A 57,671-nucleotide genomic window follows, 5' to 3' on the forward strand; every position below is an offset into this window, starting at 1 on the left:
TGGGTGAGCATCTCTTGGCAAATGTTTCAAGATTTGTAATTCTACATCCATTGCCCTACTTACCTTTCAGGATTTTCTTTTTTTATTCTTTTATTTAGAATAACCGGAAAGTGACAGAAGAGGGTTAGTACCACTACGAAGTGCAGCGAAAAAAGGTTCAGGTGCAGGGATTACTTCAGATAAATCAGCAAATTCAATCCCGGAATTGTACGCGAAAGTGTCCACAAAACTAGCGTGATGTAAATTACACCCAAACTCCATTGATACCAAGCAAGTGCGGAGATGATGCCAGGTAGGTGTTCGTCTCGTAGGCGAATGTCGTTAAATCCTAATTTAACTAGATTGTTGAGACTAAAATCATAGTAGTTGAGCCAGTTCCAACGGCGATCGCACAACAGAGGCATATATCGTTCCCGAAATGTCTCATTCCTTGGTATCACTGGCAAACGTCCAATCAACAATCGTAACTGGCGAAATGTGCCGTCTTCTGTGAAATAAGAAACGTCCATTAAGTCATGATAACGACCTTGTTGGTAAAGTCGGATCAATAAAGCCATTGGGACGGGGACAAGAATTATTACCAGACATCCCAATGTCAGCCAAGGTTGTTCGGCATTGCGAAAGATTGCTAGTAAGCTGAAGAATTCTAAAACGCTAAAACTGACTAATATCGAAATGGTTTCGTAAGATGTGGGAATAATTGGTATGGGATGCAGCCGACGATAGCGATCTACTAGCCAAAATAGTAGGCCGAAATAAGCGATCGCAACTCCTCCCACGCCAAAGACTAACCAAAAATTCGTCCCATAGCCACTCAACAACAGCAATACACTCAATGCCAACCAACTCCAAGCTTGCAGCAACCATCCACCGATAGAAAGGGTTTCGCCAACAATTAAGCGATCGCTTAGTTGGGTATATTTTTTTAAATCGATGTCTGCAATGGTGAGTAACTCATTACTGTTGCGAAAGGATTTTACCAGACGACGCTGGGCGATCGCTTCAGCTTGAGTTGCAGAAAAGCCCAAATTCATCAAACTTGCAACAGTTGCACTATTAATATTTGTAGCCGTCAAACGATGCCCAAACTCGATTAATCGCAGTCGTTGTTTTGTGTATTCCAGTTCATTAGCATCGGCAACTTGCTGCTGCTGACGGAAATTTTGCCCCAAATTCCGCAAGACGTTTTGATTACCTTGCAATGTTGGGATGCAGAACATCTGACCGATCTGACCGGGATTACCTAAAATTTTCGCTTGGTTGGAGTTAAAAGTTAAACCAGCTACGCTTAAACAAGCTTCTTTAGCAAACCTGGCATCACTAAAATCTGCTTGGTTCAGAATGTTCGCACCTTGCAAATTTACTAATTGGTTAAACTCCGTTTCTCGGAAGCTTACACCTTGCTCAAAAGTTGCTTCTGTTAAAAGGAGGAACTGATTAAAATCTGCTTTAGTAAACTGGGCTTGATTTGCAAAATTCACTTCCGAAAAATCAGCATTTCCTTGCCATTGGACACTATTGAATTTAGCCAACTGTTTAAAAATTGCTTGGTTGAAGTTGGCAGTTGTCTCAAAGATACTACCTTGAAAATCAGCTAGTTCCCGAAATTTAATTTTTTTAAAGTTAGCTTTTTCAAAAAATATACTACCCTGAAAATTGCTTGGTTGTTGAAAATTAACACTGATGAAACTAACGGGACGAGCAAATCTAGTTTCAGTCCAGTTAGTGGGTTGGAGAAAAGTTGCACCTTGGGCATCAACAGACTGAAGAAAAAATGTATTGGAGAACTTCACTTCGCCGTTGAAGCGAGTTTGCACCAGTGTTAAGACACCACGAAAAACGGCGATTTCACTGGCTGGGGTTGACTCTGTTCCCAGAAGCGATCGACAATCTTTAGAGTTGGGTAAAGCGATCGCGAGTGACTCTAGACAAACGAAGCGCAAACGTTCTAGTTTTTCTTGTTCGGTAGCGGTGAAAATGGGTGCGATCGCTTTTGCATACAATGGTGTTCTTAAACCCAAATCGCTGCCGACAAAATCCCCCAGAATTAAAGCATAGCTGAGGTCTAAACCTAGAGGTTTTGTACCGAGTTCTTTTCGTAGTAGTTGGTAAAAAGTATCACGGAAGCTGGCGTTTTCTGGGCGTAAATCAATCGCCATTTTTTGCAAATCGACAGTTAAATTGCCTTCGCGGAGTGTCGGTGTGCGTAGTCGTTCTTGCAATAATTCCAGAGTTAAGGGTGTGCGTTCTGGTTGTGTTTGTGCGGCCCAAGCTGGTAGGGGGAGGAGGAGTAAAACGCAAAGGAACGCTAAGGGAAGCGCAGAGGTACGCAGAGAAACTCCTCTGTGTACCTTTGCGTTTAACCTCTGCGTACCTTTGCGTTTAAAAGATAAATTATGCAAATTGTTCGATCATTCGTCACTAATCAGCAGAACAATTTTACCTGTCACAGACCCACTTTCAATTAATTGGTGGGCTTTAGCTACTTCTTTTAAGGGAAATTTGTGACTGACATGGATTTTTAATTTGCCTTCATCGATCCAGGTGGCAGATTGTTCGAGAATTTCTGCATGATGGTGGAGACTATCTTGTAATCCTAGCAAGGCTGGTGTCAGCATTAATTCTAAACCGATGCGGAGGTTGCGAGTTCTAGCAGTTTTCCAAACAGTATTGGCATCTGGTTCGAGAATAGTCACAATATCGCCATAGACTCGCACTGCGGGGAAGGTTTTGTGAAAGGTTTCGCCACCTACGGTATCAAAAGCTAAGTCTACGCCTTCGCCACCAGTCCAATCTAATACCGCTTGCACAAAATCTGTTTGTTTGTAAAAAATTACATTATCGGCACCGAGTTCTTTGACGAAATTAGCTTTTTCCTCAGAACCCACTGTGGTGGAAACAGTAGCACCTTTGAGTTTCGCCAATTGAATTGCTACATGGCCGACACCACCAGCACCCGCATGAATCAAAACCCGTTCCCCAGGTTCTAATCGTCCCCGTTCATATAAAGCTTCCCAGGCGGTGATTAATACTAAAGGCGCTGCTGCTGCTTCGGCAAAAGAAATAGAGGCGGGTTTACGTGCTACAAACCGCTCATCCACAACGGTATATTCAGCGTAATTTCCTTGGTGTGCGCCCAAGCCACCATAGCAAAAATATACCTCATCACCTACGCGAAAACGCTGGACGGCAGCACCCACTGCTTCCACAATCCCTGCACCATCACATCCTAAAATTGTTGGCGTGCGATCGGGGTAGAAACTGCCCCGACTCCGAAGTTTAGTGTCAATGGGGTTAATACCAGCCGCCACCAAACGCACTAAAAGTTCAGTATTCCCGACAGGAACAGCAGGATTTGGCACATCCTGTACTTGTAAAACTTCGGGACTGCCAGCTGCTGTCATCAAGACTGCTTTCACAACTCTTTCCTCCTGGCTTTAGATGCACATTCTTATGCAACTTTAGCGCAAGAGGATGGATACAGAGATATTTATGAGCCAAAACTGCAATTCTTTTCCCTAATAGATCAATCAATTTTTGGTCAATTTGTTTCAGTTTTTGTTGCAACACGAGACATTATAAATGTATTGATAATTTAACTAAAGTCTCGCAGAGCGATGTTTGCAACGGGCTACGTTTACGCTTAACCTAACAATGCTATATCTGGACGTAACTGAGCAGCACGACGCAGATAGACTGGGCGTAATGCATTCTGAGGTAGAGGAGTGTTTAAGTGGATTAGCACCCGAATGCAGCGATCGAGACTATTGGCAACCTGCATCTGTTGCACATCTAGCAAAGGAATTTGATCCCAACCAAGACGACGACGTGCCACCGCAGCCGGAAATATTGCATCCAAGTCTGGAGTTGCAGAAAAGGTAACACTGACAATTTCCTCAGAGTCTAAAACATTGTTTGTTTCTAAGGCGTCTAATAACTCATCTACAGCCTCAGTAATTGCTTTTATAGAGTTGTAGCTGACTGTCGTTGCGCCTCTAAGTCCCCTGACTCGCCATTCTCCCGATACCTTTGACACGCTGGAATGTTGATCTATGTGCGTTGAAAAAGTGAGCTTATTCATATTAATTTGAAGGTCGGGTATTTAAGTTTTTCCTGTACATAGCAATTGCCAAGTTTAAATCTAAATTGTTGATAGCTTTATTTGGCAATATCAAATTAGTTAAAGAGAGCTACACAATCAAGAAATCAGCACTTGTAATAGTATTGACTTGTATCCTACTCAAGATCATCAAAGGCTCATTACTGCTGGTAATATTAATCAAAGTATCATTTACACTACCACCAGTACCTTGGTAGATTGTTAAATCAGCAAATGTCAGACTACCCAAAAGCCCAATAGAATCTTCCCCATCAGTAAAGTCAACAATGGTGTCAATCCCAGATCCAGATGTAAAGGAGAATGTATCTTTGCCACTGCCACCAATCAGAGTATCCCAACCAAACCCGCCTATAAGGGTGTCATTGCCAGCACCACCTCGGAGTATGTCATCACCACTCAACCCCCACAAATAGTCATTCCCACCCTGACCGTTAATAACATCATTAGATTTGTCAAAGCCACTAGTATTATTATTAAGATCGTTCAGGAATGTTACCGAGTTACGACTGTAAACACTACTCCTTTGTTCGTTGGCATTCAAGACATCAAAGCTGTCTTGAAACCCCGTCTGCCCATTAAACAAAATATTGCCAATATCCACCGATGCACCTGTGGCTTTGCGAAGGTTATCTAGGTTTTGTAAGGCAAAATTTTGCAAGACGACCCCAGTATTCTCAACTCCCTCAAAGGTTATGAGCAGGTCATCTTTATTCTGAGTTAAGAGCAGATTTCTAGCAGTCAGCCCATTACCCTCAAATTTTAGAGTATCAATTTCCGCAGATACGCCTGTAGATGGACGAGATCCTGTTCCTACACCACCGAAGTCAGTAATGGTATCGATGCCGTTAACAAGTTGAACTGTAAACAGGTCTATATTTCCACCACCCGTAAGGAGGTCGTTTCCCTTTCCACCAATAATATTTTCACTGCTTTTCCCACCGATAAGGATGTTATTACTATTATCTCCAAGCAGAAGAACACCATCTTTTCCTTTGGGTCGAGCGTCATTGTCTATAATTGTCAGAGTAGCCGTATTCTGCAATAGCCCAATTATTGCGCCGCCTGTAGCATCGCTCAAAGTGAGGTTGATAGTTTTATTAGCTTCGATTAAATTATCATCAACGATCGGAATGTTTACAACTTTAACTCTCTCTCCGTCAGCAAAGTTAACCTTTATCTGCTGAGAACCGTTATAATCTTCGAGATATTTAGCAGTACCATCTTTCAAAGTGATAGTAACGCCAACTGCCCCTGTATCATCTAATGGGCGGATCAAAGTTACTGCTGCTATAGGAGAACCATCTTCATTGACGCTGTATTCAGTACCAGCAAAAATTATTGAGTCTAAGGCTACTGATGCGTTGTCCTTAAAGGCTTGCACGATTTTATCAAGTCCTTCATCTGTAAATAGCGGAAAAGCCGCAGATATGTCTGTCCCTGGACGACTCGTATCCTCAATCAATTTGTCAAGTCCGGAGGGAATACCTTGGATAATCATTCTCGCTGGCTTATCTTCAAGATTGCGATAGGCGTGGGTTTGCCCTTTAGGCACATTCACAAAAGTTCCAGGAGTTGCAGTAATAACTCGATCGTTCAACTGAAACTTTACAGTCCCCTCGACAATATAAAATCCTTCATCTTGCTGAAGGTGGATATGCGGTGTAGTCCCGACATTTGACGGAACATAAGCATCAAATAGATCGTATTGTCCTCCAGTATCTTCACCAGTTGAGATAAATTTAACTAAGTCTCCAACCACCCACAATGACTTACTCAATTTGTTGGCTGGTGTCTGTTGAAAGCTATTATATTCTGTCATTATTGTTCTCCTTTCGAGTTGAATTGATGGTGAGCTATTTTTGGATTGATGTTACAAATGCAGACATCGGCTCTATTGCTTTAATATTTATCTTGTTTAGTCAAGTTTTGAGCATCTATGTCTGCATTTGCGAATAAATAATGTGGATTTATTAATTTGAAACTTGACTTAAGAGATTCAAGTTTGGCAAGGAATAGTCACGGATGATACTTATTTATCGCGTCTTTCTTTGACATTTATGCAAGAAGTCTGAGAAAACACTTTAAAACCTGGAGCAACTATTTCACCAAAAACTTTGACTCTAAAAAATATACTACTAGTAACTAGTAAAGATCGCGTTTCAAGATTGCGGTAAGCGTGGATAGTGCTTTTTAGAACGTTGTTATTCTCCTTTCAAAATGGGTCAACGTTAGGCAGTAGATAAATCAAGTTTAAGCAGTCTGTGTTTGCTTTCTCTTGAGGAAAGAAACTAGATGGAAAGCATCAAAGGCTTTTTTAACAAGAATCATATGCAGAGAACGTGCTAAAAAATTCGTTCATAAATGAGGGTGATGTACCGTCAACTAGACGAAAGTCCACCGTAGTGTCTCTATAAGGATTATCCCCGAATGGCACGCTTGAAAAGCTGAAAGCTCGTCTGGGCTATCTTGTTGGGGGTAGGGTGTTGGGTGTAGGGAAAAATCAAGAAAATTTTATATGAGTGGGGATAGAAATAAATTTTCTCCTCACTACACCCAACACCCGACACCCCACACCCAAAAGCCTGATATATAAGGGGTTTGCCCTTATCAAGCGTGCCATTCGGATTATCCCCTTTGAAATCACGATCGAGGTATAAAGACTATGGTCGGGTCACCTGACGTTTGTGGGATCTTAGCGAGTGAGTTGCTCACTGAGATCCCACAAACGGCGTTGATCGGCTTCGTTTCTGGAGACGACGGATGATCTGGTAACACCTTTGTTGTGCCAATGCTTACCGATGACGCCTTCGACCTCGGGGGAAGAAGCAAGGTAGATGACAGTCTGCGCGCCTTGCTCCGGTGGGCGAGCTACTAGACTATGAATGCTTACACCAAGCCGTAAGAAGAAGCTCTTGGAAGATGCCATACCTTCGCTTTTAAACAAGTTGGTTGCAACCGGACCGGGATCCACGGCGTTTGCTGTCACCTGCGTCCCAGCGAGCCGCCGCGCGAGTTCGTAGGTGAACATGAGGTTCGCCAGCTTCGACTGCCCGTATGCGCGATTTGCGGAGTAACTATTGCGTAAGTTTGGATCGTCGAAGTCGATCCGCGCACCTTTATGAGAGCTTGAGGTGACGTTGATGATACGCGCTGAGGAACTGGTTGCAAGCGAGCCTAGAAGTAGGTTCGTGAGCAGGAAAGACGAGAGATAGTTAAGTGCCCACGTCATCTCAATACCGTCGACACTCTCGCGGCGAACGGTGAAACCGCCACCCACATTGTTCACCAGCACGTCTAGGCGATCGTGTCGCGCGATAAACTCGTGGGCAATCCTCCGCACGTCCGCTTGTGCTGAGAGATCGGCGATCAGCATCTCTAGCTGCGGGTTATCTGTGACCGACTTAATCTCGACCACCGTCGCTGTTGTTTTCTCTCGGTTGCGTCCTACGACAACCGTCGTTGCCCCTTGGTCAGCAAGGGCGAGTGCTGTTGCCTTACCAATGCCAGAGGTGCCGCCCGTCACCAGCACGATCTTGCCGCTCATGGATTTATTCGAAGTGCTCATCGTTCCCCCCCTAGTTTCTCTGCGATCGAGCGAACTGTGTCAGAGGTCTTTGAGATACCAAGACAGCTTGCGGGGAGGCCGACGATCTGCTCGCTGCGCTCCCACAAGCGTCCGCGCTTGTGCGTGTCGCTGATATCTGGTCGAATCCGGATCGGTTTGCCGGAGGGTCCGAACAGTCGACCATTCACCCCAGTCATCGTAGGCGAGGTTGCGAGGTAGATCGCATGTTGCGCGAACTGCTCTGGCGTTCTGGTCATGGGCTTGAACAGGAACTCCACGATCGACATCAGCGCTTTGCCCTCGGGCATATTTCGGCGTATGTTGGTGGCAACCATACCAGGGTTCATCACGTTGATTGTCACGCCAGTACCCTCAAGCCTGGCGGCAAATTCGACAGCGAACATATCATTCGCACGCTGTCCGATGTTGTGCCCATTGAAGCTGCTCATTCCCGCTCCGGGCGGAACGCGATCGAGGTTAAGCTTGCCGGGGAACCCGGCAGCCGCTACATGGATGATCCGAGCGGGCGCGCTGAATTTGAGGATGTCCAAGAGCAGGTTGTTGAGCAAGAAGCGGCTCAGGTAATTGAGGGCGAAACAGACCTCAAGCCCTTCGGTGGTTTCCCTGCGTTTTATGTGCAGCACATCAGCGCTGTGGATGAGGACGTCGAGTCGCCGATACTCGGTTTTAAAAGTCTCGGCAAGCCGTCGCACCTCGGACATCAGTGACATATCCGCAGCGATGAACGCGGCGTTGCTCCCCTTGGTTCGGATGTCCTCAAGAGCCGCATCTCCCGCCTCACGGTTGCGACCGACGATTACTACCGTCGCGCCCAGTTTCGCCAGACCTTCGGCAGTCTCTTTGCCAATCCCGCGAGTTCCGCCTATGACGAGTACCATCTTACCCTGCATATCGATGTGTTGGTTCAACATAAATGCCAAGTTATACAAAATTACAAGGAGGATATTTAGACTTATTAATCTGCCTGGGCTGTGCTAAATCTTTTTCAGAAAACCAGCAGTTCATAAGAGTTGCCATTACTATTATTTTCATGCTTTTTTGACTTCATTTCAGGAAAGCATGAATTTTATCAGCAGGCTAATTTTTGTTTTTGCAGTTTGTTTTTTACTTGAAAAACTGCCCCTAAAACACCAAGCACTAGTAAACCAAATGTAGGGGAGAGTTCGGGGACAGAACGATAGGTTAATCCCGTTAATGCCATTCTGTATTCTTGAGTAGTCGGATCAAACTTGACGCTATATCCGGTTGGATAATACCCACTCTTAGGATAAGAGATAGGTAATTTAATAGAGTTGCTAATATTTGGTTGCGTCTTTAGAACGTCTATCGTACTTCCAAAACCTATCAAACTCATTTTACCATCGAAAAAAGCATAATCATAAAGCGTGGTGAATGGTGTCTGCCCCCCTATTAGAGGAGGAAGCAAGTCTGAGTCAAAATAACGTGCACCAAATTTTGGCTCCACAATTCCAGTAGGTAAAAAATTCTGAGGAACAAACTCTGGCTTTGGCTGCTTGAGTGCCGTTGCCAGCTGATCGGGCAAACAAGTAGATTGTGGGTCGTCGATATCGGCATTGGGGCAGATTAATGAACGTTCTTGGGGGCTGAGTAAAAAAGTATCAACGGTGAAACGGGGTAAAGCAAAGGCTTGTGGGAGCCACGGATAACCACCGGGGCGATAGGTTAACTCAATGTGGTTTAACCCCTTAACTGAAGCCTCTGTAGGCAAAGACAAGAAAATTGGAATATCAGAAGTGGAATCGCTTGTAGGTAGAGACAGTGCCCCTGAGGTGAGTGTTACGCCAAGCTCTGAAGGATTTTTTTGGTTATCGAGTGTGACAAAGGAGCGAACAAAACCTTCTCCTAGTGGCTGTGGGCTTCCAAAAAATTCAGCTGCATCTGCTGCACCCATACTTCCAAAAGCAATTGATACTGCGCCCAAAGAAACTACTAATAAGTTTGTTAAAGTTGTCATATAATACCTCATCATGATTGATAGCTTTTCATCGAAGATGCACTTTGCTATTAACTTTGTTCATCCTTCCAGATTCTGTATCTCACTCAATCGAGAACCACTATATGTGTTTTATCCCTTTTCTGTTTACGCTTGAGTAAAGAAGCTGTACAGAAGGCTCCGAAAGCCAACAGACCTAATGTAGAAGTAGGTTCGGGAACAGAGGTTGGGGTTCTAAGCAACAACGTCCTTGCTGGAGTGGTTCCGAGGTTTTGAAACGCATAAGATGTACCTTTGGGAAGATAAACAAAGGTTCCAGGTGTCCCTACTGTAGTTTTGTCTCCAATTTGAAACGTTACATCCCCATTTAAGATGTAAAAAGACTGGCTTTCTTGATCATTGCTCACAAGCTGTGCAGAACCAGACTGCGGTGAAAGGGCAACATCGAATAGTGAGAACTGTCCGCCAGTATCTTCGCCCATTGCTAAAGAGGTAAACAGAGCACCTGCCTGATTAAACGACGGACGATTTGAGTTTGGTTGCACTACTAGATAGTCTAGAAGTCCTTCCAAGTTGTTGCTCTCGGAAAAATCGGAGGGTGACGCAAGTCGTACTCCGTAATTTTGGGCAATTGGTGCGAGTAATTCTGGCGCTAGGGGTGGCGGAATGGGAGCAGACCGATCTATCACTGGCTGATTCTGGTCTACGAAAAACCCCTCAAACCCCGTAGGAAAAACTAGTGTCAGCATCTTCGCTGTCGTCATCCCAGTGTTTTGCCATGTATGGGGTCTGCCTTTGGGAAGGAAAATAAAGCTTCCAGGGGTTGCTAATTTGTTTTGAATCCCTGTTGGACTTCCTAGCTGGAACGTCACCTCCCCTTCTCGGACGTAGAAGACCTCGTCTTCCTGACTGTGAATGTGAGGTATAGTTTCAGCTTGTGGTGGAACGAGAAAATCAAATATTGAAAATGCTCCGCCAGTCTCTTTGCCTGTTGCTAAAAAGGTATATAGGTTGCCTGTAGAATAGTATGCTGGACGATCTGGTGCATCCGGCGGCACCACTAGGACATCCTGACCTGCTGTTTTTGAAAGTGGTGTAATATCATGGGGTGAAAAAGGTGAGTGTCCTGGATGCGCGTATGCAGTTTCCAGTCCTAAACAAAAAGTGGAAAAGGCTGCTCCAGCAATAAGCATTGATAACTTTTTCAAACTAATCACTTAGATATATGTTTCCCTAACTAAAAAGTCACAAGAATTTTCTACAAAACCCAGTAGCTATAAAGTTATCGCACAGTCTCATGAGCTACTGGGTAGAGGCCAAAGTAACTCCAGTGTGGAGTGTTTACACAAAAACGAAGTAGCTATAGCTCAGATTCAGCCCTGTGGCTCCTTGGAGGTTAGCAATCAATTCAGACGCCTCATTGGGTCTTTCTAAGAATAAATCTGTAGATACTTGCCCTGAACTAGAACTGACAACTGGGACTAAAACATAGGTGGCATCCGCTATGCTTTTCAGCTGGATAATATCTTCACTAAGGTTGAAGTCAGTAATGAAAGCGTTGCCAGAAACACCAGAGTCACTCCGGTCATAGTAAATATTAGTAGCATCTCCCAGGACGAATATATCTCTACCTTTGCCGCCAGTTAACGTATCAACCTCACTGCTACCACCACCAAAGATGAAGTCCTCACCAAATCCGCCGTCAATGGTGTCATTCCCAGCATCACCGATGAGTATATCGTTGCCGTCTTCACCAAATATCAGATTGTTGTCAGTACCACCAAGGATTCGGTCATTCCCAAAACCACCAAAGGCGATGTCGTCGCCGTCCCCGCCATCGATATCGTCATTGCCGTCATCCCCATTGAGGCGGTCATCTCCAAGCCCTCCTGAGAGTCGGTCATTTCCATTTCCACCCGTGAGGATTTCGTTGCCAACACCACCCCATAGATTGTCAAGCCCATTGCCACCATCAAGAATATTGTTACCAAAAAGAGCATATACTAAATCTGTTCCTTCGCCACCTAAGAGGATGTCATCTCCAAAACCGTCAATGACTTCGTCGTCGCCAGTACCACCTGCAACAATAGCATTTCCATACACACCGATGGTTGTGTCATTTCCAGGACCACCATCAAGATAGTTGCCCCGAATGCTGCCTGAGAAATCGTCACCACCTAGAGCAAAAAGTTCATCATTGTTCAAATTAGCGAGGAGGAGATCATTATCAGGTGTGCCGAAAAGAGTAGCATTAACATTAGGTGTAGCAAATTTGAAGTAGCTCTCATTCACACTTAAACCCGTAACGCCTTGCAGTTTTGCGATTAATTCCAGGGGCTGATTTGGTCTTTCTATGAATAAGTCTGTGGATACTTCGCTTGAAGTAGAATTAGCACCTGGAGCCAAAACATATTTACCATCAGTTAAACTTTTGAGTTGGATGAAATCCTCGTTGGGGTTGAAGTCTGTAATGATAGCAGCGCCTGGAAGGTTAGGGCCGCCCCCCTCGAAAAAGACATTAGCGGCATCCCCTAAGAAGACCGTATCGCTAGGAAGGTTAGGCCTGCGCCCATCGTAAAAGACATTAGCGGCATCTCCTAGGGAGAATGTATCTCTCCCAGAACCGCCAGTCAGGGTATCTATCTCGTTTGTGCCTAAACCAACTTCCACAAAAAGGGGGTTAACGCCAATAATTTGATCATCGCCAGCGCCACCATCTATAAAATCGTTGTCCTCTCCACCTAGCAGTACATCGTTGCCATCATCACCAAAGATATAATCATTGCCAGTATCACCTCCCATTTGGTCATTGCCATCGCCACCAAAAATAATATCGTCACCGAATTGGCCACCTATGATGTCATTGCCGTTCTCACCATTGATACGGTCATTGCCATTATTACTATTGATACGGTCATTGCCATTACCACCCAAGATAACGTCATTGCCATCGCCACCAAAGATATCGTCAATGTCATTACCACCATTAAGGAAATCGTCGCCAGCTTCACCAACCAGAAAGTCAATTCCCTCGCCACCGCTGAGGTTGTCATTTCCATCGCCACCCAAGCTGAAGTCGTCACCTTCCCCGTTTATGACAGTATCATTTCCAGCCCCAGCAAGGATTAGATCATTCCCAGAACTACCATCAAGAAAGTCATTGCCATCAAAGCCCAATAGGAAATCGTCGCCCGCTAGACCAAAAACTTCATCATTGCCCTGACTGCCGCCTAGGAATTTATCATCATTATCCGTGCCGAAGATTTGATTAGTTACAGGTAAGTTCTTAGCCATTATTGTATACCTTTTTACTCAGTTAAATTACTACTAGAAGATGGCTGAAATAAAGCTAACCTTCAAAATAACTGAAAAGTTTACATGGCAAGCTTTTCAGTTATTTTGAATGCGTGAAATTTTAATTCCAAGGGAGCGGTACTAAGGGTTATATCCTTTGTTCAGTTGTGTCGCATGATGTTATACCTATCCACAACTTGCCGGAAGTGTTGCTCCCGCGATAATTATTGGTCACTTTTTCACAATAATCATGGACTGGTGTCTCTTCCTTTAACTAAAGTTTCGTCTTCACACTCACATTGACTTTGTCCAGCTATCATCATAATCAATAAACCAAAAAGTTTTTTAGAACTCTTTCCATGCAGACATTTCAGCTAAATAGAGGGATATCACTAAACAACCTTAAATTGAAAACTTTAGGCGATACCCCTAGCTAAGTAAAAAGCGATCGCTCTCTCGCTCTATTATCAATGGTGAATATTCCTGATTCAGGATAGCTGAAACCCCTATTTGTAGATTGGTTTCCAGAAGTTGATAAGTTTCTTATAATACCATCTTTGGCTATACACTTACCTAGTCAACAACGGAATTTTATCTTCCTGCTGGTTACGGTAAACTGCGTCAGCAGGGAGGGGTCCCAACTTGACATCGCCCCAGCGCATCACAGTTGCGGCTGCGGTAGATGCAGAACCAATTGTATAAGCAAGAACCAAGTCATTTTCCTGGACTTTGCCCATTTGTGCGCCATAGTACATATTGACGATGGGCAGTACTGGTCCGATGTTTGCAATCTGCGGGTAGAGATTGATTGTGCGCTCCGGATCGATGCCCAGCGCCCGCACGCACAAGTTTGCATACCAGGCAGTGGGTGTATTAAAAGCAAAGAATTTGATATCATCAAAAGTCACACCTGCGGCCTCAACAGCACCTTGACTGCACGCACGGACGAACTCCACACCTGTGCCACGGATCTGTTGGCTGGCGTTTTTCCCATTCTGGATACGCATCCGTGGGTTGCCCTGAGCATCTGTTGTGAGTTCGTTAAAAAAGGCTCCGCAAGTGGCAGCGGTATGAATGATTTTAGTTGCCAAGACTCCTTGGTTCGGCTTGAGGGCACTGACCACAAAGGCTCCAGCACCGTCACCCATAAACCAAGATAGGGTATCGTCTTCGTCTACCAACCGAGAGTAAGTGCAAGAGATGACAACCAACACATTGCGGTAGGCTCCCGTTTGTACCAGCGCATTGGCAGTCTGGAGGGCAACCAAAGCACTAGAACAGGTAGACTCAAGATTCCAGGCGGGGCAACGCAAGCCCATTTCACCAACTAAGAAAGAAGCATTTCCCGGTGCAATTCGTTCGGGAAACAGGGAGGTGACAATCATTAAATCGACATCCTCGGTAGACATCTCTGCGGCAGCGATCGCATCAAATGCCACGCGCTTCTCCAACGTCATCGAGGACTCATCTGCTGCCAGTATCCGCCGCTCGACAGCTCCACGGAAGGGGTCTGATAAATAAGGTATCATCTCTTCGTCGAACTCGCTGGTTTTAGCGTTGGGGTCGTTAGCTGAAAACAATTTCGCTAATGCCTTTTGCTCGGCTTGAGTAACTAGCTGTGGGTACTTCTGACGCCAATATTCGTTTGTACGTACAATTTTAGGGAAGGTAACTGCAATTGAGCGAATTCCTACTGCTTGATTCATGATAAATCTCCTTTTAATCAATTAATTACTTATTTGTTTCTTTAGCGCCTTGTTCAATCAGACTCTGAATACGGCTGCCAAAGGGTGCAGTTTGTGTTGGGTCGATAATCACATCAACAACAAACGGTATCTTAGAAGCAAGTGCTTTCTCTAGTACAGCCTGGAGGTCAATTTCGCTTTCAACACGGATGCCGTCAGCTCCCATTCCCCGAGCGATCGCCACAAAATCCACTGGGGACATCTGAGTGTCTACACCCTTGAATCCCAATAACGCCATACCTTGACTACACATGTTGTAGCGTGAGTCATTCAGAACAATCCAGACGGCGGGAATCTGATATTTGACGGCGGTGCTGACTTCGCTATTCATCAGCATGGCACCATCCCCAAGAATGGCGACAGCTTTATTATTTTGTGCTAAGGCAGCACCCAAGATACCCGTGGCGGCATGTCCCATTGAGCCAAATCCGGTACTGACCCGGTAGCGACCTGGTTTAGTAAATCGCAGCGTGTGGGTTCCCCAAGCAAAGGAGTTACCTGCTTCGGTCATCACCACTGCATCACTTTTCTCGACAAATACCCGCTGAATCGTATCCATCAGCACGTCAGGACGCACCGCACCTTCAGCTTGGGGTAGAAGTGCCACTCGCTGGGGATTAGGCAGTACAGGGCAGTCACCGGGACGATTAGGAAAGTACTTGAGTAGGGCCTTAACGAAGACTTGCACATCCGACTGGATAGAGAAAGTCTCGACAGCTGGATAAGCAGTTCCTGGTACTTCTGGGTCGATGTCTACATGCACAAATCCTTTCTTTGGCACCATCGCCGGACTCCAGAACGAGGTAAATTCACCAAGCCTGGTTCCTAAAACCAATATACGCCCAGGACTTACGTCCTGCATGTATTTCACAACTGAGTTATGTCCGCCAAAGCCTGTCACGCCCAAATACTGAGGATGATTTTCAGGAAAGATACCCTTACCACGCGGCGAAGACATCACCGCAGATCCGGTTCTTTCGGCAAGTTGGCGGATTTCTTCTGCTGCACCTCTAGCACCAAAACCAACCCAGATGGCAAAAGGTCCTTCAGAGAGTAACTGTACAGACTTGGCGATCGCATCCTCCCCAGCAGTTGTCAGAGTTTGCGAGAAAGTCACGCGAGGTAACGATGCCTTGAGCAAGCTTGATTGGATGGTTGTGGGAACACTCAGATGAGCCACAAATCCACCCGGTCGTGCTAAACCAGCAGCAAGTCGGCGGGCAATCTCTGGCAGTTCTTCACCAGACTCAATGCTGGTAGCATAGTGAAACAACGATCCAGAACTACAAAAAACTTCACTGGGCATTGTGTAGCTACTGGTTTCTTGGAAAGCCCACCGTCCGCGCTGTGGTGCTGAGGTTGCAGGTGATAAGAAAATCACCTTCGCACCCTCCCAGCGTGCCGCGAACAATCCAGTCAGCGTATTGGTAATGCCTGGACCAGTGGTGGTAAACACAACTACAGGGCGGTTATTTGCAAAGTAGGACTCAATGGCTGCAAAACCTGCTCCAGTTTCGTGGCGGAAGTGAAGCACCTCAATGGCGCTGTGTTCCAGACTTGCCCACAGGGAAGCGATCGCTCCTCCAGAGACGCCAAAGGCATGGCGTACTCCCAAATCTTCCAGCATTTTGACCACAGTGTCTGCAACTGTCAGCTTTGGCTCTGATTGGCTAGATTTTTCATGAGACGATACCACTAAGGAGCCTGGGGGTTGCGCGAAAATAGTAGATCCAGATGATTTTTGCCCTGAGATGCGATCGGATTTAACATCAGTGTGTTGCATTGAATGAACCTCTTGTTAGGTTTTTTGAGTACTTGGCTAAATTTCTGATTCAGACGGTAACAGTAGCGTATTGAGGAATTGATTTCTGACTTAAAAATCGCTTGAGGACTTTACCAGTTGGGTTTTTAGGAAGCGAATCTACAAATTGAATAATATGGGGAACTTTATAAATTGCTATCCTACGAGAACAGAATTCAATGATTTGTTTTTCTGTAACTGCGTGACCAGCCTTAAGTACGATGTTTGCCTTGACTATCTCACCTTTGAGCGCATCTGGAACTCCATATACTGCGCATTCAGCTACCGCCGGATGTTGATAAATAACATTTTCTACTTCAGTTGGATAGACCTTAAATCCAGAAATATTGACCATATCTTTTAAGCGATCGACGATGTAGAAAAAGCCATCTGAATCCATCCGACCAATGTCGCCAGTATGGAACCAACCATTTTTAATGACTTGGGCAGTTTCAAATGGGCGATTCCAATACCCAAGCATGACGTTTGGCCCTTTGATAACTATTTCTCCCAACTCCCCTGGTTCTACTTGATGACCATCGCTATCAACAATCTTCATTTCCACATTTTCAATTGGCATCCCAATTGAACCGAATTTATATTTAAGATCGTGGTTATAACAAGAACATGGTGATGTTTCAGTTAAACCATACCCTTCATGAATGACGAGTCCATATTTATCCTGCCAAATCTTTGCAACTTCAACGGGCATAGGAGCAGCAGCCGAAAAGTAATAGCGGATGCTTTGGAGGTGGGAAAAAGAACTGTTTAGCAGATTTAAGTAGATTGTGGGTACCCCAAAGAACATAGTGACTTTTTCAGTAGCAATGGTGTCCAGAACTTGCTCAAGCTTAAATCGGCGTTGCAGGATAATAGTGGCACAAACGTTGAATCCAGCATTGAGAATCGCGTTTTGGCCAAAGCAATGAAATAGTGGTAAGTACAGCAGCAATCGGTCATCCGGTCGCATTCCACAACAACGGTTGTGGGAATACATATTGGAAATCACATTGCCGTGAGAAAGGGTGGCTCCTTTAGGGAAACCTGTTGTGCCTGATGTGTAAACGATGCAAGCTGGAGCGTGGCGATCCATTTCGACAGCACATCCTTCCCCGGAAGCGTTTTCTATTAGTTGCGTTAAACTAATTCCCTTGCTAGCTGTACCTTCTGCAATCAAAATATGTTGCAGTTCGGGTAAGTCTGCCTCTAGCACCTGCTCACTTTGAGTTTCTGTTGTAATTACTACCTTGGCAGCACAATCGTTGAGAATATAGCTGACTTCAGCACTTTTGAGCATTACATTGACTGAGACAACAATAGCACCAATTTTGAGAATGCCAAGATAAGAAATAATGAACTCTGGAATATTCGGCAAAAACAAGGCTACGCGATCGCCTTTTTTAACTCCCAATCCCCGTAAACCATTAGCCACGCGATTTGCTAACAGATTAAGCTGTTTGTAGGTTAAAGATTTATCCTCAAAAATCAGGGCGATTTTGTCAGGAAATAACAGATGACCGCGCTCTACATGATGTGTGATGTTCATAATGAAAAAGACTCACTTTAAAAGCTACCTATGACAGCAAATTAAGTTAAAACGTCTTCTGAATCTCAGGTTGGTAGACATCACCAAAACTGATTTGTGGTTCCAATGTCATGAGGATGCCGTGGCGGGGACGTAATGTAAACATTGGCTCCTCCTCAACTGGATGTCCAGGTACTAGGTGCAGCCGATATTTTTGAGCTACCATCGCAACTATCAACTGCATTTCAGTCATTGCAAATATCTCACCTATGCATTGGCGTGGCCCGCCGCCGAAGGGGTAGTAAGCATAGCGGGGACGCGCAGCAGCTTGTTCTTTTGTGAAGCGCTCAGGGTCAAAGTCTTCGGGATTCTCCCAAAAAGCTGGTAGGCGATGGGTGACATAAGGGCTAATCATGATCACAGAGTTAGCTGGTATGTGATAGCCTCCAATCTCGTCGGCCTGTAAGTTAGTACGAGTATAAACCCATGCACCAGGATAAAGCCGCATCGATTCTTCGAGTACCATCCTGGTATATTTCAGGTTTGGTAAATCTTCAAGAGTCGGGGTACGCCCATTTAAAACACTCTTGAGTTCATCTTGGAGCCGACTTTCGACGTTAGGGTGAAGAGAAAGCAAGTACCAAGTCCATGCAAGTACAGCTGCTGAGGTTTCAAATCCACCGGTAAAGATGGTCATAATCTCATCGCGCAGTTGCTCATCACTCATTCCCTGACCAGACTCTTCATCGTAAGTATCCATCAGCATAGAGAGCAGGTCGTCAGGACTATTACTGTTTTCCCGACGGGAGCGAATGATCCGATAGACGATTCTATCCAGTGTTCCCATCGCTTGCACAAAGGCGCGGTTTTTCGGCGTGGGTACCCATAGAGGTAGCTTGAACACTGCCCATAGTTGACTACTAAGATACTCGTAAGCAGTATCCCATGCTTGATTCATCTCGCTAATTTCGTCTTCAGAATTAATGCTCAACAAACTCTTGACGAGGATATTCTGCGCTAGTTGCATCATCTGTGCAAACACATCTAGGGGTTTGTCTGAGCCGATGCTGCTCCAGTTATCTAGCATTTGGCTAATGGTTTTAGTCATAAAGGTGACTAATGCTCCAACCCGATGGCGATGAAAGGTTGGTTGCATCAAGCGGCGTTCGCGCCGCCAAGTGTCACCCTCGGCGACTGCCAGACCATTACCGATTACCTGCTTAATAGACTTAAAGTTTTCGCCTTTAATGTAGTTACGGCTATTTTCTTGCAGGATGTATTTCAGATGATCTGGGTGAGAGACTAAATAAAGCTGTTGAGGCCCCATTGCCCCCAGGTGGACTACTTCGCCATACTCCTGTACGGCATTAGTTAGAAACTGTAGTGGATTCCGCAACATTTGCGGGAGGTTGCCTATAATCGGGTAGCCGATAGGGCCTGGAGGAGCTTTGCTGATACTTGGTAAAATACTCTGTTTGTGCATCTGAACTGTCCTCAAGATTTAATTGAAACTTGACAAAATATCTTGAATTGCTTGCACAATCTGCCCACCAGATGCGATATCTGCACTAATCCGGGCAATATGTTCGTCAAGAGGTTGTTCGTGGTCGTTCCAGATATAAGGACGGTCAGGTGAGGCTGGTTGTCCGATGACATCGCGCACTGCCATATATAAATCTCTGGTAGCGGGAGACAAACAAGCACGGGCATCATAATGGTCTGCAACTAAGTAGGTGCGTAAATCAGCCGCTTGTACCCCAAATATCAAAGCGATCGCCATATACTGTTGGAAGGTATCTACTGACCTACGCGCTAAGTTTGCAGAAGCAAAACCTTGGCTGTTGATATTTTGGTTAAATTGTTCGGCATGGGTAGGAAATCTGTCTGCGATCGAATTTCCATAGAAGGTTAACAATGGCATGATGGAGTTTCCAGATATTTGCAGACCTTTTAGCCCCATGTTGACACTGCGCTCTCCGTTCCCCACTAAAGATGCTGGGAGTCCATTATTAAATTCTGGCGCTACCAGGTAGGCTATTTGCACATCCAAATGTTTAGCCAACAACCCAATATAGTAGCGCAGCTGATCCATTCCTACACCGATGTACTGCCCTAAAAAATTACCGCCATGATAGCTAACTTGGTTCTCAACATCGATCAGCGGGTTGTCGGTGACAGAATTCATTTCTACTTCGATTTGTTTTTTAATTTGTTCAATCCCATCTACAATCGGCCCCATATATTGTGGTAAGCAGCGTAGTGAATAACGGTCTTGAATTGGATCTCCACCCCGATAGTTGTGAGAACCATCTAGTTCTTCGCGGACTAAGCGTGAACCTGCTAGTAGGTTCAGCATTTGGTTCGCAGCCCATTTTTGCCCTGAATGTGGTTTGAGTTGATGAATAAATGGGTGGAATGATTGATTGGTACCATTCAAACCTTGAATTGCTAGGGCATGTGCCCCCATTGAGAGAGCTAATAAAACTCTGGTGTCGTAGACACAATTGGCAGCAATACCTGTCATGACTGAGGTGCCATTCATCATTGCCAACCCTTCTTTAGGAAGTAATTGCAATGGCTCTAAACCCAGATGACTCAACACTGTCGGCGCATCGATTTCTTCGCCGTTAAAGTCAACAGTATAACAGCGGTCTAAACCAACCAATGCCCCAGTAATGTAGGATAAAGGCACTAAATCACCGCTTGCACCAATAGATCCAAATTCATATACATGGGGTGTGACACCAGCATTTAAGAAAGTTTCCATACGCTGGATGAGTTCTAGACGAATACCAGATGCACCATACAAGTGGGAGTTAGCACGCAAAAGCATGGCAGCCCGGACATCAGCTAGCGGTAATTTTTGTCCGGCTCCGGTTTTGTGATACCAAATTAGGTTGTTCTGGAGCAGTGCCGCAGATTCAGGGGAAATGACAACATTGGCCATGCCACCAAAACCACTTGTCACGCCATAAATTGGTTGACCAGATTCCACAGCATCACTAATGTAATCACACGATGCTTGAACTCCTTGGACAACATCTCGATTATCGGTTAGGCGTACTTGAACACCATGACGGGACACACTAGCTACTTCATCTATCGTTAGGTCTTGGTTGCCTACAACTACAGTTTTACTGGAATTTCCCAGAGAAATTGCTGAAGAATGAAAGGTCTTGTTTTTGTTGAGTGATGTTGTATTCATTGAACTTCCAATTATTATTTAGATTGCACGGATGATGGACTGATTGGATGTCCTAGTTGGCAGGGAAATGGCACGCTTATAAAGCACTACTGGCGGTGGCAGAAACTCGTGCAGCAAACTTGGGGGTAACGGTGGGGCTATGTTGTTTAGACCAACGACCAAAGAACTTAGCTAAAGAAGCCATTTCTAGCATTAAGTCTTCAAATGCTTCCGGTGTTAAAGATTGAGGGCCATCTGAAAGAGCCTTAGCTGGGTTAGGGTGAACTTCAATCATTAAAGAATCTGCACCAGCTGCGATCGCTCCCAAGGTCATCGGTTGGACAAACTCTGATTTCCCGGTGGCGTGGCTAGGGTCAATCATAATTGGTAAGTGAGTCAAAGTCCGCAAGACAGGGATTGCAGATATATCAAGGGTATTCCGTGTATACTGTCGGTCAAAGGTGCGAATTCCCCGCTCACACAAAATTACATTGGGATTACCTGCTGCCAAAATATATTCAGCTGACATCAACCAATCTTCAATTGTGGCTGAGAGTCCCCGCTTCAATAACACTGCCTTACCAGTAGCGCCTACTTTCTTCAATAGGGAGAAATTTTGCATATTACGAGCGCCAATTTGGATTATATCTGCAACTTGAACTACCTTGTCTAAATCAGCTGCATCCATAACTTCTGTGATAATACCTAAACCAGTAGCTTCGCGAGCTTTTGCTAACAAACCTAATGCGCTTTCGCCATGTCCTTGGAATGCATAAGGTGAAGTTCGAGGTTTGTACGCCCCACCTCGTAGAAACTGTGCTCCTGCTGCTTTTACTATCTGTGCTGTTTCAACAATCATTTCCTCGTTTTCAACAGAACATGGCCCAGCAACTACAACTAAAGGATGGGTTTGGCCAAAGGTAACAGCTCCATTAGGTGTGGGTACAACCACTTCACTATGTTCTCCATAACGGAATTCTAAAGAAGCACGTTTAAACGGTTTTTTTACTCGGATAACCTGCTCGATAAAAAGGCTAAGATTTTGAATCTGCCTAGTGTCAATTTCCGCCGTTTCACCAACTAAGCCAATTACTGTTTTGTGTTGACCTTGGCATACCTCTGGGGTAATTTCATGATGACTGATTTCTTTAACAACACGCTCGATCTCTGTTGATGGCGTACCTAATTTCATAACTATAATCATTGCTTTCAATCTCCTAATTGCAACTATTAATTGAGTTGTGATGCCTAAGCTTAAGAATGTTGTTTATTGTTTGTTTAACCCTTCAAATAACAATCAGTCTATTATTTGAGTTTTATGCAAGATCCTAGAAACTTTCTATTTGGTTAGAATTAATCGAAGTAATTATCCAAAATATCTCCGATATGTATTGCTAAATTCCAAAGTTTTCATCGTAAAAGCTTCTCGATTCTACGGCTAGTTATTGAAATTTATCTTGTATTAATTTTTGCAGCACGATCTACCAAACTAATTGCCAATGCCTCTAAATCTAAAAACACTAAGTTTTTTAGTAGTGTGCTGCTTGGTTTTATATTTACCAGTTTTTTCAAAAAAAAGCAAGCATTTTTATTTTTGTTTTTTATTTTTATAATTTTCCGTACATTGTTTTATTTACCATCCATAAATCTATTTTAAATATTTCTTTTTTCTTAATTATTTGAGCTTGTTAATTTTTTTTTGCAAATCTACAACTGGATAACTTTTCCAGGTTAGGAATTTAGCAAAAATATATTTTTAAAGAAAAGGTAGATGTACAGAGGCTTGCTAAATGCTAGTAATAGAAGAGATTGTAAAATCGTGAATGGCACTTTAGAAGACGTTTTAATATCAAAAAATCAGGGGCTGTATAAATTATAAACTCACTCATTTCTGGCAAAGATTTATAATCGTAAGCTTCAAACAAGCAGATCATAAATATGAATATAAATAAATGTAGAGATGTAGCAATGCTACGTCTCTACAAGGTTTATGGAGAACGCATATTTAATTTTCGAATATATCTATTGATTCTAATAGATGAAAGTTAGCTCAAGAATTCAGTACTTCTTATGACAAGTATCAGAAACTCCTCTAACTACTGCTAGCTTTACTAGTTTGTAATAAAGTTAGTTCTGAACGAAGTTTTACAATATCTTGCTTAAGTTTCTGATTTTTTATTTGTAGTGCTTCTAGTTGTGATTTATAAATATCACGCTCTGCCACCAATTTTCGCAGTTCATTTTCTTGAAGTGGAGAAGAAAGTGGCAGATGATTAGTGGTTGTTTGTTCAATGCTAGAAACCTCAGTTTTGGGTAAGACTAATTGCTCTACTTGATTTGTATCCATCTGCTGACTAACTGAAGAAACTTTTTGTTGCTGTTCCTTTACTATTTTAGAAGTTTTATATTTTTTGATGAGATTTTTAGCAACCTCTGGATCGACTACTTCGCCTGTTTTCAAAATTTTTATTGCTTCATCTCTAGCCGCTTCAGACGTACTAGGAGCAGCCAGTTTATAAAGAGCAGTAGGAGTAATGCCATTAATCAAATTTCCGATAATCGGAATTTTGGACTCAAATGCTCTAGCAACGTGAATAAACTCATAGGCTGAAGTTTTTCCCATTCCAAACTCCTGTCGCAGCCAAGGTAGAAACTCGCCATGTTCGGTAATTTTTTGAGCTTCTAACAAGTTGACGCCAATACAATAAATGTCCATAGCACTTCGTTTCAGCCTACGTCGTGTGTCTTCTGCTAGAATAGCTAAACGTTGTTGTTTTTCCTCTTTACTCTCAAAGTCTGACTTGCTCTTAGGTACTGAAGACTGGTCAATAATTTTTTCTGACTGTGTAGGTATTACTTGGATTTCTATAGGAAAATCTGTTGACTCATGCGTACTAATTTTCATATAATTCATTTCTGCTAGCATTTGTATTTTTCTCAGAGATATTTTTGCAAAGCAGTTTTTTAGGTTTGTGATTTTATGTTTAAGCGAACTTGTATTAAGTTACTCAGGTCAAGCTAATAACTTTACGCATCTTCTTGTTATATCTTTACAAAAGTACATAATCGATTACTACCCCAAATACCATTTTAAAAACGCTAATGTGTTGTTATTCGCCAGTTTTGCGGCTTTTTGGCGATGTCTACGACGGGCTACGCCTACGCAGAACTACTCGTACCAATTCACGATGGAGATGTACTTAATATTTCTTAAACGAATTGGCAAGTACGCCTTTTCTTAGAGAGGGGTATGGATGTGGGTGATTTTCCCAATTGGCAGACGCTTTACACCGACTTTCTTCACTGGTGTAAGGGCGATCGCTTTTTTATTCATAGTTGAGCCATTTTGTAAAGTCGCCAAACTCCTACTTCAGTAGGGCGACAGCGTGATGAACAGATCGGGTAAATTAAGATAAGTAAAGAAAACGCTTTGAACTAAATGGCAGCTCTAAGCTTACAAGAAATTTCTACTCAGCTAGAAAGTCCGAATTTACGCGATCGCATGGTAGCCCTTGCTAATCTGCGTCATGTTGCGGCTGAGGATGCAGTCCCTTTGATTAAAAAGGTACTAGACGATGAATCTTTGCAATTGCGATCAATGGCAATATTTGCTCTGGGAATCAAGCCAACACCAGAATGTTATTCTATTTTGGTAAAAATTCTCGAAAACGATCCTGATTATGGTATACGCGCTGATGCCGCTGGGGCTTTAGGATATTTGGGTGATGCCAGAGCTTTTGAGGTGCTTTCACGGGCATTTTATGAAGATACTGATTGGCTAGTACGTTTTAGTGCAGCTGTTTCTCTAGGTAATATAAAAGACCCCCGTGCCCATCAAATTCTTATTCAGGCATTAGATAGCAAAGAAGTGGTGTTACAACAAGCTGCAATCTCTGCACTGGGAGAAATTCAAGACATCGAGTCTGTAGATAAGATCCTGCGCTTCGCCCAATCAGATGATTGGTTAGTCAGGCAGCGTTTGGCAGAAGCCTTGGGAAATCTTCCCACTCCCAAGAGTGTCTCAGCTTTAAAATACTTGGAAAAAGACAATCATTTCAACGTTGCTGAAGCAGCCAGAATTGGCCTCAAGAAGCTTGAGGAAATAGGCAATCAAGCTTAATATTAAAGCTTCCTGCTACCTTTTAATAATAATTAAGTGGGAATTTTAGCATTTTGATGCAGGGTAATTTCATTCATGAATATTGAAGAGTTTTTTCAGTTAAGTACTGGTAAATGGTTTTCTCATCGTACTAGTCAACATTTGGCTTTTAACCAATCGGAACATAGCAAGTCAGATATCATCATTGAGGCGCTGGCATTAAATCATCCAGAAGTTATCAAGCTGTGTCAAAGTTACAACATTAATCCTAGTTCTGCTTCCTGTGCTACCAAAATTACCTGGAACGGCACAATGGACAAGGATCAAGCAAAGCACACTGGTTCAACTGTGTTAATTTCGGTACCTGATGCGGATAATTCGACCCAAGGCAGGTTACTGAGAGAAATAGTTGATGCCAATAAAACTCCAGTTGCCGGACGCTATAAATTTGACAGCGATGGTGCTTTGATTCTAACTACAGAGGATGAAACCATATTCTCAGAGGAACGGCTGTGGTTTGCTAGCCCCAATTTGCGAATGCGGGTAAATGTCCTCAAGAGTTTTGGTGGATTTAGTATCACTTCCTTTACTTCTGAGATTCGTATGGGCGGTTTTCCACCCGCCCAGAAGGCTTCTGAGGCGGCTAATTCAGTATCTAGTTAGTTCGATCGCAAAATATTCCCCCTGCTTCTGGGCTACGGTGTACGCACAAGTCAAATTATCCCCCTCAATCCCCCCGATGCATTGGGGGGAAGCCGGAAAATCTAGTTCCCTCCCCAATGCATCAGGGAGGGTTAGGGTGGGGTAAAACCCTGGTTAATCAGCTATTTCAGACTTCTGTGTACACCGTAGGTTTCTGGGGGGAATTAAGTAGAGATAGGTTAGGGTTAGAAAAAGTTTTGATTAAGCCTGTAATACCTTAAACCACTTATTCAAAACTGTGCTGATGGTTTTCTTAATCTGATGGTTGCGACTCCATTTTTGGAATGCCATTTCATACTCTTCGCCTTTGATTTGAAAGGTATTCCAGACATCAAGCGCTACAGGCAATCCGCAGAATAGTAAAATGTACAGCGACCAAGAAATTCCGCCACCAGTAATTAAATCAAGCAGTATAAAAAAGCCATTGGAAATTGCATATTTGCTTAAACGCTTCTGAAATCTCCTGATGCGGTAGGCGTCAAAAGCTTTTCGTTGTTGAACTTGACCCTGTTGTAATACCCAATCGCGTTCTGCTAATTTTAAAGACTCAGGTGAAATTTCTAACTCAGCAGCAATTTCTAATATATGCTCATAAGAAAATTCTGTGTCTTTATCATCTGCTTGACGAGCGATCGCTAAGTGCAGAATTTGTTGAACATCTTCTTGGCTATACGAGCGGATGCTTTGAGGTTCAAACGCCGTCATAATTTTTTCTCTTATATTACTTTTAATAGAAATTTGCTGCCCGATAGATTGTTAAGCAGCTACGCTAGTACTATTTCCATTATTCTTAGATTAACAAATCTAGATGCTGTCCGGCATCGAATGTATGGGATTTTTAACTTTGGGCATAGGGTAAAGGGGCAGAGGGGCAGAGGGGCAGAGGGGCGGAGGGGCGGAGGGGCGGAGGGGCAGAGGGGCAGAGGGGAAAAACTTACTGCAACTTCTCCTGCGTAACAGAGCGTAGCCGTTCGCGCAGCGTCTCGTAGAGAAGTGTTGCTCCCCTGCTCCCCTGCTCCCCCGGTTACTGAGCGCAGTCGAAGTATGCTCCCCTGCTCCCCACCAATATAAAGACTCTCCAAACATCCAAGATATTATCAAATGCAGCAGAGCATAATTAATAACGAAATAACAAGCATTAACAAGGATGTAACTCAATGGTTGAAGAAAATGGATCGATTCGTACCCTATCAGTTGATATTGGCGGTAGTGGCGTTAAGGCTATGGTTTTGGATATTACGGGGCATCCTGTAACGGAAAGAGCGCGTTTAGATACACCTCAACCTGCGACACCGGAGGTTGTAATTAATGCAATTGTAGTTTTAGCCGCCGCTCAAGGTGAATTTCATCGCGTTTCGGTCGGTTTTCCGGGTGTGGTGCGGGCTGGAGTCACGGAGACAGCGGTAAACTTACATCCAGATTGGATCGGATTTGATTTGGAAACAGCATTATTAAAACACTTAAACAAGCCTGTACGAGTGATTAATGATGCAGATATGCAGGGATTTGGGGCGATCGCAGGTAAAGGTGTCGAATTAGTGATTACTCTGGGTACAGGGTTTGGTTCGGCTTTATTTGTAGATGGTAAGCTAGTACCAAATATGGAAATGGGGCATCATCCGTTTCGTAAAGGAGAAACTTTTGAGCAGCAGTTGGGGCGTGCAGAGTTAGAAAAAATTGGTGAGAAAAGATGGAATAGGCGTTTAGAAAAAGCGATCGCATCTTTGCAACATCTGTTTAATTATGATTACCTTTACATTGGTGGTGGTGAAGCTGTGAAAGTGAATTTACAGCTACCGTTAAATGTCAAACTCATCCCCAATATCACTGGTTTATTAGGCGGTATTGCTTTGTGGCGAGATGATAAAAAGTAAAAAGGTTTTCAATATCCATAACTGAGAGTACTAAGCGATATCTTAGGGCAACCTACGCCTACACACTTTTTGATTAAGGTGCATTCTTTCTCAAAGTTTCAAAATGATATAAAAATTAACACAGATTAGACAAGAGAATTGCACAAACATTATGTTCAGTGCCCCTGTGTAATTTTTTCATGTAGTATCTAAACTTTAACTCAAATTCCATACCGTACAACAAGGTTGTGCGGTTTCATTCTTTTGAGGTGAAAGTGTGCGCTTTCCGAGAATAGATTGAAAGAGCGACATAAGTTGCGATCGATAAAAAGTTTATTACTCTCCCTGTAAAATAGAAAAAGTATTTGAAATTAAGAGCTTTTAATCAATAGTTAAAAACTACCTCAATGAATTCAGTAGTATTTTTACTGGCAGTATAAACATGATAAAAGCAACATCACCATACCAAACACGAGCTAAATATAACTAGGTAAATTTGTTTGATGGCATTCCCTGGCGATCGTATAGTATGTTATTGTCTAAACCATTGATTTAGATAGTATGTCTGATAACTTGATGGCTTGATTAATGATATTAATCTGATTAAATGCAATCGGGGGTGAGCAAATATGAACATGAAAATATTATCTGGAAAAATTAGTACATGACTTTTTATTTGGTGAGTATGTACTATCCTGGACAGCAAATGTTGGTTAAAAGAAATATTGGTTGAAGTAAACTAAAATGAATGAAATTGGCCTGATGATGACGGGCGTGTTAACAATAAGACAAGCATCTGGAACCAATTTGCCACAGCAGCAATTATTTCAGATGGAAAATGACGTAAACCAGTCAAAACAGAGTCAGTTAGAGATAGCTGCTAAAGTTACGCCACCTGAATTTATGCAGACAGATGAGATTTCCCAGGCTTCTCTCTCAGCGCTAAAACTAGAAAAAGAACACATACTTCAGAAAATCAACAAAAAGAATCTGGGACTAGTTTCTTCTAACTTAGGTAAGCCTAAGAAGTCTTTTCAGTCTGTAGGTAAAGTCCGTACAAAGGCTACAGGAAGGTTTCAGAAGTTTAGTAGCCAACCCCTACCGACTCTTTATTTCGGTAGTTCTGGTATTGCTGTCAGAGCGTTACAACAGTTATTAGTGTCTAACGGTTATGCTGTGAGAGTGGATGGGATTTTTGGCGCACTAACAGAGACTGCTGTCAAAGCCTTTCAAAACCAGCAAAATTTAGGTGTAGATGGAGTAGTTGGCCAACGAACTTGGAGTGCGTTGACAATTTAGTTATTTGTCTATTGTCCTTAGTCATTTGTCTTTAGTCTTTAGCTAATGACAAATGACAAATGACAAATGACAAACTAACGGTGTTTATGCTGCTCTAATAGCTGTTGCGCTCTTGGCTTGTAAATTAAATAGAACAAAGCCTCAATATAGCGCAATAAATCTTCCCGATTTTCCTTGGAAGTAAAGTTCCAGAAGCCATAAATCCGTGCTAATGATAATAGCTTGCTAGTATGAATTTTCCAAGTATAAGTACTATAAACTCGGTCAATTCCTCGCTGGGAAATTTCACTCCAATAGTTAGGATTTTGTTCGCATTTAGTGATGAAATCGACAATTTTGGTTGCTGTCTCTTCTAAATTCGTTGGGTTAATCAAAAAGCCATTAACCTTATTTTGAATAATCTCCAGTGGCCCACCAAACTGTGTGGCAAAAGTCGGTAATCCTGAAACCATCGATTCTAAAATTGTCAACCCAAAAGCTTCAAATAAAGCTGGTTGTACAAAAATACCTTGACGATCGGCAATGACTCGGTAAATTTCACCAGAATCAGTTTTAGTCAGGCGCACACCCAACCAACGAATCTTGCCGTGGAGATTGTACTCGTCAATTATTTGGTAAAGCTTGATAATTTCGTCACGTTCTTCGTTGTCGCCTGATTCTTCGACGCGCAATTTACCCGCCACCAAAATTAAGTTGCAATGCTCCTGTAATTCTTTACTTTGACCATAACACTCAGCTAAACCTGTGAGGTTTTTGATGTGGTCAAGACGCGCCATTGAGAAGAGAGGACGCTTGTTAGGATCGTCGAGTTTGCCAAAGATTTGCGTGGGGTCTTCCAGAGTAAAGAGTGTTTCTGCAAGGCGTTGGCGATCGCTCTCTACTCGGTCTTTAGTTCGGGTGTAGGGGAAGTAATTATTTTCGTTTACTCCAGGCGGTACGACATTAAATTTGGGACTAAATAATTCAATGCCATTGGTCACATGGTACAACTCCGGCATAGTGAAGCACTTATAAGACTCGTATTGTCCCACACTATCGGGTGTTCCGACAATTTCTTGGTAGGTGCTGCTGACAACAAAATTGGCAGCATTCATTGCAATCAAGTCAGCTGTGAATTGCAATGAAAAATGATATTTATCCTCTAATTCTTGCCAGTAAAGGTTACTGAATAAGTATTTAGATTTTTCCAAAGCATGGGCAACATTGCATTGGGTAACTTTCAGCCGTCGCGCCAGCAAGAATGCTACTAAATTTCCATCAGTATAGTTTCCAACTATTAAGTCAGGCGTGCCGTGAAATTCTGCCCGTAGTTCTCTTTCGGAATCAATGGCGAAAGTTTCTAGATAAGGCCAAAACTCAAACCGGGAAATCCAGTTTTGAGTCATATTAGGATTAAATTCCCGTAAAGGAACTCGCAAAATCCAGGCATTTTCAGTCCCGTGGACTTTTTCTAGCCGTTGATTACAAAGGGTTCCATCACTATTGGGAATCAAGCGGGTGAGAATAATTACCTTTGGCTCGACATTCAATTTCTCTAAACCCGCAAGCAGGACATCTTCTTGTAACTGCTTCTCTAAACTCTTTGCCTGGTCAAGGACGTAAACTACCTGACCGCCAGTATCGGGACGCCCCAACACTCCCTCTTGCCCAAACCAACCGTGAGCTGACACCAAGACGATTCTAAAAATCATCGGGACACGAGAAATGAAGGCTTCTAGGGTCTGGGGATCGGCAGAATCAATCAATTCATCGAGAATATTTAAAGTTTCCCGGACTCGCGCTGCGGTGTTACCCCAACCGGGTTCAAAACCCATTGATTGCAATTGGAATCGGAATTGTTCGTAGGGTTCATCATCGGGACGATTATTGACAAAACCGATAGCTTTCTTAACTTGCTCGGAAAGTTGCTGCTGTGATTGAATGCGATCGTTAAGCAGCAGTTGCACGCCGTTGTAATGGTGCAGGCGCAAGAAATTTAATAAGCTGTCCAGTAATTCTTTGGGGTCTTGAAAAATTTGGCTGGATAGATAGCGGTTGAGAAATTGTACTCCCTTACCAATATTTTTGGGGTCGCGGATGACTGGGGTGTAGTCATAAAACGGGCCGAAGTCCAATTCTAGCAGGTCGCCTTCGTTGGGATGATATTTGTTCACCAAGCGATCGCGCAAATCCAGCAAATCCTGCACCGTCATCGGTTCAACGCTCAAGTCTGATGTCAAGCGATAAACTTCTTGGCTGGCAATCTTAGAACGGATGATGAAACAGAAGTTTGAGTCTTCCTGAATAATTTCCTGAGTATAGTAAATGAGTTTTCCCAACTCAGAGGAAGTGTAAAAAGTCTCAGGTTTCTGGGACTTTGAGCAATACTCACCATATACATTGAGTATGTCGTTGCGCAACAAGTACTTCTTTTCTTTTTGGCGTAATTCACTAAGAAAAGAACGTAAATCACTTCTTTCTTCACTATCTAAGACTGCTTGAAGCAATTCAGACATAGCAACTCCACTAAATGACGATGTTTGCATTGTTAACTTTCAAGGCGAGACAAATAAGCCTCCACCTTTTGTTAGACATATATAAACACGAAACAACACAGATAAATTATATTTACCTGTGTACATACAAGTATCAACTTTTCAGCCGACACTTAAAGCGTGTTCTTCTTTACCTAAAGTATCTATGACCCACTATTTTTGGATCTCACTAAAGGAATACAATTTTTATTTCTTTTGATAGAGGTTAGTAAATAACTGCATAATAATATTTGGGGCACAAATTATCACGCCCTCAATTGCTTAATGTAATCTTTACTATATCATTTATTTGCGTATATTTTGATTATCAATACATCTAGAAGAAAAATATTTAACTAAGTAAGTTGGCACAATAAAACCAAACTGTGTGAATAAAAGTAAACAAGGCTTAAACCCTTTTTCTCTCTGCTCCCTGCCCTCTGCCCTCTGCTTTATCCCAACAATAATTATTTACACCGACCTATTTATCAAGCTCTATAAGACTTGTAAATCAACATTTTTTTAATTATTTCAGAATGCTAATATTCATTTTTATAGGTAGAAATAATTTATTCTGCAACTTTGAATATTGGCGATATTGTGCTAATGTTGAGAACAAGTAATTGTGCCGCTATTATTTATTTTTCAAAGGAATCTAGAATAATTTAGAATAATTAGTATATTTATTCATCAAATGTTATTCCGATCCTTTAACAATTTTGAATTCTGAACTCTGAATTCTACTGTAAGTCCGCATTTCGATGACGATCGCCACCAAAACTTCTGGATCGATAGGTTTGGCAACATGACGTTGAAATCCGGCAGCGATCGCTTGCTGTTGATCGAGTTCTCCGGCATAAGCCGTTAGAGCAATAGCGGGAATTTGTCCCCCTTGCTGAGGTGGAAGGGCGCGAATTTGCCGGATCAGCATATAACCATCCATCTCTGGCATCCCAATGTCACTGACGATCGTGTTGGGAATGGATTGAGTAAATGCTTGCAGTGCATCAGCCCCAGATGCAACAGCAGTGACGATCGCGCCATATTCCTCTAGAACAAAAGCGATGAACTCCCGCGAGTCCGTTTCATCATCGACGACTAAAATGTGAATGCCACTCAAATCACTCTCCTGAACGGGCGATTGATTTAAGATTGGTGCTTCAGTTAATTGAGGTGCAAGCGGAATTTGAACTGTGAATGTTGCTCCTAGCTCAACACCTGGACTGTCTACTGTAACCGTTCCGCCGTGCATCTCGACAATTTGGCGGACGATCGCTAGTCCCAACCCTAACCCGCCAAACTTGCGGGTGGTTGCGCTATCTTCTTGCCGGAAATGCTCAAACACGTAGGGCAGAAAATCGGCACGAATCCCTTTTCCGGTGTCGGTGATTTGAATTTGGGCGTGATTTTCAACTTGGGATAGCGCAATTGTGACTTGCCCCCCTTTTTGTGTGAATTTAACGGCGTTCGACAGAAGATTCCACACCACCTGCTGCAATCGTCCTGCATCCCCAACTACCACTCCCAGAATCGGCGAGACGGTCGTCTGAATTTGGATTAATTTAGCTTCTGCGGCTAGCCGAACCGTTTCCAGCGCGGCACAGATCACTGTATTCAGGTCAATGGGTGAGGTTGATAAGCTCATTTTGCCTTGCAGAATTCGGGAGATGTCCAGCAAGTCATCGATCAGTTGCACCTGGAGTTGGGCGTTGCGCTCGATGGTGGCAAGCGCAGTAGTTGTTTTTGTAGCATCCAGCTTTTTCTGCTGCAACAGTTTTGACCATCCCAGAATTGGATTCAGGGGAGTACGCAACTCATGGGAGAGAACCGCCAGAAACTCATCTTTAATGCGATTACTTTGATCTAAAGCTTCGGCGCGTGCCTGTAGCTCTGCAACTAGGCGCGATCGTTCTAAAGCAGCAGCGACTTGATTAGCAACCGTTTGCATGAGATCGAGTTCGTCGGGAGTAAAGCGATCGCGTTGACGAGTTCCCAGTCCCAGACTACCCAAGATGCGTTGGCTTTGCCCCCCGGAGGCATCGCCTACTATCAGTGGATGACAGGCATAAGCTCTGGCACCGATTGACTTAACTTGAACAGCAAGTGGATCGGTTTTTGAGAGTGCATTTTCAACGATCGCTGGCTTCTGATGTTGCACCACATAACCACATACCCCCTGCCCTAACTCCAAAAATTTAACAGATAAAGCAATGTCTTCTGAAATACCTCCATAGGCTTGTAGCTCAAGGCGTTGCTCGTCTTCTTGAAACAAGTAATTGAAGTAAACTTCCAGTCCCAAATAAGTGGAAAGCTTTTCAAACAAACTGGCTAAAAATGCCTTGGGATCTTCGTTGAGCAATAGATCGTTGGCGACTTCTGAAAGCAGCTTCAGTCGTTCGTTGCTGGCTTTGACAGTCGCTTCGATTTGCTTGCGATCGCTAATATCTCGCGTCACACCTGCCACCGCTTCTACTGCGCCATTTATCCCCAAAAGCGGAACGAAAATGTATTCATAAGACCGCGTGCCGAATGCACTTGTATACGGCGTTTCATCTTTGAGCGGTTGGCCCGTCTCAATGACTTGCTGAATCTGATTTTGAAGCCGGGTTGCTAAATCGGTTGGATAATCCAGGTCAAAAAAGTTTTTGCCGAGGGCTTGGGCCGATGTTTTCTGTAAGAGGTCAAGCAATGGCTGATTGATGTAAGTGAACCGTCCAGACAGATCGAATGTATAAATAAAATCGGGTACGGAAGAGGCGATCGCATCAAACTTTCGCAGTTGTCGTTCGAGTTCGACAGAAATCTGTCGCCAAGCGGATTCGGCTTGTTTGCGTTCAGTGATGTCTGCCAGTGCCCCAGGAAAAGCGATCGCTTTGCCATCAGCAGCATATTCAACGCGACCGCGTGCGGCAACCCAGCGCTCCTGGCCCACCGCCGTATAAATGCGGTACTCACTTATGTATTCTTCGCCAGTTTCAATCGCTTGGTTAATGGCTGCAATCACTCGTGGGCGGTCTTCCTCGTGCATCGCCTGTATAAATAGTTCAATCGGTAAGCCGGTCGTCGCCTTCGCTGAGTCAACGCCAAACAAGTCAGCAAAAGCTGCATTCACGGTCACTAGATTATCAAGAATCTTCCACCGCCATGTGTAAATCGCTCCTGCCGCTAAAGCAGCCTCCCATTGCACATGGGCTTCCCGTAGGTCAGCTTCGGCAATTTTGCGATCGGTAATATCGATTGAAATCCCCACCATCCGCTCAGGATTTCCCGCCTCGTCGTAGAGCGGATGCCCCCGAACAATTACCCAGTGCGTGCTGCCATCGTTCCAAACATTGCGGTATTCGACATCGTAATCGGTGCGGTTGGTAATCGAGTCTTTAATTGCCGCTTGCACCCAAGTCCGATCCTCTGGGTGAATCCGCTCCATTAAAATTTGGTGCGAGAAATCAGCATCAATGGGTAGACCATAGTTTATTTTGCACTGGTCAGAAACAGATAGAACGTTTGTTTTGAGATCGAATTCCCAAGAGCCGAGTTTGCTGGTTTTAAGAGCAAGTTTAAGCTGCTGTTCGCTGGCTTGCAGTGTATAAGTCGCTTGTTTGCGGATATCTACCAATTTTAAAGTTGAGTCAACACGAGCCAATAATTCCCGAGCTGAAAACGGTTTAATTAAATAATCATCGGCTCCCGCAGCCAACCCTTCTACACAAGCCTCTTCGCCCGCCCGCGCTGACAACAAAATCACGGGTAATTCTCTGGTTTGGGGGTCAGTCCGCAGCTGATGCAGCAACTCAAACCCATCTAGCTCCGGCATCATCACATCGCTGAGAATCAAATCCGGGCGTTGTGCCTGAATCGCAGCCAAAGCCGCCATCCCATCCGCGACTACCTCAACCTCATACCGTTGACTTAACAATCGCTGCACATAATGCCGCATATCGGCGTTGTCATCTGCCAGCAAAATTCGGGCAGAGGAGCAAAGGAGCAAAGGAGCAAAGGGGAAAGAGACTGTATCAAAACTATCTTCTTTCTCCCTATCTCCTCTGCCCCCCTGCTCTCCCGCCTCTTTTGAAAGCCAGCGCGACGCTTCTTCAAGGTATGGGGTGGCGCTGAGTGTGTTTGATGCCACAGTAACAGAGGCACTCAACTGTTCTTGTGGTAAATGCGCGCACCCGCTCGGAATGGAAACCGTAAATCGGCTGCCCTGTCCTAAAACACTGGTAACGTTAATCTTACCGCCATGCAGTTTTACCAGTTCTTGCACGAGCGATAAGCCAATTCCAGAGCCTTCAAAACTTCGTCCCTGTAACCCTTTGATTTGATAAAACCGTTCAAATAGGTGCGAAATTTCAGCTTCCGGAATGCCACTTCCAGTATCTTCAACGATTAAATTAACAGTATTGTAATTTTGCTGCAATCGAACAGTGATGGTTCCTGTCAACGTAAACTTAAAAGCATTTGATAATAAATTAAATACAATTTTTTCCCACATTTGGCGATCGATATAGATTGCCTCTAGCAAGGTCGGACAGTCGATCGCGAACTCCAGATCGGCCTGTTCCATGAGCGAGCAAAACATACTAGCTAACTCTCTTGTCAATGCGGCTAAGTCAATCGGTTCATAGGATGCTTGCATTCGCCCCGCTTCCAGGCGCGAAAAATCAAGCAGCGCATTGACTAATTTTAGCAACCGGAGTCCGTTTCGCTGTACTAGTTCAAGGCGATCGCGCTGTTGGGGCGCTAATGGGGCTTGAGTGTCGAGTAACAAGTCTTCAAGCGGACTCAACATCAGTGTTAAAGGCGTGCGAAACTCATGGGAGATATTGCTGAAAAAGACGGTCTTAGCGCGATCGAGTTCTGATAATGCTTCATTCGCCGCTTGTAGCTGTTCGTTGACCTCTTGTAACTCCTGCGCTCTGGCGTAGATTTCCATCTCCATTTGGTCGGTGCGAGTCTGGAGCGATCGATTCAACTGACGCTGTTCATTTCGCTGTTGCTGCACCCGCACAAACTCGGTAACATCTTCGGCTCGGTGAATAATGTGCGTCATCTCACCGTTTTCATCAAAGACTGGCGAGTTAGTTGGCATCCAGTACCGCTCCTCAAAGCCACCGCCTTCTGATTCTGGGCGGCGAATATCATACTTCTGCACTGCCATCATGTCAGGCTTTTGATGCTTCAGTACGTTTTCTAAGGAGGCACGCAAATTCCGAACTCCAGTAGCATTTGGATCGTCGGGATTGTCTGGAAAAACCTCGAACAAATGGCGACCAACGACATCTTCTCGTTTTGTCTTCGTTGCCCGGAAGTAAGCATCACTTCCCCCAACAATCACTAAGTCGAGTGAGTAGACGATATACAATCCTGGTATTGATTCAAATAAGGTTTGAAAATTCAGCATCCCTTTTTCTGAGCGGTATTAACTTCTTGGCTTAAAAAGTTATTAAAACAAACAGCAGTCCAATTAAAGGATGCTGCAAAGCGTAAATTTATAGCTTCAACAGTCCAGAGCTTGAGTCTAGGAAAAGAGAGGCTTGTAGAAGCAGAATTAGGATGGAATCGAGGACTCACTATATAGTAATAGTATAGGAATAAGATAATTAAAAGTGGTATTACTTGCCTCGATCGCATCAGCCCAAAACGATGTAAGACATTGCATACCTAATTTTCATTTAGCAAGTAATTTTGCTTATATCATAAACTTATTTAATAAGATAACCTAATGAATTATAGTAGGCTTGCAATCCTTGCAAGTCATAAAGCTATGAGATGACAGATTGTTGTAAAGTGATGCTTATAATTGTTCGCACCATACAATCCACCTTTAATAGGAGTATAGCTATGAATATGAAATTACCAGGGCGAACGATGGGAATTGAACCCACGAATGGTGGTACCACAAACCACTGCCTTAACCACTTGGCTACGCTCGCCATTCAACAATTTTGATTATAGCAACAATTTGGCAAGCGATCAAGAGTTTTTCTTCAAGGAACGGACTTAGTTGATTTAGAGTCTCCAGAATCTAACAATTACAATGAATTTTACTTGGCAAATATGAAACCATTGACCATCATCGCGTATACTGGAGCAGCAGTAGGACTCGCCGCCCTGGGTGTGACAATGGCGAAAACCAATCCCAGTCAGGTTGAATATGAAGAATATGCAGTTCAACGGCTGACAAAATACTTAAAAACCGATGTATGTAAAAAAACTACGAATATTATTGAAAATTTAATCCGTTTTAATTGTGATAAGTTAGTTGACTCGGCTAACCCACAAATCCAAGAAATTATTGCCAAGACCACAGAAAGGCAAGATTTCGTGATTTTTAGCATTTACCGTACAGATTTAAAAATAAACTCTTGGATACCTTCGTACAAATTTGAAACGGTAGGAGCTTTCGATCAATTTTATACTTACACTGCCGAAAAACAATAAGGTAAGGAGTAGGGGGAGAATATAAAAGTGATTAAGTATACTTGTATTTAGTAATTAATAATAGTTTCAATAATTACCAGAGTACTTATTATCCCCAGCTTAATCTTAAATAAGAATAGTAACTAAGAATTCAAGCTTTACCGATGTCATCTGCCTATCTACTACTATCTCACGGAAGCCGCGACCCGCGCCCAGAAATTGCTATGCAGCAACTAGCTAGGCTGATATGTCAGAAATTCTCAAGCGAACATTTGGTTGGCATCGCTGCTTTAGAAATGAGTCCTCAGCCTTTACACGAGCAGATTCAACAATTTGCTAAAAGCGCTTTTGGCGATTACTCACTGTCTCAAAATGAAAATCGCCTCAAAATTGTACCGCTATTTCTGCTGCCGGGAGTCCATGTGATGACAGACATTCCCGCCGAAGTAGCACTCGCACAACAGGCTGCTGGTCAAGATATGATGATTGAGTTGCAACCATACTTAGGCTCTCACCCGAATTTAGAGAAATTGCTGACAAAGCAAATAGCTGCTATGAAAGCAGAAGCATGGATTCTCTTAGCTCATGGTAGCCGTCGCCCAGGTTCGCAAGAAACTGTGGAAGCAATGGCGGCGAGTTTGGGAGCCGTGAGCGCTTATTGGGCTGGGCCTCCTAGTTTAGAATCACGAGTGAAAGAGTTAGTAACTGCTGGTTATCGAGAAATTGCAATCTTGCCATACTTTTTATTCGCTGGTGCAATAACCGATGCGATCGCTACCTCAATAGAGGAGCTAAAATTACAATTTTCTGCGGTGAATTTCCAACTGGCAGAGCCACTGGGAGCAAGTGCAGAATTAGCCGAGCTAATTTGGGATTTAACAGAGAAATGAACCGCACAGAAAAACAGGAGAACAAGTATTTGGGAAAGGTTTATTTAGTAGGTGCGGGGCCAGGAGATCCAGGATTAATTACCCTGAAGGCAAAAGGTTTGTTGGAATGTGCAGATGTAGTCATCTATGATGCCTTGGTGAGTCCGGCAATTTTGGCAATGATTAATCCCCAAGCCGAGCAAATTAATGCTGGTAAACGTGCGGGGAGACATTCGTTGTTGCAATCAGAAACAACTCAATTGCTGATTGAGAAAGCACAAGATAGTGCAATTGTAGTGCGGCTCAAGGGCGGCGATCCGTTTATTTTTGGTCGCGGTGGCGAAGAGATGGAAGAATTAGTCAAAGCTGGAATATCAACGGAAGTTGTGCCAGGTATCACTTCGGGAATTGCAGCAGCAGCATACTCAGGTATTCCTTTGACGCATCGGCTGTATAGTTCATCAGTCACATTTGTAACTGGTCATGAAGTGGCGGGTAAGTATAGACCGATAGTGAATTGGAGTGCGATCGCTCACGGTTCCGAAACCATTGTAATTTATATGGGAATTCACAATCTGCCTTATATTGTGGAAGAATTAATTACAGCTGGGTTGAATTTAGAAACGCCGATTGCTTTGGTGCGCTGGGGTACGCGCCCAGAACAAGAAGAATTAATTGGGACATTGGAGACAATTGTCACACAGGTAGAGGAAACTGGATTTAGTGCGCCTGCGATCGCAGTTATTGGGCAAGTAGTGAAGATGCACAGTATTTTATCTGGCTGTCGTCCAGTTTGATGGTTGGCAAAAAGCTTATTGTTTCGTATTTTACGATAACCCTAGTGTACGATCGATAAGGTGATTCGGTTCTGGTGGGAGTCAGCCACCAGAGGTAACGGGGAAAGTTCGGTGCAAATCCGGCGCTGTCCCGCAACTGTGAACCAATGTGAGATTCAGAAACTAAATCGAAAATCTCAAATTGAGTGAGTCAGGATGCCCGCCGAAATAGATTTATTAGTTTCACATATCTGCGAGGTACAGATGACTACGACTGTAAATATTTCCCCAACCAGCCCAATGGAAGTTGCCGAACATACTTTATTTGTTTGCAAAACCTGTGCTAGTGTTTGGCAAAATGGAAAACGTTTAGGTGAAAGTGGTGGTGAAAAACTTTTACACCAACTTCAGCAGCTGGCACAAGATTGGGAGTTACGAGATCGATTCCCAATTCAGGAAGTTGAATGCATGAGTGCTTGTAATCGTTCTTGTGTAGTTGCCTTTAGTGCCAAAGGCAAATTAACATATTTATTTGGTGATTTAGCTGTTGATGGCAGTGCCTCTGCTGTGCTGGAATGTGCTAGCCAATACTATGCCAAAGCAGATGGTTTGCTGCCTTGGTCAGAGCGTCCAGAAGCAATGAAGAAGGGCATTTTAGCAAAGATTCCACCTTTATCTAAATGATCCGCGTTTTGATTTTGGGTGGGACGGGTGATGCAGCAGAATTAGCTGCCAAAGTTACGACTATCCAAGGGTTAGAAGTAATCACCTCTCTAGCTGGACGCACCCGCGAACCGTCAGTACCGCTGGGCGATTTGCGGGTTGGAGGCTTTGGGGGTGTGGCTGGATTGGCTAGCTATCTGCGAGTCATGCAAATCGACTTATTAATTGATGCAACCCATCCTTTTGCTAGTCAGATTTCCTTCAATGCGGCAGATGCAGCAACGGAAGTTAGAGTACCCCGTTTGATGTTAATCCGTCCGCCTTGGGAAAAAGAAAGTAGCGATCGCTGGATTGAAGTTGATAGTGTTGCAGCCGCAGCAATAGCCCTGCAAAATCAGTCACAGCGGGTATTTTTGACAGTTGGCAGGCAAGAACTGGCTGCTTTTGCTCATTTGGAGAAAATTTGGTTTTTGATGCGGATGATTGACCCTCCTGGCGAAGATGCTTTAGTACCGCCGGGGATGGTATTGTGCGATCGCGGGCCTTTTACCCTCAATAATGAAAGACAAATTCTGATTGAGAATAACATTGATACCATCGTCAGCAAAAATAGCGGTGGCGATGCGACAAAGCCCAAGATGATTGCCGCGCGAGAACTGGGCGTAAAGGTTGTGATGGTAAATCGTCCAGCCATACCGCCAGGGGAGCAGGTTAATAATGTTGATGCTGCTTTGGCGTGGTTATCAGCTCGCTGCTAGGTAAATAGCCAAGATCGATCGTACAATCTTTCCTAATTTCCGTATAATACACGGGAGCCTTCTACAAGATCCGCGATCGCAGCAACGACTTCCATGAAAAATCTAGCTCTATCTGCCATAGCCCTCGTCACTACATCTGGATTAGTTTTCGGGACAATGCCAGCTGCTTCTGCTTTAAGTTGGAACTGGAATTATTCTGGTACTGGCATAGCGGCGAATGGTACTTTCACCACTAATGACACTCCTAACGATTTGGGTTTTTACTCAATTACTGGAATTACTGGTACGCGAAATGGTGAAACAATTACCGGTTTGCAACCCGCTGGGACTCCGATCCCAGGAAACGAACCTTTTAACGTTGATAATTTAATTAGTCTTAATACTCAGCAGTTAACAGGTGATGGTTTTGGGTATTCCACTTCTGGAGGAAACTATTCTAGTCCATTTTTCGCGAGTTTTTTGCCAACACCAGGTTATTTAGAGGTATTTTCTGCGCCGCCAATCATACCAGGTTTTGAAAATTTAGGATTAGAAGATAGTGAGTTACCTATTAGTTTTTCTGCAACCATAGTCGCTGTTCCTGAACCCACTTCTATCCTTAGCCTACTCATTCTTGGTACTCTTGTTGGCGCACCTTCATTACTCAAACGCCACAATCTATCCAAATTTACTCAGAAGAAGCTCGAAAAAGTTTCCTAAAACCATCAAAATTCAAAATTATACCCTTACAGGTAAGCAAGCTACGCGTAGCGTCTTGTAAAAAAGAGAGTTTCAGATGGGAATTTAAAGCCCGATGGTAGCTTGCTTTTTGTAGGGTAACTTGAGCTAAGTACAGTTTTGCGTATAAAGCGTAGCGTTTTTAATACAAGCCAATGCATTCACGATGCAAGTCAACGCATTTACAATGCAAGCCAATGCATTCACAATGCAAGCCAATGCATTAACACTGCAAGCCAATGCATTCACAATGCAAGCCAATGCATTCACAATGCAAGCCGATGCATTGGCATTGTAGAGTATTGCCAAATTTAATTCGCTATGAATTAATGAAATGCTGTACTAAGTGTTGACAAGTGTTGACGTTCGGTCTTAAACCCTTAAATTTACGAGAAAACTTGCGATTTCTCTATAGGCTCTTGGAGACACACAGATTAAAGTAATATAGCAACGGTGGTATCATTGCATCAAAATGATACCGTAATTTTGTCTAGATATAGAATTCTATCGCCCTGCGGACGGTAGATTATTTCTAAAAGGAGTTTGCTGCAATGTTCACAAAACCAACTACTCGATTAATTTTAGAGACTTTACTCCCCCATCTCAAAGTAGCAGCAGCCTATGCCAATTTTCTACAACCAAAAATTGCTGCACTTCCTGCCAAAGAACAAGCAAACAACTTTTTTAGTGCTGCTCTTACTGACGCAGATGTGGCTATTCAAAATCTAGTAGAAGTAGTATTACTAGGCACTTTCCCAGATATTCGCTTTTATGGTGAAGAATATGAAAGTTCTAATAATACCAAATATTTTCGCGCTACCGAACTCGGCTCAGAAGGTGATTATTTAGTCACACTCGACCCGATTGATGGCACGAAGTTTTATATGGATGGACATTCTAATTACCAAATTATTCTCAGTATTCTAAATGCGGATGACTTTGAAGCAGTAATTGCGATTTCTCCTGCCCAAAACATTTATTTTTACGCCCTTCGAGGTGAAGGTGCTTTTAAAGGCACACTAGACATGAACTTAGAAGCCTGTGCCCCATTAGATATAACATCCGCCAAACCTTCTATTTTATTAGGATGGGGAATGAATTCCATCGCAGATTTATTAAAAGATCGATATAAAGTAATCGATATAGCAACTGATTACTCTAGTGATATTCAAATTCCCAATCTCAATGGTATTCTCACTGGCGACTTGAGTGGAGCAGTCATTAAATCGGGCAAATTTCTTGATAGTGCTGCACTCGCTTTTATTGCAAAAGAGGCTGGCTGGATTGTAACTACTCTGGACGGTTCGACTTTACCGCCACTGCACACTTGTCAAAACTATAGTATGCCTGGATTGATCGTAGCTGCCTCAAAATCTGTTCATCAAGATTTATTAGCAGCGATGCAAAGCTTTAGGAGTGGTGAGTAAGAAGTAATGAGTAATGAGTAATGAGTAATGAGTAATGAGTAATGAGTAATGAGTAGTAGTTGTGAATCTTCCCACTCTAAGCTTGAGAATTCACTACTGGGAACTGAACTGGATACCGTTTTCCACAAATCATATTTTTTGGCTAAATGAAAATCTGTATTGTTGGCGCGGGTGCGATTGGTGGATATTTAGGGGCGAAATTGGCACTGGCAGGTGAAGAGGTGACATTAATCGCGCGTGGTTCTCATTTGGAGGCAATTCAAAAAAATGGGCTGAAGTTACTTATGGCAGACGGTTCCAGCCAAATTGTTACTCCGATGGCAACGAGTGATATTCAGTCAGCTGGGTCACAGGATGTAGTAATTTTAACTGTGAAGGCTCACAGTGTATCTGCGATCGCACGCTTTCTCCCTACACTCTACGATGCTCACACGATGGTGGTGACAGCCCAAAATGGCGTTCCTTGGTGGTACTTTCGTCAACATGGCGGTGAGTATGAAGGTACGCGGATTCAATCTGTTGACCCCGATGGGATTATTGAAGCTAATATCGGTGCTGAACGCGCTATTGGTTGTGTTGTTTACCCGGCAACTGAGATAATTGAACCAGGTGTAATTAAACATATTGAAGGCGATCGCTTTACTCTCGGTGAAATCGACGGCACTAAAACCGAACGCATCCAATTACTGGCACAGACTTTAAAACAAGCAGGATTCAAAGCACCAATCCGCAATCAAATTCGCACGGAAATTTGGATCAAGTTGTGGGGAAATGTGGCGTTTAATCCGATTAGTGCCCTGACTGGTGCTACTCTAGAAGATATTTGTCGCTATCCCCTCACTCGCGAACTAGCGCGACAAATGATGACTGAAACTCAAGCGATCGCAGAAAACTTAGGTATAAAGTTTGGCATCACTTTAGAACAGCGAATTAATGGGGCAGAAAACGTTGGTTCCCATAAAACCTCAATGCTACAAGATATCGAAGCCAGACGCGCTACGGAGATAGATGCGATTGTTGGCGCGGTGGCAGAATTGGGAAAACTTACTCAAATTCCCACACCTCATATTAATGCAATTTATGCCAGCGTCAAGTTACTGGAGGCGACTAAGTAAAATTTTGACTGGTGACTGTTGACTACGGTGTACACACAAGTCTCTTGACCTGCATCTTTGTTGCATCAACCTGCACCTTTGTTGCATCGACCTGCACCTTTGTTGCATCAACCTGCACCTTTGTTGTATCGACCTGCATCTTTGTTGTATCAACCTGCATCTTTATTGTATCAACCTGCACCTTTGTTGCATCGACCTGCACCTTTGTTGCATCGACCTGCATCTTTATAAATATTAAAATTTTTCCTTCCTGTATGTCACAGATATATCTGCTCGATTGATGTGACAGTTTAAGGTACAGAATAGAGGTTATAAAAAAGTGTAGAAAAAACCCAATATTCTAGAGATGTGATGAAATACACCTTTTTAGACCGTTAACAGTCAACAGTCAACAGTCACCAGTCAATAGTCAATGAAGAAAAAGAAAGTATGGCTATCAACGATACTAGTTGTAGCAGTAGTAATCAGCATCCTCATCGGACATAGTAATTCTCTCAAAGCTGCCTCACCTTTAGGGAAAGACACGCTGACGTTGATTACTTCCCCAGATTATCCCCCTTATGAGTTTTATGATACGAAAGGAGGCGATCGCCAAATCGTTGGCTTTGATATAGATATTGCCAAAACCCTTGCTGAAAAACTAGGGTTTAAACTTCAAATAATGGAATCGGATTTTAATGGCTTAATCCCTGCACTCCAAGCAAATCGCGCTGATTTTGTCATGGCTGGGATGACACCGACTCCAGAACGTCAAAAAAATATTGATTTTTCAATTATTTATTACGAAGCCAAAGATACCATTGTCGCTCCTAAAGGTAGCAACCTCAAGCAACCCCAAGACTTATCAGGAAAAAAGCTTGGGGTACAACTAGGAACCATCCAAGAACAAAATGCTCAGAAAATTGCTAAAAAAGTTGTGGGTATTCAGCTAAAGCAACTCAACAGAGTGCCGGAAGTAGTTCAAGAAATCAAATCTGGGCGAATTGATGCCGCAATTGTTGAGGATACCGTCGCTAAGGGATTTGCCCAAGCTAACCCAGATTTAGAATTTAATACAATTCCCTCAGAGCAGGCAAGTGGATCGGCGATCGCTTTTCCCAGAGGTTCTTCTTTTGTAGAACCGTTTAACAAAGTCCTTCAACAAATGAAGGACGATGGCACATTGGCTAAACTAGTAACCAAATGGTTTTCAGAGAATACTACCGCCAATTCTGCATCTTCAACTGCTGCCAAAGGCGGATTGAATCTCGACTTCACCAGAATCCTTCCCGACATTCCCTTTATTCTGCGGGGAATCCCGTTAACTTTGTTGTTTACCCTATTATCTGTAACCTTGGGGTTAATGTGGGGAACAATCCTGTCTCTCTTAAAAATTCTCGGCATCAAGCCGCTAACCTGGGTTGCTAACGCCTACACCTCTGTTTTTCGAGGCACACCTTTGCTATTACAGTTGGCATTAGTTTACTACGCAACACCCCAGCTTACAGGCTATGACATTTCAGCATTGCAAGCAGGGGTGCTAACTTTTACCCTGAATTCTGGCGCTTATATGTCGGAAACCATCAGAGGTGGGATTCAAGCGGTAGATAAAGGACAAAGTGAAGCGGCGATGTCTATGGGTGTTCCCTATTGGTTGATGATGTGGGATGTGATTTTACCCCAAGCATTGAAGAACATTCTCCCAGCATTGGTAAATGAAACTATTGGATTGCTCAAAGATTCCGCGCTGGTGTCAACGATTGGAGTGGTGGAAATATTACGCAGCGCCCAAATCGTTGGTGCAAACAAATATATTTATTTTGAACCACTGCTATTTGCAGGATTAATCTACTATGTTTTGGTAATGGGTATGACCTTGGGTGCATCCGCTTTAGAAAGGAGGTTACGGGAAAGTGAGTAATGTAGTCATTCGCACGGAATTCTTATGTAAATCCTTTGGCAAACTCGACGTACTCAAAGATATTTCCACTGAGTTTTACCAAGGGGAAGTGGTTGCCATATTAGGCCCTTCTGGTTCGGGTAAGTCTACCTTTTTACGATGCATAAACTTGCTAGAACAACCCACCAGAGGCAGAATCTACTTTCACGACCAAGAAATTACCAAGCCCAAGGCCAACATTGCGAAAGTACGTCAGCATTTGGTGATGGTATTTCAACATTTTAATTTGTTTCCCCACATGAATGTGCTGGAAAATGTCACCTACGCACCCATCAAGGTAAAAGGTGTTAACAAGCAAAAAGCAGCAGAACATGGCTTAGAATTGCTTGCTAAGGTAGGTTTAGAAGAAAAAGTGTCTGTGTATCCATCCAAATTATCTGGGGGACAAAAACAGCGAGTAGCGATCGCGCGGGCATTAGCAATGGAACCAGAGATGATTTTATTTGATGAACCCACCTCTGCTCTAGACCCCGAAATGGTCAAAGATGTGCTGGAAGTGATGAAAGGTTTAGCGCTATCTGGTATGACAATGGCGATCGTTACCCATGAAATGGGCTTTGCAAGAGAAGTTGCCAATCGGATTATGTTCCTCGATCGGGGAAGTTTAGCAGAAGATACTACTCCTAGCGAGTTTTTCCAAAATCCTCAGTGCGATCGCGCCAAGCAGTTCTTGGAAAAAATGCTTTAGAACAATTGAAATTCGCCGCTTTTTTTGTATTCCTGAAACTTTTCTAAAACGGGGCGAAGATTTGGCATTAGCGCAGGTAAATCAGCCAAATCAATTACTATCGGCACAGACAAATATAATAGTTGTACTCCTGGATAAGTCAAAGCAGCTTCTAACCATTTATATCAACTTTGGGTGAGTTTAGGCTTCTATCACCCTAGTAAACGCGCACTCACTGAACTTGCGATCGCAAATCAAATTTGGCAATACCCTGCAATGGCAATGAATTCGTCGGCTTGCATTGTTAATGCGTTGGCTTGCATTGTTAATGCGTCGGCTTGCATTGTTAATGCGTCGGCTTGCATTGTTAATGCGTCGGCTTGCACTGTTAATGCGTTGGCTTGCACTGTTAATGCGTCGGCTTGCATTGTTAATGCATCGGCTTGCACTGTTAATGCATCTCAATGCAATGCCAATGCGTTCCTCTGAAACGGTATTATCCCTACTTTCTCAAACGAAATCGCACCGGCATTCTATCAGGCGGATAAATTAAAAGGTTCTGCTGTAACTGTTCCAGAGATGATCGGCCGTTAACCAACTCCCAGTCAAAGTAGTAAAGCAGTAATGCCAGCATCATCGTTCCTTCCAGCATTGACAAATGCTCTCCCAAGCAACGATGAGAACCTGAGCCAAAGTCTATCATTGGCAGTTGACTACTTTCCTTACTCTTCTCTAACCAACGCTCTGGCAGAAATTCATCGGGATGAGAATAGACTTCTGGATCTCGTCCAGCAGCAAGCATTGACCAGAATATTTTCGTGCCACGAGGAATAACCGTACCCTCAATAACAGTGTCACGTTCAGCCTCCAATGAAGTCGAGCCTGAAGCGACTGAATAAAGGCGCAAAGTTTCCTTGAAAATAGCGCGGATGTAATTCAATTCCTTGAGGCTTTCTCCATTAATACTGCCTTGACTTTCCCAAGCTTGGTCAACAACGGCTTGTGCCTTCTGAAAAACTCTTGGATTTAAGGCCAACTCTCCTATTGCAAAGGATAAAGTATGGGCGGTGGTATCAGTACCAGCGATTAAAAGTTCAATAACTTCTGCTACTAGTGTTTCCCGATTGTATTTTGGTTCTTTGGCAGCTATTTTCACTAACATTGATTCCTGGAACAAAGGACTTACCTGTGGTAAATTCGTCTGATTTTGTTCTCTCATCTGTAAAGCTAAGTCTACACGGGGAGTAATAAACTCCTCTAAATATCGCCTTGCTGCCCAATAATCTCGTGAATTCTTAGTTGGCAGATATTTCATCCATATCTTCTCGCCAGTAGCTACCCGTAGGAACCGATAGCCCACAATAGACATTGCCTCGTACACCTTGAGAACATCAAGGGGTTGTCCTTCATGAGTAGCAACGTTTTTATCCACAGGAATGCCCAGTACAAGAGAGGAAATCACCCTCATTGTTAGTTCTACAAACAGAGGATCTACCTGAACTTCTGGTGAGGCAGCTGACTGAATTTTCTCAATTATTTGTTCGCAAGCTTGGCTAATAATTTCCACATATTTGGAGAGACCGCTAGAACTGAATTCAGGATTCCAAGCCTTGCGTCTGTACTGCCACTCATTTCCGTTTTGACCTAAAAGAATGGGCCCACTAATGTCGTTCCAAGCTTTGCTAGCTCGCTGTGACCTAATTAGGCTACCGTCTCTCATCCCATTAACAATGGTGTCTTCGATAACTTTTGGCTTACTCAAAACGAGAACTGGATAGCCAGTCCAGTAAACATACATTGGGCCTAGCTGCTGGCTCCAATCAAACAATAATTGGAAGAATTTCTTCTCTTTGACTGCTGCTAATACTTGAGGAATATTTCCTAATAGCCAGTGTCTCTTAGGAGAGGGAAAGGACTGTAGAGATTTGTAAGTATTCTTTTGTTTCCACCACCGCCAACCAAATATTCCCGCTGTGCTAGTAATGCCTAAGGCTGTAACTAAATATGGAAATGAGTCAGAAAAAGTAATTTGAGCAGCAATCTCTTGGAACATAAATCCGCCTTTGCCCAACAAAACTTAGATTATTCAGATACTACCGTATTGTTTCTAGATTGGTTCAGCGCGGTTCTCAGTTAAGTGGTTTGTAAAGAAAATCTAAAGCTAGCAAACAGCGATCGCCTGAAAACAGGATAATGCAGCTGAACAGGTTAATCCTTCCCATTCAATCTAGAATTATGGCATCTACACCGAAAATCCTCGCCTTTGCTGGCAGCACCCGGATAGATTCTTACAACAAAAAACTGGTAAAAATCGCGGCAGCTGGCGCTAAGGCAGCAGGCGCAGAAGTGACTTATGTAGACCTCCGCGATTTGCCCTTACCTCTGTATGATGAAGACTTGGAAGCTCAAGAAGGACTACCAGCCAATGCCCGCACGTTTAAGGACTTGATGATTTCTCATCAAGGATTGCTGATTGCTTCGCCGGAATATAACAGTTCACTCACAGCAGTTTTGAAGAATGCCATTGACTGGGCATCCCGTCCATATCAAAATGAAGCACCGTTGGCTTTGACTGCTTTTGCAGGGAAGGTTGCTAGTATTATGAGCGCTTCCCCAGGCGCTCTTGGTGGTTTGCGGGGGTTGGTTCACCTACGGTCTATTTTGGGAAACATTAAAGTTTTGGTACTTCCCGACCAAGTAGCAGTATCCAAAGCTTATGAAGCTTTTAATGCTGATGGCACGTTAAAAGATCCGAAACAGCAAGAATCTATTGAGCGGTTAGGCGATGGCTTAACAAATATATTGCTGAAGCTTAACTAAATTCTTCAGGTGTTCAGTAAATAACGAACACCTATAAATAAATGTTTTAATGCCTAATAGGGATAAAGTCGAGCTTAGAGAGTTTGAGAAAAAATCAGTGCTACTGAAAAGCCTTTTCATAGGGTGAATCTTTGCTAAATATTAGTGTTCCTAATTCTTAAGGTATAAAATACTTACCGAAAACGTCAATTTCGGTAAGTATTTTATGCCTTAAAACAGCGCTAAATTCAAGATTGAGAACTGAAATTACTGAAAAAATGGAATAAGGTAGGTAAAAGTTATGGCAAATATCATTGGAACCAGCGGCTACGACATACTACAGGGTGGTATTGGGAATGATACTCTCATTGGTGGTACTGGGAATGATTCTTTAACTGGTGGCGGTGGCAAAGATAAATTTGTTTACAACTTAGGTGACGGCACTGATACAATCACTGATTTCGGTGGCATAGGTAAAGGAACTAACCCGACAGCAGCAGTTATCGCTGAAGTGGACACCATCAAATTCCAGGGTACAGGATTAACTGCTCGAAATTTACAGCTGCTCCAGAATGGCAACGATCTGGAAATCTCCTTTGAAGGGAATGCTAATACCGTAGTTATCCTGCAAAATTTCAAACTAGAAAATTTAGAGAATTTGAAAGCTTCTGGAGGCAAACCAGCAATTGGTAATATCCTGTTTGACGGGCAAAATAGCATCACCGACAGCTTTAATGTCCTCGATTCCAACTCTACTGATACTAGCCTGGGCATCAAGAACACAGTAACTTTCCTCAATGACCTCAACAATAACATTACGGGGTTAGAAGATTCCAATGATGTAGTTAATGGTCAAGGCGGTAATGACAAAATCGATGGCTTGAGTGGAAACGATTTGCTGCGAGGTGGTGCGGGTGATGATACCCTCATTGGTGGTGCGGGAAATGATACCCTCATTGGTGGTACGGGGAATGACTCCCTTGCTGGCAATAATCTGCTTTCTGGGGGCTATGGCAATGATTATCTCTCCATCTCTGGCTACGAGAGCTTTAGCTACCCAGACTACGACTACAACTCTCGCTCGTCTGGTAAAAACACCCTCAACGGTGGCGCGGGTGACGATAACTTGAGTGCTAGCGGTTCAACAGGCAATAATTTGCTTTCTGGGGACGATGGCAATGATAATCTCTCCATCTCTGGCTACTACAACGGAGGTAACTACGGAGCCGACGACTCTCGCTCGTCTGGTAAGAACACCCTCAACGGCGGTGCAGGTAAGGATACCTTGAGTGCTGGCGGTTCAACAGGCGATAATTTGCTCTCTGGGGGTGATGGCAATGATTATCTCTCCATCTCTGGCTACTACAGCTATATTCCTAGCGACCCCTACTCACCCCGCGATGTCTCCATCACATACGAGTCTCGCTCGTCTGGAAAAAACACTCTTAATGGTGGTAGTGGGGACGATAACTTGGATGCTACTAATTCAAAAGGTGATAACTTACTCGATGGTGGCGCTGGCAATGATTATATCTCCGCCTCTAGCGCCTTTGGTAAGAACACAATCTATGGTGGCAGTGGCAATGATACCCTTATAGGTGGTTTTGGTAATGACACCCTCTATGGAGGAACTGGTACTGATACCTTTGTTTTCAATAATTACAATAAAGGTGTTGACAGTATTTATGACTTCAACGCGACTAATGAAGTGATTCAGGTATCGGCTGCTGGCTTTGGCGGTGGGTTATCAGCAGGTTCGCTTAAGACAAGTCAGTTTACCCTCGGAACATCTGCGACGACAAGCAATCAACGATTTATCTATAACAGTGCTACAGGTGGACTGTTCTTTGACATTGATGGCAGCGCGTCTGGATTTACTCAGGTAAAATTTGCCCAACTATCTACTGGATTGTCACTCAGCGAAAACAATTTTGTGATTGTTTAATCGGAATTAGGGACTTCTAAATAAAAAAATATCCCAAAACTGACGCAAAGTTCTCTTTATACGGACATGATAAAAATTATGTCCGTATAAAGATTTCAAATTGGTAAATCATCGGCGTGATTGTTATTGGCAACAGGACATCCGCCTGATGTTTGGCGATTATCTTTGCTAAAGCATCATCTGAAATATCATTAGTTGCATTTGCAATCAGGTATCATAAGAGGTTAACCAGATATTTATTAACAAAGGAATCGCCAGTTAGAGACTTGATATCCAAACTAAACAGTTAAAAGTCCTTTTATGCTAAAAATTTCTAACCTTAACGTTTATTACGGCGAAAGCCATATTCTCCGCAATGTAGATTTGAGCGTACCATCTGGGCAAATGGTTTGCTTAATTGGACGCAATGGTGTCGGAAAAACTACCTTACTCAAAACTATCATGGGTTTACTCAAACCCCGTAGCGGTACTATTAATTTAGCTGAAGAATTAATCAATTCCAAATCCCCAGACCAAAGGGCAAAGTTGGGAATTGGTTATGTCCCCCAAGGACGAGAGATTATCCCTCGGTTGACAGTTAAAGAAAATCTACTGCTGGGATTGGAAGCTAGACGCAAACCAGTAAAAAAAGCAGAAATTTCAGAGGAAGTTTTTAGTTTATTTCCGGTGTTAAAAACCATGCTTTCGCGGATGGGTGGTGATTTAAGCGGAGGACAGCAGCAACAATTAGCGATCGCACGTGCTTTAATGGGAGAACCTCAATTACTCGTCTTAGACGAACCCACCGAAGGTATTCAACCCTCCATCATCCTAGAAATTGAAGCCGCAGTCCGTCGCATCGTCGAAACCACAGGTATTTCGGTGTTATTAGTAGAGCAACATTTACACTTTGTCCGTCAAGCTGATTACTATTACGCTATGCAAAAAGGTGGTATTGTCGCCTCCGGTTCCACCACCGAACTCAGCCAAGATGTGATTCAGCGCTTTTTAGCTGTTTAATTTTTGATACTTCTATATCAATTGTGTCAGCAGCAATCAAGTCTGCCGCTTCTTGTAAAAGCTCATGTTGTTCCTTTTGAATTGCTTCCAAACGATAAGAAATTTCTGCTAATCGCTGTTGTTTAGTTGGTTGAGAATCTTCAGGTAACAAAGCTGGCAGGTTATCAATTGTTTCAGTAGCAGTCATTCGTTGAACAGCAAAACTCCCAACTTTAGTTAAAGATAGAAAACTAACTTTAATCAAAGTCTGAAGCAATTTTAACGGAACCTTGAGTATTGACCAACTAGCGGTTTCAATTAAGCGGACAATTGCTTTGATGATGCTCCAAATTAGAGCAAGTGCAAACAGCAAAATTACTACACTAATAATTGGGTGATTAGCTGCCCAACCTAGTATTTGAACTAACCTAAAAAATATCGGGTGTTGTGTCAGCCAATCACTTGCAGAAGATGCGATCGCTGTTTTTACTGCTCCCGATGTTGTACTCTTAAATTGCTCCGCTGTTTGCAAAGTTTGCTCTAAACTTGTTGTAACTGTATCAATTGCTTTATCAGTCGTTGTAGTGGCTGTTGTCTTCAAAGACTCACCAGCTTGTTGTGCTGAGTTACTTAGAGAGTTAACGCTTCCGCCGACAAAATCTTTCACATTTTGCAAGCGTTGTAAAACTCCATTAGGTAAATGTACGTCTATTTGGGATGCCATAAAACATTTCACCGAGGTTGAAATCGAACCCGTAACCCATCTTTAGGACGATTGCTGGGAAAAAACACGGTTTCTAAACTTTGATTGGGTAATATCTCCCAATGATAATTGCGTAGAAGATGAGCAGCAATAATCTCATAATTCGCCAATGCTGGGCCATGCAACGCCGGCATCATCAAGCGGCGGTTTCTGCGGTGTTCCTCTCCATCTTGCAGAAAAAGCGATTCACCCAGTAATGTCTTGAAATTATCAGGCCATCCCTCGCGCCAAGAAAAATTCTCCATTTGGCTTGACAAAACCAACTCTAATGCTTCCGGCCCGACCATCACTACGGTCGGTCTGCCAAGAAGATGAGTTTTGAAGATGGACCCATACTGGCGATAGCGCTTTTTAGCGAAATCGCGGTCGAAAACAAAGGAGAGTGTTTCACCTAATATAGGCAAACCATAGCTTCCAGGAGGTATTTGATGACTTTTCATATCTCTAAGGGTAGCTATGAAAAAGTTAACACGATATTCCAACTCTGCTGCGTTAGCAAAGCTCGCCGTAGGCATCGCAGCACTCCAAAATATTCTTAGTACTTTCAAATATCTTTGTCTTTTGCGCCCATAACTCAAAACCTGTCATCTGTCATTATATTTTCCAAGATTACATAATAAATTTACATAAATTTAATATTACTTTTTATTCAATAAAATTGCTGAACGTTAAGATGTTGTGGATCTATTGTTGAAAAGTAAAAATTCTATGCATTTGGATTTACCACAACTGATTAAATCACTCGGCTATTTTGGAGTCTGGGCGATTGTATTTGCTGAATCTGGCTTGTTAATTGGTTTTTTTCTGCCTGGGGATAGTTTATTGTTCACCGCTGGATTTGTTGCATCTCAGAATTTATTGAACATTTGGGTTCTGATAATTGGTGCTTTTGTTTGTGCAGTCTTAGGTGACAATGTTGGCTATGTGACTGGGCATAAGTTTGGCAGAAGACTATTTAATAAGGAAGATTCCTGGCTGTTTCATAAAAAACATCTTGTAAAAACTCAAAACTTTTATCACCAGCACGGTAAAAAAACGATTGTTTTGGCACGCTTTTTACCGATTGTACGCACTTTCGCGCCCATCGTGGCTGGGATTGGTGCAATGCATTATCGCACATTTATGTCTTACAACTTAATTGGTGGCTTTCTTTGGACATTTGGCATTACCCTGTTAGGGTTTTTCTTAGGAAAATCTCTGCCACCTGAACAGGTAGATAAGTATTTGTTACCGATTATTGGATTAATTATAGTTATTTCTTTAGTACCATCGATTATTCATTTTGTACAAGAAAATAGAGCAAACAAAAGTTGAAATCTTTTTCGGATTTTGTGTAGAGATTAAGTATATTTATTTACTGGAAGTTGATAAAATTTGCTAGTGTATGGCTCGACTGTCTAACGAATTAGAACGCTATTTTTTTGAAGAAGACCGACAATCAAAAGTAACTTTACTAGTGGCATTGGTTTGGGGTGGTTCTAGTCTTCTTGACATTATCAAGATTTGGCTAGGTCGGTAAATAGCAAAAATACTACTTGAAGAGAATGACACATAAACATCAGAGGTTGATAATACCCTTATGACTTCCTTAAACATCAACCTCTATCTGTTCCTAGAAAATCTTCTCTTTTTCCTTATTGCCACACTTTTTATTGTGGTTGTGAACTGGGGGTGGAAAAACACAAAGCCTTATACCCTACCTTTACCATTTCCCAGTTGGTATAAAATTTGGTTTGGCTCAGTGATACTACTAGGAGTAGTGCCGCCATTAGTAGTCATGCTATTGTGGGGTGTATGGTGGGGCGATCGCACGATCTTAATTGTGCTTGGTTGGTATTTTATCGTATTCGGGTTGCAAATCATCTCTGAAAGCGTGGCACTCAGGCAGTTGCAAAATGTTGTGTGGGTAATGGTTCCTTATATATATCTCCCTTACCGCTTCTGGCAGTTATATGAGGGTTTGACGCTTTTGGATTCTACAAGCGAGTTGCAGTGGGTACGATATGTATTGATTTTTGAATTAGTGATGTGGATTGTTAACTACGCCATTGATGTATCTCAATTGCCGCGGCTGTTTCGTTGGGAAGTACAATCAAATGACGTGAGCTAGGGATTAATCGCAGAATTAGCCATTTTTACTAAAGAAGTGCGATCGCCTGCTTTCAACCCAAAAACATATTGCACACCCTGTTGTCTCCAAGTCAAGGTAGCATCTGAGCAACCAGCACCACAAGTAAAATCTACAAAATAGCCAGTAATGCCCTTAGCTAAGGATACACGTTTCCCAGTCAGGCTGGGTGTTTTGCGGGTTATGGCTTCAGCAGAAACAACCCCGAAACGACAGGCAGAAGCACCATTACAGTCTGGAGTATAACCCAGTAAAATATCATACTTTTTTTGCGTAGCAGCTTCTATAGTTGCGTAAATTGGATTTTCCCCATCCGACTCAGGAATAAATTTCGGTAAAAGAATCCGAATTTGAGTTTTTTGCTTTAATTTAGGCAGAATAGATTTAAAAACTGGGTTTGGCTGAGTTTTACTCTGCTGTGCTATCAATTGGGACTGGTTATTTATATTGGCAATGGCTGACTTATGAAAGCTGCTGACACTGACTAATAAAAATACGGCACACGCAGCACTAGTATTTCTAAAGTTTAAAATCATCTTTGAAGACCTATTCGCTCAAAAGTACTTATTTGTAATACCCAGTTTTAGTATAAAAATACGCAGGGAGCATCCCATTTTTGTAGAAATCCTAATTAATGAGTGTAGTATGGGGATAAGACAATACTGACTCGAAGCATAGCCATGACCCCGGAAGAACAAGAACGGTTACAAGCAGCAGTCAAAGAAATCGCGGCGATTCTGTATAAAAATACATCACCATCTGAGTTACAAACCTTGGAAGGAATCGAAAAAACAGTGCGATGCCTACGGCGGTAAACAACGCAGGACTGGTGAAGTTGGCGCAGCGAAGCATCGCTTTGTTTGTTGATTTAGCAAAAAAACAAGCTACACAATATATTGTGCCCCTACGCGTGTAGTCTATTCAATTGAAAACTGCTGTAATCCTTAGCCAGATGCAACCTAATTAATCTTAATTTCCGATTTTATCTTGGCAATCTGAGCTTAAATCAAAGTTTTGACATTCTCTAGCTTCCGACAATTTCCTAACCATATTACCAGGCTGATAATTTATTAAAATTCCTGCAACCGCAGCTAGTGTAACAACAGTAGTTAGTCCCAACAAAGTGGCTCGTTTTCTAGGTTTGATTGTACTGATGAAATTATCTAACCCAGTCGCACTACCAACAACCTCAATTGTCCCAAGTGCTTTTAAAGCAATAGCCGCATTAGCATAGCGACGTTTTCGGTTACGTTCCACCATTTTCATCAACCACCACCGGAAACGCGGACTGATTTGAGGAACTAATTGCTGGAAATTAAAGCGATAGTTATCATCAATTAATTTGCCAATCTCAACAGAACGGGTATTAGTAAGTAAGCAAATTAGTGTTGCTCCTAAACTATATAAATCTGATGCCTCAGTCAGGGAATGACCAAACTGTTCCTCTGGTGGCATAAAACCTGGAGTTCCGGCTATAAAGCTGCTCAGAGCTACTTTCGCACCCTGTATTCTAGCCAACCCAAAATCAACCAGGTAAGCATTTAGTTCTTCATCAACCAAAATATTCTCTGGCTTAATATCCCGATGAATAATTGGCGGAACTTGCTTTTGCAGATAAACCAAAATTTCTAAGATTGACAGAGCAATTTGCTTAATTTCTTCAGGATGAAAGCTGCGTTTTAATCCCAAGGATGGGGCATTTTTATATTCCTGTACCAGATAAAAAGCCCCTGGCATTTCAAAGGAATCTAGATAGCGAGGAATGCGGGAATGATTCAGTTGTTGCAAGATTTCAATTTCGCGCTGATATGGTTTCACACCTGATAAATCAGTACCTGCACGAGCAAAACAAAACTCTTTAATTACCACTTGTTGATTAGAATTGAGGATATTAGCTAGATAAGTAATCCGTCCCCCTTCTCGGTTGCGTCCTAGTTCGCTGATGACTTGATAACCAAGTTCTGAAAAATCTGGATGGTGATTTAAGGGTATTACCCTTTTATCTCCATTACGCACATCAAGCTCCATTTCA

At 43.0% G+C, this 57,671-nt stretch carries 47 protein-coding genes, 1 tRNA gene, 1 pseudogene and 1 riboswitch; of the genes and pseudogenes, 22 read left to right on the top strand and 27 right to left on the bottom strand.

Annotated elements, in window-relative coordinates; all coding sequences use genetic code 11:
* Positions 1-170: 170 nt before the first annotated feature.
* From AC1F2U_RS23180 to AC1F2U_RS23260, 17 genes are all read right to left on the bottom strand, one after another.
* Positions 171-2,402 (bottom strand): pentapeptide repeat-containing protein, encoded by a 2,232-nt coding sequence (locus AC1F2U_RS23180; RefSeq protein ID WP_480263234.1) that lies wholly within the window; start codon positions 2,400-2,402, stop codon positions 171-173.
* A 9-nt stretch (positions 2,403-2,411) separates the two neighbouring features.
* Positions 2,412-3,419 (bottom strand): zinc-dependent alcohol dehydrogenase family protein, encoded by a 1,008-nt coding sequence (locus AC1F2U_RS23185; RefSeq protein ID WP_480263235.1) that lies wholly within the window; start codon positions 3,417-3,419, stop codon positions 2,412-2,414.
* A 224-nt stretch (positions 3,420-3,643) separates the two neighbouring features.
* Positions 3,644-4,081, bottom strand: a complete 438-nt coding sequence (aroH, locus tag AC1F2U_RS23190) for a chorismate mutase (protein ID WP_480263236.1) — start codon at positions 4,079-4,081, stop codon at positions 3,644-3,646.
* A 109-nt stretch (positions 4,082-4,190) separates the two neighbouring features.
* On the bottom strand, positions 4,191-5,939 hold the full coding sequence (locus tag AC1F2U_RS23195; protein ID WP_480263237.1) for a Calx-beta domain-containing protein: 1,749 nt from the start codon (positions 5,937-5,939) through the stop codon (positions 4,191-4,193).
* Between the two features lie 873 nt (positions 5,940-6,812).
* The gene (locus AC1F2U_RS23200) at positions 6,813-7,685 is read right to left on the bottom strand and encodes an SDR family oxidoreductase (RefSeq protein WP_480263238.1); all 873 of its coding nucleotides are present in this window, start codon (positions 7,683-7,685) and stop codon (positions 6,813-6,815) included.
* Positions 7,682-8,617, bottom strand: coding sequence for an SDR family NAD(P)-dependent oxidoreductase (locus AC1F2U_RS23205; RefSeq protein WP_480263239.1), 936 nt, complete (start codon positions 8,615-8,617; stop codon positions 7,682-7,684). Before AC1F2U_RS23205 ends, AC1F2U_RS23200 begins: the two co-directional genes overlap by 4 nt.
* A 158-nt stretch (positions 8,618-8,775) precedes the next feature.
* Positions 8,776-9,681, bottom strand: coding sequence for a hypothetical protein (locus AC1F2U_RS23210; protein WP_480263240.1), 906 nt, complete (start codon positions 9,679-9,681; stop codon positions 8,776-8,778).
* A gap of 86 nt (positions 9,682-9,767) precedes the next feature.
* Positions 9,768-10,853 (bottom strand): cupin domain-containing protein, encoded by a 1,086-nt coding sequence (locus AC1F2U_RS23215; RefSeq protein WP_480263241.1) that lies wholly within the window; start codon positions 10,851-10,853, stop codon positions 9,768-9,770.
* A 148-nt stretch (positions 10,854-11,001) separates the two neighbouring features.
* The gene (locus AC1F2U_RS23220) at positions 11,002-12,954 is read right to left on the bottom strand and encodes a calcium-binding protein (protein WP_480263242.1); all 1,953 of its coding nucleotides are present in this window, start codon (positions 12,952-12,954) and stop codon (positions 11,002-11,004) included.
* 569 nt (positions 12,955-13,523) lie between these two features.
* Positions 13,524-14,681 (bottom strand): 3-oxoacyl-ACP synthase III family protein, encoded by a 1,158-nt coding sequence (locus tag AC1F2U_RS23225; RefSeq protein WP_480263243.1) that lies wholly within the window; start codon positions 14,679-14,681, stop codon positions 13,524-13,526.
* A 4-nt stretch (positions 14,682-14,685) separates the two neighbouring features.
* Positions 14,686-16,482: a ScyA-related TPP-binding enzyme gene (locus AC1F2U_RS23230; RefSeq protein WP_480263244.1), complete on the bottom strand. Its 1,797-nt coding sequence runs from the start codon at positions 16,480-16,482 to the stop codon at positions 14,686-14,688.
* Between the two features lie 49 nt (positions 16,483-16,531).
* Positions 16,532-18,046: a class I adenylate-forming enzyme family protein gene (locus AC1F2U_RS23235; protein WP_480263245.1), complete on the bottom strand. Its 1,515-nt coding sequence runs from the start codon at positions 18,044-18,046 to the stop codon at positions 16,532-16,534.
* A 46-nt stretch (positions 18,047-18,092) separates the two neighbouring features.
* A complete protein-coding gene (locus AC1F2U_RS23240) occupies positions 18,093-19,508 on the bottom strand; it encodes a cytochrome P450 (RefSeq protein WP_480263246.1) in 1,416 nt (471 codons plus the stop codon).
* An 18-nt stretch (positions 19,509-19,526) separates the two neighbouring features.
* Positions 19,527-21,230, bottom strand: coding sequence for an HAL/PAL/TAL family ammonia-lyase (locus tag AC1F2U_RS23245; protein WP_480263247.1), 1,704 nt, complete (start codon positions 21,228-21,230; stop codon positions 19,527-19,529).
* 76 nt (positions 21,231-21,306) lie between these two features.
* Positions 21,307-22,413, bottom strand: coding sequence for a 3-deoxy-7-phosphoheptulonate synthase (aroF, locus tag AC1F2U_RS23250; protein WP_480263248.1), 1,107 nt, complete (start codon positions 22,411-22,413; stop codon positions 21,307-21,309).
* Positions 22,414-23,301: 888 nt separating this feature from the next.
* The gene (locus AC1F2U_RS23255) at positions 23,302-24,114 is read right to left on the bottom strand and encodes a hypothetical protein (protein ID WP_480263249.1); all 813 of its coding nucleotides are present in this window, start codon (positions 24,112-24,114) and stop codon (positions 23,302-23,304) included.
* A 333-nt stretch (positions 24,115-24,447) separates the two neighbouring features.
* Positions 24,448-24,570 (bottom strand): hypothetical protein, encoded by a 123-nt coding sequence (locus AC1F2U_RS23260; RefSeq protein WP_480263250.1) that lies wholly within the window; start codon positions 24,568-24,570, stop codon positions 24,448-24,450.
* Between the two features lie 78 nt (positions 24,571-24,648).
* Between AC1F2U_RS23260 and AC1F2U_RS23265 the strand changes: the two genes are divergently transcribed.
* Positions 24,649-25,329: a HEAT repeat domain-containing protein gene (locus AC1F2U_RS23265; protein WP_104905234.1), complete on the top strand. Its 681-nt coding sequence runs from the start codon at positions 24,649-24,651 to the stop codon at positions 25,327-25,329.
* A gap of 75 nt (positions 25,330-25,404) precedes the next feature.
* Positions 25,405-25,971: a phycobiliprotein lyase gene (locus AC1F2U_RS23270; protein WP_480263251.1), complete on the top strand. Its 567-nt coding sequence runs from the start codon at positions 25,405-25,407 to the stop codon at positions 25,969-25,971.
* A 240-nt stretch (positions 25,972-26,211) separates the two neighbouring features.
* Here AC1F2U_RS23270 and AC1F2U_RS23275 read toward each other — a convergent pair whose 3' ends face one another.
* Complete coding sequence (locus AC1F2U_RS23275) at positions 26,212-26,715, bottom strand: 2TM domain-containing protein (RefSeq protein WP_480263252.1); 504 nt, start codon at positions 26,713-26,715, stop codon at positions 26,212-26,214.
* Between the two features lie 452 nt (positions 26,716-27,167).
* Between AC1F2U_RS23275 and AC1F2U_RS23280 the strand changes: the two genes are divergently transcribed.
* Positions 27,168-27,884, top strand: coding sequence for an ROK family protein (locus AC1F2U_RS23280; protein WP_480263253.1), 717 nt, complete (start codon positions 27,168-27,170; stop codon positions 27,882-27,884).
* 723 nt (positions 27,885-28,607) lie between these two features.
* On the top strand, positions 28,608-29,162 hold the full coding sequence (locus AC1F2U_RS23285) for a peptidoglycan-binding domain-containing protein (protein WP_480263254.1): 555 nt from the start codon (positions 28,608-28,610) through the stop codon (positions 29,160-29,162).
* A 74-nt stretch (positions 29,163-29,236) separates the two neighbouring features.
* Here AC1F2U_RS23285 and AC1F2U_RS23290 read toward each other — a convergent pair whose 3' ends face one another.
* From AC1F2U_RS23290 to AC1F2U_RS23300, 3 genes are all read right to left on the bottom strand, one after another.
* Positions 29,237-31,657 (bottom strand): sucrose synthase, encoded by a 2,421-nt coding sequence (locus AC1F2U_RS23290; RefSeq protein ID WP_480263255.1) that lies wholly within the window; start codon positions 31,655-31,657, stop codon positions 29,237-29,239.
* A gap of 715 nt (positions 31,658-32,372) precedes the next feature.
* Positions 32,373-37,076: an ATP-binding protein gene (locus AC1F2U_RS23295; protein WP_480263256.1), complete on the bottom strand. Its 4,704-nt coding sequence runs from the start codon at positions 37,074-37,076 to the stop codon at positions 32,373-32,375.
* Between the two features lie 459 nt (positions 37,077-37,535).
* A tRNA-His gene (locus AC1F2U_RS23300) sits at positions 37,536-37,608 on the bottom strand.
* A 124-nt stretch (positions 37,609-37,732) separates the two neighbouring features.
* On the opposite strand from AC1F2U_RS23300, the gene AC1F2U_RS23305 reads away from it, so the two are divergent.
* The 11 genes from AC1F2U_RS23305 to AC1F2U_RS23355 all read left to right on the top strand — a co-directional run bounded on the left by AC1F2U_RS23305 (position 37,733) and on the right by AC1F2U_RS23355 (position 47,047).
* Positions 37,733-38,116 (top strand): DUF4359 domain-containing protein, encoded by a 384-nt coding sequence (locus tag AC1F2U_RS23305; RefSeq protein ID WP_480263257.1) that lies wholly within the window; start codon positions 37,733-37,735, stop codon positions 38,114-38,116.
* 143 nt (positions 38,117-38,259) lie between these two features.
* Positions 38,260-38,985 carry a sirohydrochlorin chelatase gene (locus AC1F2U_RS23310; protein ID WP_480263258.1) on the top strand — a complete coding sequence of 242 codons (726 nt, stop codon included), beginning with the start codon at positions 38,260-38,262 and terminating at the stop codon, positions 38,983-38,985.
* Positions 38,982-39,761, top strand: coding sequence for a uroporphyrinogen-III C-methyltransferase (cobA, locus tag AC1F2U_RS23315; RefSeq protein ID WP_480263259.1), 780 nt, complete (start codon positions 38,982-38,984; stop codon positions 39,759-39,761). The genes AC1F2U_RS23310 and cobA overlap by 4 nt, the downstream gene beginning before the upstream one ends.
* A 49-nt stretch (positions 39,762-39,810) precedes the next feature.
* Positions 39,811-39,982: riboswitch (cobalamin riboswitch) on the top strand.
* 22 nt (positions 39,983-40,004) lie between these two features.
* On the top strand, positions 40,005-40,424 hold the full coding sequence (locus AC1F2U_RS23320; RefSeq protein WP_480263300.1) for a DUF1636 domain-containing protein: 420 nt from the start codon (positions 40,005-40,007) through the stop codon (positions 40,422-40,424).
* Positions 40,421-41,161 (top strand): cobalt-precorrin-6A reductase, encoded by a 741-nt coding sequence (locus tag AC1F2U_RS23325; protein WP_480263260.1) that lies wholly within the window; start codon positions 40,421-40,423, stop codon positions 41,159-41,161. The genes AC1F2U_RS23320 and AC1F2U_RS23325 overlap by 4 nt, the downstream gene beginning before the upstream one ends.
* Positions 41,162-41,254: 93 nt before the next feature.
* Positions 41,255-41,860, top strand: coding sequence for a PEP-CTERM sorting domain-containing protein (locus tag AC1F2U_RS23330; protein WP_480263261.1), 606 nt, complete (start codon positions 41,255-41,257; stop codon positions 41,858-41,860).
* A gap of 569 nt (positions 41,861-42,429) precedes the next feature.
* A complete protein-coding gene (locus tag AC1F2U_RS23335) occupies positions 42,430-43,305 on the top strand; it encodes an inositol monophosphatase family protein (RefSeq protein WP_480263262.1) in 876 nt (291 codons plus the stop codon).
* Between the two features lie 146 nt (positions 43,306-43,451).
* Positions 43,452-44,420, top strand: coding sequence for a 2-dehydropantoate 2-reductase (locus AC1F2U_RS23340; RefSeq protein WP_480263263.1), 969 nt, complete (start codon positions 43,452-43,454; stop codon positions 44,418-44,420).
* A gap of 57 nt (positions 44,421-44,477) precedes the next feature.
* Entirely contained in the window at positions 44,478-44,651 is a 174-nt protein-coding gene (locus tag AC1F2U_RS23345; RefSeq protein WP_480263264.1) for a hypothetical protein, read from the top strand.
* Positions 44,652-44,832: 181 nt separating this feature from the next.
* Positions 44,833-46,320, top strand: coding sequence for an ABC transporter permease subunit (locus AC1F2U_RS23350; protein ID WP_480263265.1), 1,488 nt, complete (start codon positions 44,833-44,835; stop codon positions 46,318-46,320).
* Positions 46,313-47,047 carry an amino acid ABC transporter ATP-binding protein gene (locus tag AC1F2U_RS23355; RefSeq protein WP_480263266.1) on the top strand — a complete coding sequence of 245 codons (735 nt, stop codon included), beginning with the start codon at positions 46,313-46,315 and terminating at the stop codon, positions 47,045-47,047. The genes AC1F2U_RS23350 and AC1F2U_RS23355 overlap by 8 nt, the downstream gene beginning before the upstream one ends.
* Before the next feature lie 233 nt (positions 47,048-47,280).
* On the opposite strand, the gene AC1F2U_RS23360 is transcribed toward AC1F2U_RS23355, so the two are convergent.
* A complete protein-coding gene (locus AC1F2U_RS23360) occupies positions 47,281-47,475 on the bottom strand; it encodes a hypothetical protein (RefSeq protein ID WP_480263267.1) in 195 nt (64 codons plus the stop codon).
* Between the two features lie 53 nt (positions 47,476-47,528).
* Complete coding sequence (locus AC1F2U_RS23365) at positions 47,529-49,079, bottom strand: cytochrome P450 (protein ID WP_480263268.1); 1,551 nt, start codon at positions 49,077-49,079, stop codon at positions 47,529-47,531.
* 182 nt (positions 49,080-49,261) lie between these two features.
* On the opposite strand from AC1F2U_RS23365, the gene AC1F2U_RS23370 reads away from it, so the two are divergent.
* From AC1F2U_RS23370 to urtE, 3 genes and pseudogenes are all read left to right on the top strand, one after another.
* Complete coding sequence (locus AC1F2U_RS23370) at positions 49,262-49,846, top strand: NADPH-dependent FMN reductase (RefSeq protein WP_480263269.1); 585 nt, start codon at positions 49,262-49,264, stop codon at positions 49,844-49,846.
* Positions 49,847-50,126: 280 nt separating this feature from the next.
* Positions 50,127-51,770 (top strand): annotated as a pseudogene (locus AC1F2U_RS23375) (calcium-binding protein); the annotation flags it as partial.
* A gap of 300 nt (positions 51,771-52,070) precedes the next feature.
* Positions 52,071-52,769: an urea ABC transporter ATP-binding subunit UrtE gene (gene urtE / locus AC1F2U_RS23380; RefSeq protein ID WP_099101646.1), complete on the top strand. Its 699-nt coding sequence runs from the start codon at positions 52,071-52,073 to the stop codon at positions 52,767-52,769.
* Here the strand turns inward: urtE and AC1F2U_RS23385 are convergent.
* Both AC1F2U_RS23385 and AC1F2U_RS23390 read right to left on the bottom strand, forming a co-directional pair.
* Positions 52,732-53,472 (bottom strand): hypothetical protein, encoded by a 741-nt coding sequence (locus AC1F2U_RS23385; RefSeq protein ID WP_480263270.1) that lies wholly within the window; start codon positions 53,470-53,472, stop codon positions 52,732-52,734. The genes urtE and AC1F2U_RS23385 overlap by 38 nt on opposite strands.
* An 8-nt stretch (positions 53,473-53,480) precedes the next feature.
* A complete protein-coding gene (locus tag AC1F2U_RS23390) occupies positions 53,481-54,026 on the bottom strand; it encodes a cytochrome P450 (RefSeq protein WP_480263271.1) in 546 nt (181 codons plus the stop codon).
* Positions 54,027-54,219: 193 nt separating this feature from the next.
* Between AC1F2U_RS23390 and AC1F2U_RS23395 the strand changes: the two genes are divergently transcribed.
* The 3 genes from AC1F2U_RS23395 to AC1F2U_RS23405 all read left to right on the top strand — a co-directional run bounded on the left by AC1F2U_RS23395 (position 54,220) and on the right by AC1F2U_RS23405 (position 55,621).
* The gene (locus tag AC1F2U_RS23395; RefSeq protein WP_480263272.1) at positions 54,220-54,825 is read left to right on the top strand and encodes a DedA family protein; all 606 of its coding nucleotides are present in this window, start codon (positions 54,220-54,222) and stop codon (positions 54,823-54,825) included.
* 70 nt (positions 54,826-54,895) lie between these two features.
* Positions 54,896-55,030, top strand: coding sequence for a hypothetical protein (locus tag AC1F2U_RS23400; protein WP_480263273.1), 135 nt, complete (start codon positions 54,896-54,898; stop codon positions 55,028-55,030).
* 60 nt (positions 55,031-55,090) lie between these two features.
* Positions 55,091-55,621: a hypothetical protein gene (locus tag AC1F2U_RS23405; protein ID WP_480263274.1), complete on the top strand. Its 531-nt coding sequence runs from the start codon at positions 55,091-55,093 to the stop codon at positions 55,619-55,621.
* Here AC1F2U_RS23405 and AC1F2U_RS23410 read toward each other — a convergent pair.
* On the bottom strand, positions 55,618-56,175 hold the full coding sequence (locus tag AC1F2U_RS23410) for a hypothetical protein (RefSeq protein ID WP_480263275.1): 558 nt from the start codon (positions 56,173-56,175) through the stop codon (positions 55,618-55,620). The two genes, AC1F2U_RS23405 and AC1F2U_RS23410, sit on opposite strands and share 4 nt — an antisense overlap.
* 144 nt (positions 56,176-56,319) lie before the next feature.
* Here AC1F2U_RS23410 and AC1F2U_RS23415 point away from each other — a divergent pair, with 144 nt between their 5' ends.
* Positions 56,320-56,454 (top strand): hypothetical protein, encoded by a 135-nt coding sequence (locus AC1F2U_RS23415; protein ID WP_335043913.1) that lies wholly within the window; start codon positions 56,320-56,322, stop codon positions 56,452-56,454.
* A 154-nt stretch (positions 56,455-56,608) separates the two neighbouring features.
* On the opposite strand, the gene AC1F2U_RS23420 is transcribed toward AC1F2U_RS23415, so the two are convergent.
* Positions 56,609-57,667, bottom strand: coding sequence for a serine/threonine protein kinase (locus AC1F2U_RS23420; RefSeq protein ID WP_480263276.1), 1,059 nt, complete (start codon positions 57,665-57,667; stop codon positions 56,609-56,611).
* Between the last annotated feature and the right edge of the window lie 4 nt (positions 57,668-57,671).

Source organism: Nostoc sp. LEGE 12454, from assembly GCF_056620565.1.

Excerpts from the sequence above, each read along its gene's own strand:
- AC1F2U_RS23410 (WP_480263275.1), bottom strand. The coding sequence starts at position 56,175 with ATGATTTTAAACTTTAGAAATACTAGTGCTGCGTGTGCCGTATTTTTA.
- AC1F2U_RS23210 (WP_480263240.1), bottom strand. The coding sequence starts at position 9,681 with ATGACAACTTTAACAAACTTATTAGTAGTTTCTTTGGGCGCAGTATCA.
- AC1F2U_RS23400 (WP_480263273.1), top strand. The coding sequence starts at position 54,896 with ATGGCTCGACTGTCTAACGAATTAGAACGCTATTTTTTTGAAGAAGAC.
- AC1F2U_RS23330 (WP_480263261.1), top strand. The coding sequence starts at position 41,255 with ATGAAAAATCTAGCTCTATCTGCCATAGCCCTCGTCACTACATCTGGA.
- AC1F2U_RS23395 (WP_480263272.1), top strand. The coding sequence starts at position 54,220 with ATGCATTTGGATTTACCACAACTGATTAAATCACTCGGCTATTTTGGA.
- AC1F2U_RS23320 (WP_480263300.1), top strand. The coding sequence starts at position 40,005 with ATGACTACGACTGTAAATATTTCCCCAACCAGCCCAATGGAAGTTGCC.
- AC1F2U_RS23235 (WP_480263245.1), bottom strand. The coding sequence starts at position 18,046 with ATGAACATCACACATCATGTAGAGCGCGGTCATCTGTTATTTCCTGAC.
- AC1F2U_RS23385 (WP_480263270.1), bottom strand. The coding sequence starts at position 53,472 with ATGGCATCCCAAATAGACGTACATTTACCTAATGGAGTTTTACAACGC.
- AC1F2U_RS23270 (WP_480263251.1), top strand. The coding sequence starts at position 25,405 with ATGAATATTGAAGAGTTTTTTCAGTTAAGTACTGGTAAATGGTTTTCT.
- AC1F2U_RS23390 (WP_480263271.1), bottom strand. The coding sequence starts at position 54,026 with ATGCCTACGGCGAGCTTTGCTAACGCAGCAGAGTTGGAATATCGTGTT.
- aroF (WP_480263248.1), bottom strand. The coding sequence starts at position 22,413 with ATGATTATAGTTATGAAATTAGGTACGCCATCAACAGAGATCGAGCGT.
- AC1F2U_RS23350 (WP_480263265.1), top strand. The coding sequence starts at position 44,833 with ATGAAGAAAAAGAAAGTATGGCTATCAACGATACTAGTTGTAGCAGTA.
- AC1F2U_RS23305 (WP_480263257.1), top strand. The coding sequence starts at position 37,733 with ATGAAACCATTGACCATCATCGCGTATACTGGAGCAGCAGTAGGACTC.
- AC1F2U_RS23240 (WP_480263246.1), bottom strand. The coding sequence starts at position 19,508 with ATGCACAAACAGAGTATTTTACCAAGTATCAGCAAAGCTCCTCCAGGC.
- AC1F2U_RS23295 (WP_480263256.1), bottom strand. The coding sequence starts at position 37,076 with ATGCTGAATTTTCAAACCTTATTTGAATCAATACCAGGATTGTATATC.
- AC1F2U_RS23215 (WP_480263241.1), bottom strand. The coding sequence starts at position 10,853 with ATGCTTATTGCTGGAGCAGCCTTTTCCACTTTTTGTTTAGGACTGGAA.
- AC1F2U_RS23245 (WP_480263247.1), bottom strand. The coding sequence starts at position 21,230 with ATGAATACAACATCACTCAACAAAAACAAGACCTTTCATTCTTCAGCA.
- AC1F2U_RS23340 (WP_480263263.1), top strand. The coding sequence starts at position 43,452 with ATGAAAATCTGTATTGTTGGCGCGGGTGCGATTGGTGGATATTTAGGG.
- AC1F2U_RS23205 (WP_480263239.1), bottom strand. The coding sequence starts at position 8,617 with ATGTTGAACCAACACATCGATATGCAGGGTAAGATGGTACTCGTCATA.
- AC1F2U_RS23195 (WP_480263237.1), bottom strand. The coding sequence starts at position 5,939 with ATGACAGAATATAATAGCTTTCAACAGACACCAGCCAACAAATTGAGT.
- AC1F2U_RS23265 (WP_104905234.1), top strand. The coding sequence starts at position 24,649 with ATGGCAGCTCTAAGCTTACAAGAAATTTCTACTCAGCTAGAAAGTCCG.
- AC1F2U_RS23290 (WP_480263255.1), bottom strand. The coding sequence starts at position 31,657 with ATGTCTGAATTGCTTCAAGCAGTCTTAGATAGTGAAGAAAGAAGTGAT.
- AC1F2U_RS23255 (WP_480263249.1), bottom strand. The coding sequence starts at position 24,114 with ATGAAAATTAGTACGCATGAGTCAACAGATTTTCCTATAGAAATCCAA.
- AC1F2U_RS23275 (WP_480263252.1), bottom strand. The coding sequence starts at position 26,715 with ATGACGGCGTTTGAACCTCAAAGCATCCGCTCGTATAGCCAAGAAGAT.
- cobA (WP_480263259.1), top strand. The coding sequence starts at position 38,982 with ATGAACCGCACAGAAAAACAGGAGAACAAGTATTTGGGAAAGGTTTAT.
- AC1F2U_RS23310 (WP_480263258.1), top strand. The coding sequence starts at position 38,260 with ATGTCATCTGCCTATCTACTACTATCTCACGGAAGCCGCGACCCGCGC.
- AC1F2U_RS23370 (WP_480263269.1), top strand. The coding sequence starts at position 49,262 with ATGGCATCTACACCGAAAATCCTCGCCTTTGCTGGCAGCACCCGGATA.
- AC1F2U_RS23200 (WP_480263238.1), bottom strand. The coding sequence starts at position 7,685 with ATGAGCACTTCGAATAAATCCATGAGCGGCAAGATCGTGCTGGTGACG.
- AC1F2U_RS23230 (WP_480263244.1), bottom strand. The coding sequence starts at position 16,482 with ATGCAACACACTGATGTTAAATCCGATCGCATCTCAGGGCAAAAATCA.
- AC1F2U_RS23335 (WP_480263262.1), top strand. The coding sequence starts at position 42,430 with ATGTTCACAAAACCAACTACTCGATTAATTTTAGAGACTTTACTCCCC.
- AC1F2U_RS23420 (WP_480263276.1), bottom strand. The coding sequence starts at position 57,667 with ATGGAGCTTGATGTGCGTAATGGAGATAAAAGGGTAATACCCTTAAAT.
- AC1F2U_RS23280 (WP_480263253.1), top strand. The coding sequence starts at position 27,168 with ATGGTTGAAGAAAATGGATCGATTCGTACCCTATCAGTTGATATTGGC.
- AC1F2U_RS23415 (WP_335043913.1), top strand. The coding sequence starts at position 56,320 with ATGACCCCGGAAGAACAAGAACGGTTACAAGCAGCAGTCAAAGAAATC.
- AC1F2U_RS23325 (WP_480263260.1), top strand. The coding sequence starts at position 40,421 with ATGATCCGCGTTTTGATTTTGGGTGGGACGGGTGATGCAGCAGAATTA.
- AC1F2U_RS23365 (WP_480263268.1), bottom strand. The coding sequence starts at position 49,079 with ATGTTCCAAGAGATTGCTGCTCAAATTACTTTTTCTGACTCATTTCCA.
- aroH (WP_480263236.1), bottom strand. The coding sequence starts at position 4,081 with ATGAATAAGCTCACTTTTTCAACGCACATAGATCAACATTCCAGCGTG.
- urtE (WP_099101646.1), top strand. The coding sequence starts at position 52,071 with ATGCTAAAAATTTCTAACCTTAACGTTTATTACGGCGAAAGCCATATT.
- AC1F2U_RS23220 (WP_480263242.1), bottom strand. The coding sequence starts at position 12,954 with ATGGCTAAGAACTTACCTGTAACTAATCAAATCTTCGGCACGGATAAT.
- AC1F2U_RS23285 (WP_480263254.1), top strand. The coding sequence starts at position 28,608 with ATGAATGAAATTGGCCTGATGATGACGGGCGTGTTAACAATAAGACAA.
- AC1F2U_RS23405 (WP_480263274.1), top strand. The coding sequence starts at position 55,091 with ATGACTTCCTTAAACATCAACCTCTATCTGTTCCTAGAAAATCTTCTC.